The organism is Actinobacillus genomosp. 1, assembly GCF_029774175.1.
Lineage (GTDB): Bacteria > Pseudomonadota > Gammaproteobacteria > Enterobacterales > Pasteurellaceae > Actinobacillus.
Genome location: NZ_CP103834.1, coordinates 1,915,001 through 1,972,671, shown reverse-complemented (window position 1 = coordinate 1,972,671; position 57,671 = coordinate 1,915,001). Strand labels below are relative to the sequence as shown.

Sequence of the window (57,671 nt, the reverse complement as noted above, 5' to 3'; positions counted from 1 at the left end):
AAGCGTAGTAGAAATTATTGAGTGCGGTACGATTCTTGCTTGTGCGGAAGGGATGAAAGCGGTTTCCACCTTACGTGCGCTACATCCGAATCATATTATCGTATGTGATTTAAAAACTACTGACGGCGGTGCGATTTTAGCGAAAATGGCATTCGAAGCGGGCGCAGACTGGCTGACCGTTTCAGCAGCGGCACATCCGGCAACCAAAGCGGCGTGTAAGAAAGTAGCGGACGACTTCAATGCGGCACATCCGGAATTAAAAGTGAAGAAAGAAATCCAAATTGAAATCTACGGTAACTGGACGGTAGAAAAAGATGCGAAAGAATGGGTTGAATTAGGCGTAAAACAAGCGATTTACCACCGTTCTCGCGATGCGGAATTGGCAGGTAAAGGTTGGACGGCGGAAGATGTCGAATTAATGAAACAACTTTCAGCACTTGGTTTAGAACTATCGATTACCGGTGGTATCGTACCGGAAGAAATTCATTTATTTAAAGAAATTAAAAACGCCAAAGCATTTATTGCCGGTCGTGCTTTAGTCGGTGAAAAGGGTAAACAAACCGCCGAAGCGATTCGTGCTGAAATTGATAAATATTGGGCGTAATATTTAGTGTTACGTTAAAGCATACAAGCGGTCGATTTGTGGAAATTTTTTGCTATGAATAACGCTTGTTCAAAGATTAAAATCCTCGTGAATATATCCAAGCACGAGGATTTTTATTTATGCCTTATTTTGTAGCCGGAATTTCTTGACGAACAATCTCAGCCCCCGCGCTTAAGGCTTGCAATTTGCCACGAGCAACTTGGCGAGATAACGGTGTCATACCGCAGTTTGTGCTAGGGTAAAGTTTATCTGCATCAACGAACTGTAAAGCTTTTCTTAAAGTATCCGCCACTTGTTCCGGCGTTTCAATCTCGTTAGTAGCGACATCAATTGCGCCTACCATCACTTTTTTACCACGTACCAACTCGATTAAATCCATCGGTACACGAGAGTTTTGGCACTCTAAAGAAATAATATCGATGTTTGATTTTTGTAGTTTAGGGAAGCTTTCTTCATATTGACGCCATTCCGAACCTAATGTTTTTTTCCAATCGGTATTGGCTTTAATACCGTAACCATAGCAAATATGTACCGCTGTTTCGCATTTTAAGCCTTCGATGGCACGCTCTAACGCTGCAACGCCCCAATCGTTTACTTCATCAAAAAATACATTAAATGCCGGTTCATCAAACTGAATAATATCTACACCGGCTGCTTCTAATTCTTTTGCTTCTTGATTAAGAATAGTGGCAAATTCCCATGCTAATTTCTCACGGCTCTTGTAATGTCCGTCATATAGCGTATCAATCATCGTCATTGGACCCGGTAATGCCCATTTAATAGGGCGATCGGTATGAGCGCGTAAAAATTTAGCATCTTCAACAAAAACCGGTTTGGGGCGGTGTACGGCTCCGACTACGCTTGGCACACTGGCATCATAGCGGTTACGGATTCGCACAATTTCACGTTTGGTAAAATCCACACCCTCTAAATGTTCAATAAAGGTCGTCACAAAATGTTGGCGAGTTTGCTCACCGTCACTCACAATATCAATGCCCGCTTGAATTTGTTCCTGTAATGAGACAAGTAACGCATCACGTTTTGCTTGCAGTAAATCATCACCGGTTAATTTCCATTCCGACCATAATTTTTCCGGTTCGGCGATCCAAGATGGCTTCGGTAAACTGCCGGCGGTTGAGGTTGGTAATAATGTTTTCATAAAATTCTCTTTAACTTATTAAATTACTTCTGTTTTTGCCCAATTAGCCAGTAATTCACGATACGGTTTGATAAAGTATTCATTGGTAAATTCGCCTTGTTTAATCGCTAATTGCGTACGTTCTTCACGGTCATATTCAATGGTGGTCAATGAATAATCTTGGTAAGTTAAACTTGGTTGATATACTTGTCCTGCAACCGAGTTAGCGTTGTAAATTTCCGGACGATAGATTTTTTGGAAGGTTTCCATTGTGCTGATTAAGCCGATTAACTCTAAATTAGAGTAATCGTTCAACAAATCGCTGGTAAAATAAAATGCATACGGGGCAACCGATTTAGGCGGCATAAAGTAGCGAACTTTCATTCCCATTTTCGCAAAGTAATCATCTGTTAATGAATAAGCGTTTTGAGTATATTCCGTACCTAAAATAGGATGGTGGTTAGTGGTTTGCGTATAAGTACGGGTACTCGCTACGCTTAAGCAGAATACAGGTGCTTTAGCCGAAATTTGTTGATAAGCTTCTGAATCGGCTAATAATTTGAACAATTTACCGTGCAACTCACCATAATTAGCGGGCGCACTAAATTTTTCTTGGTTTTTATTATGGTTGATCAGCCAGACACTAAAATCATAATCGCGTACATAAGATGAGAAACTATTGCCAACAATGCCATCAATACGTTGATTTGTGTGCTTATCCACAATGTAGGTTTTTAGCATTTCAATCGCAGGGAAATGCTCTTCTTGGCCTTCAATCACAATATCCGCAGACACAATTTCAACCTCAACCGCATAACGATCATTTTTCGGGTTATCCCAATGGGCGAGATCATTAAAACGGTTGTTAATCATACGCAAAGTGTTATGTAAATTTTTCTGACGATGTTCACCTCGAGCCAAGTTAGCAAAATTGGTTGTTAAACGTGTGCTTCGACTAGGTTCATATTCCTCATCAAACCTCAGTGTTTTAATGTTGTAGTGGAATGGAATATTCATAATTATTACCTCCGTATTAAATTTCATTACGAATCCTCAATAGAGATAATCTAGCGCAAATCAATTATGAATAAAAATGAAACATTTTATTAAAAATTATGAAATAAATTCATAAATTATGCATTTAATGAGCTAATCAAATAATCGGCTGTAATTAGCCAAAATAAAATGTATTTTTTGAATCACCGACGAATTTGGATTATGATAACCTCAAATTTCCGAATGAAGATCACGCATATGAAACATTTCAAACTTACATGCATCGCATTATTTACCACTCTTTCAATTCCCGCTCTTGCGAATGAAACCGATCAAACCGAAAATACTTGGGCGGATCAGCAACGTAATTCGGTTCGTACTAAATTACACGACTGGTCAAACGGTATCAACGACTGGCTGGGAGAAACCGATCCGAATAAACCGGCATCGGCAAGTTTACGGGTGATGTTAGACAACCAATGGAATAAACACGACCGTTTTTCCTATAAACCGCGTGTGCGAGGTAAAATCAGATTACCGGTACTGAAAAAACACGTGAGTGTGGTATTCGGTGATGAAGATTTGGAAAACCAAGCGCGCGATAAAAACCATGTAGGGCAAAATTACCGTAATTTACCGCGTGATCGTAATTATGACAGCCGCCAAGCACGTAATGATAACGCCTCTATCGGTTTACGTTGGTCAAATGAGATTAAGCGTTTAGGCATTGAAAGCGATTTGGACGGCGGTTTACGTTCGGGCGGTGATATTTTCGGACGTTTGCGTTTAAGTAAAACTTGGGATATTACCGATAATTTCGGTACTCGTTTAGAACAAATTTATCGTTACGGCACCAATAGTAAACATTACCTGCGTACCAATTTAGAAAATCGTTATATTGATAGCGAAAACACCTTCATTATGAACCACACATTCCTACAATATACACATGATGTGGATGAAGAAACCGGCTGGGGAAACAGCTTTTATCGTCAGCATAACTTTACCCCGCTTAAACGTTTAAGCTACGGTATCTTTATGGGCGGACGTTTTGATAAAGGTTACTCAAAATTTAACACTTACGGACCATTTATCAGCTATCGCCAACCGATTTTCCGTAATTGGGTGTTTATTCAACCGGAAATCAGCTTCTATAACGATAAAGACAAAGACCGTAATCATTTCATCAATACCTTTATGCGTTTAGAAGTGATTTTTTAACTTTTCATATAACAAAAAAGACTGCGTAAAATCCATTACGCAGTCTTTTTTATTATAATTGCAGAAAATAGCGAAAAAATAACCGCTTACCATTTAACTTTGATTATATGGATAACGCAAAATCACCTTGTTATAGAAGCTACCGTTAATATGCGTTTTATGTAAATGAAATTTTCGGTAAGCATTAAATAATCCGTCATCCGGTTTTTCCGGATTTGCCCAAAAGTCATCTAAACTGCCTTGATAGGTCAGCCCGGCAAAGTCATAATTAGCTCGTCCTAATATTTTTACCGGCATATTGTGCAATAACGCAGATATACCGCTGGTACTATTCAGCGTCACCATTCCCTTACCGTAACGTAAGAAAACCGGCATCGGCACATCGTGAATATAATAAATTCGTTTTTTCAGCGCAGGATATTGCGCAATATATTCATCAATCACTGTACCGTAATCAATAAAACCGCGATCCATCGGGTGATGCTTTATAATCAAGCGTAAATGTTCGGGAGCGCTCGTTGCAAATGATGACAATACTTCTCGTAACACTGCCTCTACACTCGGATAATCGCTATGGACTAAAATTTGGCTATCGTCGTAAACTTGGAGCGGTAAAATAAAAAAATCGCCGAACTCGCCTTTTGCCACCCGTTTAGCGAAATTCCAATCATACAAATAGTAATATAAACGCTTCACGCCGGATATCGACCATAGTTTCACATAATACATCACATTTAGGAGGCGATGATGGCGATATTTCGGATAATAACGGCGGCGATAATAGGCCGACACATAATATTTGATTGCCAGTTTTGCCATCGGACAAAATCCTTTTGCAACATGTTGCGGTTTTTCCGGCTCCGGCAATTCCTCAAATTGTCTGAAATACTGTGCCTCACATGGAATCGGAGAATAAGCATTCACTCCCGTTTTTTCAAAGGTAACGTAATTAGGGCGAAAATATCCTTCTTCAAACGCCCAAAAACTTACCGTTAAATGTTGGCAAACTTCTTTTGCTATTTTGTGATACTTACGGTTATCGCCGAAACAAACAATACTATCAATATGATACGTTTGGCAAAAATTAACTAAATAATGACGAAAATTTTCTAAACTGTCACGATAAGCGAACGTATTTAAAATCGTATTCGGATAAAAATATTCATCTCCGGCATTTAAATTAATTTTAAAGACCGTTTTATTTTGAGTTCTCAGCCATTCCGATAGCTCGGTAAAAAAAGAACCTATCGGACCTTGTAATAATAATATTCGCTCCGAACTTTCAATCAAATCATCTAAATAATGACTAATCATAAGTAATACTCTTCAAAAATTCTTATCTTAATGCTCGATAAAGCTGTTTTAGTTTACCAAACTGTTTCGCTATCCACGGACGTTTAATACCGCTATGTGATAGTTGCTGTTTTTGTTGTTGTAAAATTTCAATTGCTTGTTCCGCATTAATAATCGTAGCATCGTTCGGATTCACATATTGGGGATAATATACCAGCACCGCAGAAATAAGCTCTTCCAAACACAGTTTTCTGCTGCGACGCTCCAGTAAGAGATAATCTTCGGTTAGTCCCCAATTCGAATAAAAAGGTAATCCGTAGCAATGTACGATTTTCCCACGTAATAATGCTTCAAAACCAGCCAATGATGTCATCGTATGCACTTCATCAACTTGATTGATACAGTCTAAAATATTTGCACTTTCGACAATATCATCGGCAAATTTGACCGCTTGTTCTGTAGGTATATGACCTTGTCGATTTCCACTCACAACATCCGGATGCGGTTTATAAATGATATATGCATCGGGATTCAACTCTCGAACTTTACGGAGCAAATCCAGATTTTTATTAATTTCCGGAGAACCGAAACGAATGGAGGCATCATCTTCAACCTGACCGGGTACTAAAATAGTACGTTTATCCGTAATATTCAGCTGAAAACCGGCATTTCCCACATTATATTTGCCGATATTCGCCTCAATTAAACGCGCTTTTAGCTTTCCGGCTAACGCCAAATCCTGTTCACTAAATTCTTGATGCAATAAAATCTCTTCTAAACGAGAAGATGTTTGCGCATTAAAATAAATGCCTAAATCATCAATCACCAATGATAACGGTGCAACTAAATTAGATCCCAGACCGACAGATCGAATAAAGCCGTCTTCCATACGTAAAAGCGGAATATGATGCTTTTCAGAATAAGCTAACACTTCCGGTTTTCCTTGGCTCCAAATTAATAATTTAGCATCTTTTTCAAGCGTTCTTTTTTCTAACGTTTTTAATGAGCCGACAAAATGTAACCGGCATAAAGGCAAATTGAAAAACGGCTTAATCACAGCTCGTTTCCATAATGACATTCCAATACAATAGAGATGCCCGCCTAAACGTTGATTCAATATTTTCGCCTTACTCAGATAATCAATAACATCAAAAATTGTACCGACTTTACCGGTATAAGGATTAGTATAACGGCTATATTGCAGATAGGCTGCCGCAAATAATTGAATAAAAGAACGGTTTTTACGACGCTGCTCAAGTTTTAAAATATCTATATCCGGATGTCTATCGTCCGTAATCCCCCAACCGGCAAACCAAGGAATACCAAACGTAACGACTTTTTTTCCTAATAACAGTGCCTCAAACCCCATCTGTGAAGTGACACAATACACTTTATCAACCTGACTCAACAGAGAGATAGGATTAACGTCTTCCGCAAATAAACGTATTTGACTACCGTAGCTATGCAAATCGGTTAAATAGCCTTTTTTCTTACCGCTAATTACATCAGGATGGGTTTTAACCCAAATTTCGGCGGAAGGATTTTCTCGAATTGCAGTATCCAGCATTTGTTTAAAATGAAGCTCGCTCGCCTGCCCATATTTTACCGCCATATCACCGAAAGTTTGATCAACAATCAATACTCTCTCGGTCGTTTTAGGTTCATATGCAACATAATCAAGATTATGGTTATATTTTGATAACTGATGGCGAACTATCAACCGCACGGCTTGTTCCGCTTGTTGGAGCTCGGTTGCACTAAAATTTGCGCTAAGGATCAGCAGCTCTAAACGAGAGCGACGGGTCGTATCGTAATAAATACCAATATCGTCATATACGATAGAAAAAGGCGGATAACCCATAACGCCAAGTCCAAGCGAACGTAAAAAACCGTCCTCTAATGCAATATAAGGAAGATGATATTGTTCGGCATAAGCACGAGCTTTATCGGCTGAAGGACGAAGCCCCCAACCGATGACGTTATCCACTCTCACCATTTTCATCAAAGGAGAATAAGAGATTAACTCACTATCATGTAAGAAAGCATTTAAATGAGGAATCTTTAAAATCCCACGTGAGAAAATTAACGATTTAGTGATAGCACCTTGTGTCACTCAAAATCACCTTATTGATTTCTATATATAAATTCCAGTTTACCTTTTAGTGAACGCAAAGTAAATTTGAAGCAAAAGAAAAGCCCAAAGAAACCATGATTTCTTTGAGCTTTTAGACATAATAAAAAGTTATTGTGCAAGCAACTCCGGTTTATCACCGTAAATAGGAACTAAAGTTTTCTCATAAGCCGCTTTTAATTTACCGTTCGTTTTAAATTCGGCAATTTCTTTATTAATGAAGTCTAATAAGACTTTATCGCCTTTTTGTACTGCCGGCGCAATTTGTTCCGCAGGACCTACGCTACCGATTGCTACGTCAAAGGTCGGATTTTCTTTCGCCCACGCCCAAACTAATGCGTTATCGTGGGCTAACGCTACGCCGCGACCATCTTTCAGTGCATCAAAGGTTTCCGTGTTTTGGTCGAACTTTAACAGATTGATTTCAGGGTGATTTTTAGTGAAATAGGCATCGGCGGTCGTGCCTTTATTGACTAATAAGGTTTTGCCTCCTAACTGTTTGAGGTCGGTAATTAACGCCCCTTTCGGCGATACGACACCCAACGCCACATTCATATAAGGCGCGGCGAAATCCACCACTTCAGCACGTTCCGGCGTTTTGGTAAAGTTAGCTAAAATCAGATCAACTTTATTAGATTTTAAATATTCGACACGGTTTGCCGCTTCGGTCAAAACAAATTCCACTTTATCCGGACTACCGAGTAAGTCGTTGGCGATCTCTTTCGCAATTTCTACGTCGAATCCTTGGCTTTTACCGTTGGCATCGACATAGCCGAACGGAGGTTTATCGCCGAATACGCCAATACGAATCACGCCGTTTGCTTTAATTTGTGCAACGCTATCTTGAGCGGATGATTGCGCATTATTCCCATTGTCACATGCCGTTAAGGCAAAAGCGGCAATTGCGGTTGCCAGTAATGTTTTTAATGTTGTGTTCAGTTTCATAAAATGCTCCTGTTTAAAATCGTTGCTCGGCTAGAAGCCGTATTTTGTAAAATTTTAGCGAAATTTGACCGCTTGTATATCGCAAATTAATAGTGCATACCGGTTAAGAACTGTTTAGCTCGCTCGGTTTGCGGCTGACTAAAGAATTGATGCGGCGGCGCTTGTTCGATAATCACTCCTTTATCCATAAAGACAATCCGATCCGCGACTTTTTCGGCAAAGTTCATTTCGTGAGTGACGATTAACATCGACATACCTTCTTCTGCCAGTTCCAGTACTACATCCAACACTTCTCGTACCATTTCCGGGTCGAGTGCCGCCGTAATTTCATCGAGTAAAATCACTTCCGGATTCATACATAAAGCACGCACAATCGCAATACGTTGCTTTTGCCCACCGGATAATTCTCGAGGAAAAGCGTTTTTGCGATCTAACAAACCGACACGAGCAAGTAATTTATCCGCTTGGGCTTCAACTTCCTGACGTGAACGTCGTTGCGCTTTGATCGGGCCTAATAAAATGTTCTCGATCACATTTAAATGAGCGAATAATTCATAGCTTTGGAACACCATACCGACTTTTTGACGAGAGGCTTCCCAGCTTAAATCTTTGCCGAATTCGCCGACATCTTGCATCACAATGCTACCGCCTTGTTTTTCCTCCAAACCGTTTATGCAGCGTAATAACGTGCTTTTACCACAGCCGGACGGGCCTAAAATCACTACTACTTCGCCTTTGGCTAAATCCAAATCCAAATTGGGAATGGCGACCGTTTCGCCATATTTTTTATGTAAATTACGGATAGAAAGTAACGCCATTTAGCTCTCCCATTTGTGTTCTAAGCGTGTTGCGAATAAAGATAACGGATAGCAAATCAGAAAATACAGAATAAAAATTAAGCCATAGACAACAAAGGAAGCACTCGGATTCGTTAATAAGGCGTTCTCAATAATTTGCTGTCCGACTTTAACCATTTCGATTACCCCAATTAATGCAGCGAGCGAACTGGTTTTTACCATGCGGGTAAACAGATTAATCGCTCCCGGTAATACTCGGCGTGTACCTTGCGGTAATTCAATATATTGAAAAACTTGCCAACGATTTAAACCTAACGCACGAGCAGATTCAATTTGGTGTTTTTCGATCGAAGCTAACGCACCTCGTACTAAATCCCCCATTTCAGCGATGCCCCATAAGGTAAATACCCAAATACATACCCAAAAACCGCTGATATGCAGATTAAACCAAGTAGATAGCCCAAAGTAGAGTGCAAATAACCAAACCAAAATCGGCACAATCCGAATGGTTTCTAAATAAAAACGACAAACGGCACGTACAAAAACATTATTCGCTCGCATTAATAAGCCGAATAGTGTGCCGAATACCAAGGATAAACCAACCGAAATAAATGAAATTTGGGCAGTTAGCCATAAGCCTTGTGCGAGTCTAGTCGCATTTTGCCCTTCAAATAACCAATCAAACCCCATATTTTGCACTCCGTACTTTATTTTCAAAGTGGCGAGCTAACAATGAAATCGGCAACAAGATTACTAAATAGCTGGCGAATAATAAGAACAAGGCTTCATTGGTTTTGTAATCCATACCGATAATATCTTTAGTGACAAACATTAATTCCGCTACAGCAACTGCACTGATGACCGATGTTTCTTTAATTAAAAACAGCACATTTGCACCGATAGCCGGAATGGATACCGCCCATGCTTGCGGAAAAATGACATAGCGAAATACTTGAAAACGGTTTAACCCAATCGCTTTTGCCGCTTCGGTTTGCCCTTTCGGCACGGCAAGCAAGCCGGCACGTAACGCTTCCGCCATATAGCTTGCACCAAGAAAAACTAAAGCAATAATCCCGCAGGTAAAACCGTCCCATTTAATGCCTATTTTCGGCAAGCCGTAATAAAGAAAGAACAGTTGAATGAGCAGAGGAGTATTACGGGATAATTCAATATAACCGCGAGCTAGCCGGTTAAACGGTTTAACTTGATAAGCGGTAATAACGGCAATCAATAAGCCGAAGATCAACGACAGCAAAATTCCCCAAAACGAAAGTTGGAGGGTAATGATTGCCGCATCAATAAAGCGTGGGATCGCATTAATAACATAAGACCAATTCATAGCAAGTAGTAGGTGCAGTTAAGACAAAACGCTTAAAAAAACTAGGAAGGATTGTTGATCTAATTAATCGGAAAAGGAAAGTATAAGAAGCTATTTTTTATAATTTTTAGTTATGAATAAACAGAGGTAAAAAATACGAAAAATTCGACCGCTTGTTACGATCAAAAAAGCCACCTAACAAGGTGACTCTTTTAAAGGTAATTTATCTAGATTAACGATGCGGTTGATTTAACGGTACTTCCGCATCAGGTTCTTGGGTAATACGGTTACGTAAATCACGACGGATTACCTCAATCGTCCAGAACCAGAAGATATGACCGACTAATTCGGAAATGTGTTCGTATAAAGGCCATTCCGCAACCGGTGGAGTTAAACCTAATGCAGGGAATGTGATGTAGTGTACACAGATGTTTGCGATGATACCTGCACCGATACCTTGCCAGAATTTGATTTTCGGGAACACTTCCGCAACTAAGCAGTAACCGATAGCGAACACTAATGAGAAAATCATATGTGTTACACCGATTGAGTTAAACGTATGATCCGCAAAAGTGAATGCTACAGTGTTATAAGGGTCGATACCGATGTAATCACGTAAGAAAACCGCCGGAGGGTTTAATACCGCACGAGAACATTGTTCTAACGCACCAGCCATCGCTAATGAACCGGAATTTACCGCATCTAAGACTGGTTGCGGACATGCTGCGGTAAATAAATCAACCGGACTACGCGGTGGGAACGGATGTTCCGCACCCCATTTTACGAAGGCTGAAATAATCCCTGCAATGATACCGACGAATACCGCTAAACCGTAACGACGGCGACTAGGATTTGTTTGTTCGAAGAGACCCATAATAAGTTCCTATAAATAAAAAAGAAAATAAAAAATTTATGGTTTTTTGAAATAACATTCCAAAAACACACGGTTATTCTCTACTCAATTAACATAAATTTCAATCTATTAATTTTAAACAGGACAATTTTTTTATTTAATAAATAAAAAAACCGGTCAAGTAATTAACCTGACCGGCTGACTTTTTAGAGAGTATTAGTAAGCTAATTTATATACTTCCAGAATTTCTTCCGCAGTACAATCTCTCGGGTTACCCGGGGTACATACGTCGTTAAACGCATCAATAGAAAGCGCAACCAAATCTTCTTGTTTTACTCCGATTTGCGACAGTTTTTCCGGAATACCGACATCTATCGCAAGTTGTTTTACCGCTGCTACCGCCGCATCACGATATTCCGCCTGACTCATTTCATCAACGCCTTTTACCCCCATTGCACGTGCGATTTCTCGGTATTTTTCACCGGTGTAATTTTTATTAAATTCCATTACATAAGGCAATAATACCGCATTTGCGATGCCGTGAGGCGTGTCGTAATAAGCGGAAAGCGGATGCGCCATACCGTGTACCACACCTAAACCGACATTCGAGAAGCCCATACCGGCAACATATTGACCGAGAGCCATTCCCTCACGCCCTTGCGGATCATTTTCCACCGCACCGCGTAAGCTACGGGAAATAATTTCAATCGCTTTTAAATGTAACGCATCGGTTAGTTCCCACGCCGCTTTAGTAATATAACCTTCAATCGCATGGGTTAAAGCATCCATACCGGTTGCTGCGGTTAAACCTTTCGGCATAGAGGACATCATATCCGGATCAACCACCGCCACCGCAGGTACATCATGTACGTCCACACAAACAAACTTACGTTTTTTCTCTTCATCGGTAATGACGTAATTAATCGTAACCTCTGCCGCCGTACCTGCCGTGGTCGGCACGGCAATAATCGGAATACATTGTTGATGTGTCGGTGCCACACCCTCTAACGATAATACATCGCTAAATTCAGGGTTATTGATGATAATACCGATTGCTTTTGCACTATCAATCGGAGAACCGCCACCGATGGCTATCAGATAATCCGCACCGGATGCTTTAAATTTTTCCACACCCGCTTTAATCACATCGACCGACGGATTGGCTTTTACTTCATCAAAAATTTCATACTGTAATCCCGCCGCATCCAATAAATCAGTGACTTTAGAAGCGACGTTATATTTAATTAAATCTTTATCGGTAACCACTAACGCTTTTTTAAAACTGCGACTTTTGACTTCATACACAATGTGTTGAATCGCACCTTTACCGTGGTAACTGGTTTCATTCAGAATCAAACGATTTGACATATAATATTCCTTCTTAAAGTTAAAAATTCATTTTCCGATAAGCAAGGTAAGCGGTCTTATTTTCTGATTTTTTTGCAAATTTTATGGAAAACTCGACCGCTTGATAGCTCCTTTTATAATTATTTGACTAACACTTTCCAGCAACGGAAACCGTAGATAGCGATAGCAACGAAGCAAATTAACGGTAGGATAAATGAGAAGTTTACCGCCGGCATACCTGCAACCGTACCCATATCGATAATCGCACCTTGAAGCGGCGGCATTAACGCACCACCTACGATAGCCATAACTAAACCTGCCGCACCGAGTGCCGATTCTTCACGTTGTCCGTCAAGTGCAATACCGTAAATGGTCGGGAACATTAGTGACATAAAACCGGAAGTTAATACTAGGCAATATAAGCCGCCCATACCGTCAATAAACATTACTCCTAAGATACTGAAGAAACCGCCGACTGCGAAGAGGAATAACATTAATTCCGCTTTAAGATATTTCATCATTGCGGTACTGATAAAGCGACTACTGATAAAGAGAGCCATTGCCACGATATTCCAGTTTTGCGCTTCCGCTTTAGTTAAACCGAGACGTTCCGCATATTGGATAATGAATGTCCAGCACATGATTTGCACACCGACATAGAATACTTGTGCAATCACACCTTCACGGTAACGTTCATTTTTAATTAAACGGCCGAATGATTCTTTAACAGAAATTTTGCCGTGTTCATCCATTTTAGTCGCCGGCATTTTGTAGAGTGCGATAATGATAAACACCACCAATACCACAATACCAATCGCCACATACGGGTTACGAATCATTGCTAAGTCGTTAGTTCTTACTACCGCTTTTTCCGCTGCCGATAAGCTATTGAACAGTAAGTTACCCGCCGCATCGCGTTTTTCCGATTCAAGGTTGGTTAAAACGATTTGTGAAGCGACAAACATACCGGTAATCGAACCGAGCGGGTTAAAAGATTGCGCTAAATTTAAACGACGGGTTGCGGTTGCCGGATCACCCATGGAAAGAATGAACGGGTTCGCCGTAGTTTCCAAGAACGCTAAACCGAACGTAAGAATATAAAGCGACCAGAGGAAGAACGAGAACTGTTCATATTTTGCCGCCGGGATAAATAGGAACGCCCCAATGGCATATAATGCTAAACCTAATAATACACCCGCTTTATAGCTATAACGGCTGGCAAACAATGCGGCGGGAATCGCCATCGTACCGTAACCGCCGTAGAAAGCGAACTGCACCAGAGCGGCTTCGGAAGCCGGAATTTCCATTACGGTTTGGAACACCGCCACCATCGGGTTGGTAATATCATTTGCAAACCCCCAAAGGGCGAATAAGGTGGTGATCAGGATAAATGGCACCACAAATTTTTTCTCAAGAACTTTAGCTGTCATAGGACGTTCCTTTTTAGTTGTTTATGAAGATGTCATTACATTTCTCGATTAAATTTATTTTTCTTCAACCCAAGAACCGTAAGATTTGAATTTCTCCAATACGGTTTGCATTTCTTGTTTGGATAAAGTCGGAAGCGGTCTGCCTGTTGCAAGTAGTTTTAAATACCACTCTGCAATTACTTCAACTTCGTGAGCGATACCTAACGCTTTATCCAAGGTTTTATCTGCGGTAATTAAGCCGTGATGTGCCAGTAAAATCGCTTTACTTTGCTTAATCCCTTCACGCACATAATCCGCTAATTTATGCGTACCAAAAGTCGCATAAGGCACACAAGGAATATGATCGGTACCGGTACAGGCAATCATATAGTGGATAGCCGGAATATCTTCGCCGAGGATAGAAGCGGCGGCACAATTCAATGCGTGGTTATGCACCACCGCATTTAATTCCGGACGCGCTTCATATACTGCTAAATGGAATTGCCATTCGCTTGACGGGAGCTTTCCTTCTTCGTGTTTACCGTCTTTATCTACATAAACAATGCTGTCTTCCGTCATTTGTTCGTACGGCGTACCGGTCGGGGTAATTAGCATACCGTCTTGATAGCGTACGCTGACATTGCCTGCCGTCCCTTGGTTTAAACCGAGACGTGTCATTTCAAGGCAAGTATCGATGATTTGTCGAGCTAGTTCTCTGCGATTCATAGTGAACTCCTTTAATTTTTTTATGATGTATTCTATTGATTGTTTAAAATCTTTATTTAACGGGTGTAACCCCTTTTTTGATGATGATGTTGCCGTATTTCGCCAATTCGCCGGTAATCACGACCGCATAAGCGGTTTTCGCACGGTCATAAAAGGCAAAACGCTCTACTCGTTCTACTTTCGGTGCTACACCGTTTACTTTCTTGATCGCACCTAAATAGCGTTCTTCGACACTTGGATCCAACGTATCGCCCGGAACGGCTTGCATCATCGCTAACGGTGCTTCAACATATTGGTCAAATTCAAACAGTGCCGAAATACCTTCTAATAAGGTGGCAACACCGATACCGTCCGCACGGATTACTTTCGAATGAATCGAATGAGCAGGGAAATGCGCATCGGAAAGGACTAACTCATCACCGTGTCCCATTTCCGCCAACACTTTGAGTAACTCGGGCGAAATCGCCGGATGAATACCTTTTAACATCTTGAACTCCTGTTTTTTGCTAGAACGGAAGCCTAAAATTTCATCAAGCGGTCGTTTTTGGGCAAAACTTTGCAAAGCCGGCAAGAATTTCAACCGCTTGCAGCTAAATAAATAGGGATCCGTAATTTAATGATGATTAATAAAACTGACTGTTATTTGATGGCTCGACTCGTTGTACATTCGGCTTCATCGCCTGTTGCGCTTGTTCCGGCGAGGAGAAGACCCCCGCACCGGCAAAAGTAAACATTGCCGCACCCAACACGGTACTTTCAGGAAAATCCACCACATCAAGCGGTCGATTTAATACATCGGCACGAATTTGATTCCAAAGGGCGTTTTTCGAGCCGCCGCCGACACAAATTAAACTTTCCGCATTAAATTGACCGACTTGTTCTAGAACGGCTAAGCCTGCTTTTAAGCGATACGCCATATATTCCAATCCGGCACGGTAAATTTCGCCGCGGCTGGTATGCATGGACAAACCGGTTATCGATCCGCTTTCCGTCGTCGTACCGTCAAAGTTACCAACTAATTTCACACCGTTTGCACCAGCCGGCACCGATTGAGCTTCGGAGATCATTGTGCCGTAATAATTATCTTGGCCGGCTACATCGGCAAAGAAACGTTTGCCCAACCATTCCATCACACCGGATGCAACCCATTGCACGCCGGGGTTGAAACCGCCGGATTGACTGTCAAATTCAATCGTCAAACCTTGCTCAACAAATTTCCATTCAGGTTTAGCTTGTTGGCAACGCGACATTAAAATTTCCCATGTTCCCGAACTTAATACCGGTTGGTTATAACCTGCACCGGAGCCGAAAATGGCGAATTGCGTATCATGACCGCAAGAAATTACCGGAATTTGATCGCTTAAACCTAACTCATCGGCTAATGTTGTTTTTAAAGTACCGATAACTTCGCCGGCACTTTTCATTGGTGGGAAATGCGCTTCGGTTAAGCCTAATAATGAGAGAACCTCTTTATCCCAATCATCGTTTTCAATATTGGTCATCATAGAAGTCCCCGCCATAGTGCGGTCGGTACTTTGTACTCCGGTTAGGCGATAAGTCAAAATAGAAGAGATAAATAAGAAACTGTCCGCCTGCGCGTAAAGCTCAGGTTTATGTTGTTTCAACCATAATAATTTGAATAAAGTGTTAAAACTGTAATGCCCTACCCCATTACGCTGATAAAGTGCTTCTACATCAATTTTATCGGCAAGTTCTGCCATAATCGGTAACGTACGCGGGCATTTCCAAGAAATAATCGGATAAAGCTGATTGCCGGCTTTATCAAAAATCGTGCCGTCCACGCCAAAGGTCGTCACGGAAATCCCTACGATAGATTGGCGTTGTTGCGCTGAAAGTTGTGAAAGGGTGCTTTTTGCACAAGTCATCAATTTTTGCCAAATTTCTTCAATATCCCAAATATGATAATCAGGGCTTTCCTCCCCGGCTTGGGTATTATTGGCAAGATGGTGCATGGCAAGAATTTTGCCGTGTTGATCAATGGCGATCGTACGCAAATTAGTTGCACCGCAGTCAAAAATAAGGGCAATAGACATAAATATTATTCTCCCTTTACTTCCGTTCTAAAGTGGGTAATACCCCTCTCCCATAAAGGGAGAGGGAAGATATGTTTTATTTATATAATGGACCGAAGTTTGCACATGCACGGTAATCTTGGCCTTCTTTATCTTGACCGAAACCGTTCCATGCACTTGGACGGAACACATCTTTATCTTCGACGTTATGCATACATACCGGAATACGTAACATTGAAGCTAACGTAATTAAGTCCGCACCAACGTGACCGTAAGTCGCTACACAGTGGTTTGCCCCCCAGTTCGCCATCACGCTATATACATCGGTAAACGCACCTTTACCGGTTAAACGAGGAACGAACCAAGTACAAGGCCATGTTTGGTCGGTGCGTTTGCTTAAGGTTTCATGTACGTGTTGAGGTAATTCAACCGACCAACCTTCTGCGATTTGTAGTACCGGACCAAGGCCTTTAATAATATTGATACGGTGCATAGTGAACGGCATACCGCCTTTGGTTAAGAATTGAGAAGATAAACCGCCGCCACGGAAGTATTCGTGTACAGCCGGACACCAACGTGTATTTTCTAAGCAACGTTTACCGTCTTCTTCGGTCACTTCCCAAGCCGGTTTAATGACCGGATTACCGTCTTTATCCGTATGCTGACCGGTACCGTCTAATGCAGCCGAACCGGAATTCAATAGGTGTAAGAAACCGCTTTCCGGACGCCAACCTGTTACACGTTCAACCGAATCTTCACTCCAATAAGTACGAACGTCTGCGAAAATTTGCGCTTGACCGGTTAATTGATTTGCCAGCAACATACCGACACCGTTTAACGAGTCGTTTTCAGTAGCTAAAATGTGCGGCGCACGTACACCGTTCCAGTCATAAGTCGAATTTAGAATCGCTTCCATAAAGTCGCCGTTCGGTAAATGGTCGGTCCATTGACGTTGTCCTTGGAAACCTGCTGCTACCGCGTTATGACCCATTGATTCTTCTACATAACCGAGTTCGGCTAAACGTGGATTGCCCACCATTAAGTCACGTCCGATAATGGTCATTTTCACCACATCTTCCCAAAGTTTGGCTCGTTCTTCCGGACTACGTTGGTTTTGCGGAGCATTTACATCAATACCGTCTTTGCAATATTGTTCTACCCAGCTCATCGCAAGTTTAAATTCTTCTTCATCATAAATTTTGCGATCTAAACGGCGTTTAATTTCGGTCATATCAACGTATTCGTTACGCATACCGAGGTATTCTTGGAAGAACGGTTGATTTACGATAGAACCGGCAATCCCCATTGAAACGGAACCGATAGATAAATAAGATTTACCGCGGATATTCGCAACCGCTAAACCGGCACGTGCGAAACGTAATAATTTCTCACGAACGTCGGCAGGAATAGATTGATCATTCGCTTCTTGCACTTCCGTACCGTAGATTGAGAAAGCCGGTAAACCTAATTGGCTATGTCCTGCTAACGCTGCGGCTAAATAGACCGCTCCCGGACGTTCGGTACCGTTAAAGCCCCAAATCGCTTTCGGCATATGCGGATCCATATCGATGGTTTCCGAACCGTAACACCAACAAGGGGTAACGGTAATCACCGCACCGACATTTTCAAGTTTAAATTTTTCGGCACACGCCGCTGCTTCCGCTACGCCACCGATAGTGGTGTCGGCAATCACGCATTCGACAAAATCACCGTTCGGATGGCGAATTTCCGATTGCAATAATTCGGCAACAGCTTTTGCCATATTCATTGTTTGTTCTTCTAAAGACTCACGAACCCCCATACGGCGACCGTCAATTGTAGGGCGGATACCAATTTTTACTGGAGTTGATTTGAGAGTTGTCATAATAAAATCTCCTGATTGGTTAAAAGAAAAGAGAAATGAGTGTTTCGACAAGGGCTATTATGCACAAGCAAGATTTTTAACGAAGGAAAACTCCAAACTCGTTAAAGTTTTGTGAGTACGATCACAGAAAAAAGCCGTTTTTTCTAAAAAAAGCCAAAAAACAAATGCCCGATTTTGCAAAAACAGGCAAAAAATCGGGCATTTATTCGCAAAAAGACCAATTAGAGAACAATTTCTATACTATTTTGTGCGCAATAATTTTGGAGTGTTTGAGGGGGAAGTTGATTGACAAATAACTTATCCACTTCGGATAAGTCCGCCATTTTGAACCGATCTTTACGTTCAAGTTTACTGTGATCGACTAATAAAAAGACTTGTTTGCTATTCGCTAATAATTTTCGCTTAAAGGCGATATTCACCTCATTGGATTCCCAAATCGCACCGTCCGCAACACCGGTACAGGAAATAATCGCAATATCAATTTTCAAGCGAGATAACAATTGTTCGGACAACGGACCGTAAAACGCATTATATTTTTCGACATAAACGCCGCCTGTCGCAATTGTCTCGATGTGCGGTTTATGCGATAAGCTATAAATAATCCGCATTGAACTGCTGACCACTTTACACGGAATATTCGGGATACGCTGTGCGACATTCCAAGCGGTCGAACTGGCGTCTAACGCAATCGTCGCTTCCGGAAATAAATGATGAATCACATTGTCGGCAATCATTTTTTTCGCATTACTGTTCATACGCTGACGCACATGAAACGAGCGACCGACATCCCGTTGTTTATTGCTTACCGCTCCGCCGTGAGTACGATGTAGCAGCCCTTCCGCCGCCAATTTATTTAAATCTCGACGCACCGTTTCGACCGAAACATTAAACTGTTCGGCAAGTTCTAAAACGCTTGCCTGATGAAATTCTTCCAAATAGCGAATAATTAACGAATGACGACTTTCCATAATTTTTTAACTAACAGTTTACAAAAATGCGACTAAATCTAACCGCTTGCCGACTGGCTGTCGAGCGACGAAATCCAAATATTAGAGTCCGATCACATTATTTTTAAATCCCTGAGAAAAAGTCGGAACAAGCGGTCGAATTTCCCTAAAATTTTGCAATGCAAACGTTTGCGTTATCCGCTATAATGGCAGAGAATTTTTTTATTTCTCAAATACGGAATCAACAATGACTGTACAAACCTTTCGCGGCTCTCCAGCCCTCTCTGAATTTCGTCTTAACCAATTCCAAACCAAATTCCAACAAAATGCGTTACCGGTAAAATCGGTCTATGCGGAATATGTGCATTTTGTCGATTTAAATGCCGAACTGAGCGCAGCACAAACCGCTGAAATTAAAGAACTTTTACATTACGGTCCGACCCTTGCCGAACACGAGCCGGTCGGCTTTTGTTTAATTGTGACTCCTCGTATCGGTACCATCTCTTCATGGTCTTCAAAAGCGACCGATATTGCGCACAACTGCGGCTTACAAGCGGTAAATCGTATCGAACGTGGTTTAGCTTACTATTTTGAATTCAGCGCAGAGCCGACAGCAGCGCAAATTGAAACCTTAAAAGGTTTATTACACGACCGTATGTTAGAAACGGTGTTAGATAACGAAGCGCAAGCGGCAAATTTATTTGCTCAACAAGAGCCTAAACCGTTTACCACCGTAGATATTTTAAACGGCGGTCGTAAAGCGTTAGAAGAAGCGAATGTGAACTTAGGTTTAGCGTTAGCGGATGATGAAATTGATTATTTAGTCGAAAATTTCACCGCTTTAAAGCGTAACCCGAACGACATCGAACTTTATATGTTTGCACAAGCGAACTCAGAACACTGCCGTCACAAAATCTTTAATGCGGATTGGACGATTGACGGTCAAAAACAAGAAAAATCATTATTCAAAATGATTAAAAACACCTTCGAGAAAACGCCTGATTACGTGCTTTCAGCTTATAAAGATAATGCGGCGGTAATGGAAGGTTCGAAAGTCGGTCGTTGGTTCCCGGATCAAGACGGTCAATACCGTGCGCATCAAGAAGATGCACATATCTTAATGAAAGTGGAAACCCATAACCACCCGACAGCTATTTCGCCGTTCCCAGGCGCAGCAACCGGTTCAGGCGGTGAAATTCGTGACGAAGGTGCAACCGGTCGCGGTGCAAAACCAAAAGCAGGTTTAACCGGTTTCTCGGTATCTAACCTTGTGATTCCAAACTTTGAACAACCGTGGGAAAACCCGCTTTCAAAACCGAATCGTATCGCTTCAGCACTCGATATTATGATCGAAGGTCCGTTAGGCGGTGCGGCATTTAACAACGAATTCGGTCGTCCGGCGTTATTAGGCTATTTCCGTACTTATGAAGAAAAAGTAAACAGCTTTGCCGGCGAAGAAGTACGTGGTTACCACAAACCGATTATGCTCGCAGGCGGTATCGGTAATATCCGTGCTGAACACGTACAAAAAGGTGAAATTCCGGTCGGTGCGAAATTAATCGTACTTGGCGGTCCGGCAATGAACATCGGCTTAGGTGGTGGTGCGGCTTCGTCTATGGCTTCCGGTAAATCAAAAGAAGATTTGGACTTTGCTTCGGTACAACGTGAAAACCCGGAAATGGAACGCCGTTGCCAAGAAGTGATCGACCGTTGTTGGCAATTAGGTGAAGATAACCCGATTTTATTTATCCACGACGTGGGTGCGGGCGGTTTATCTAACGCAATGCCGGAATTAGTTCACGACGGCGATCGTGGCGGTAAATTCGATTTACGTAAAATTTTATGTGACGAAAAAGGTATGTCACCGCTTGAGATCTGGTGTAACGAATCGCAAGAACGTTATGTATTAGCGGTTGCGCCGGAAAAATTAGCGTTATTTACCGAATTATGTGAGCGTGAACGTGCGCCGTTTGCGGTGATCGGTGAAGCGACTGAAGAGAAACATTTAACCCTTAAAGACGATCATTTCGGCAATAACCCGATTGATTTACCGATGAACGTGTTACTCGGTAAAACCCCGAAAATGCACCGTGAGGCTTCGTCAAAAACTGTTGAAAATCAACCGCTTGATAGCCAACAAATTCAATTAAAAGAGGCGTTACATCGTGTGTTACGTTTACCGGTTGTCGCAGAAAAAACCTTCTTAATCACCATTGGTGACCGTTCGGTAACCGGTATGGTGGCACGAGATCAGATGGTCGGCCCGTGGCAAATTCCGGTGGCAGACTGTGCGGTAACCACGGCAAGTTTAGACAGCTACCACGGCGAAGCAATGTCGATGGGCGAACGTGCGCCGGTTGCTTTATTAGATTTCGGTGCGTCTGCACGCCTTGCGGTGGCAGAATCGATCACCAATATCGCAGCGACTAATATCGGTGAATTAAAACGCATTAAACTTTCGGCAAACTGGATGTCGGCGGCAGGTCACGAAGGTGAAGATGCCGGTCTTTATGAAGCGGTAAAAGCAGTCGGTGAAGAGCTTTGCCCGGCGTTAGGCATTACGATTCCGGTGGGGAAAGACTCAATGTCAATGCGCACTACATGGGAAGAAAATGGTGAGCAAAAATCGGTAACTGCACCGCTTTCATTAGTGATTTCGGCATTCGCTCGTGTGGAAGACGTACGTAAAACCGTTACACCACAGCTACGTACCGATAAAGGCCTATCAAGCCTATTATTAATTGACTTAGGTGAAGGCAAAAACCGTTTAGGCGCAACCGCGTTAGCGCAAGTTTACAAACAACTCGGCGACAAACCGGCGGATGTAGTCAATGTAGAAAGCCTCAAAAACTTCTTTAATGCAATGCAAACTTTAGTGGCGGAAGACAAATTACTTGCTTACCACGACCGTTCGGACGGTGGTTTAATTACTACCCTTGCGGAAATGGCGTTTGCCGGCAACTGCGGCGTAGAAATTGATATTTCAGCGTTAGGCGATGACGATTTAGCGGTATTGTTCAATGAAGAACTTGGTGCGGTTATTCAAGTAAAAGATGCGGATTTAGCGCGTGTACGTGAAGTGTTAAATGCACATAATTTACTGGGCTTAACCAAAGATTTAGGTACGGTACACGAAGACGATCGTTTCGTGATTAGCCGTGGCAGCCTCAAACTTCTTAACGAAAAACGTTCGGAATTACGTGGAATTTGGGCGGAATTGACCCATCAAATGCAACGTTTACGTGATAATCCGGAATGTGCCGACCAAGAATTTGAAACCAAAAAAGACCCGAGCAACAAAGGTTTATCAACCTTCTTAACCTATGATGTAAACGAAGATATTACCGCGCCGTTTATCAATAAAGGCGTGAAACCGACTATTGCTATCTTGCGTGAACAGGGCGTAAACAGCCATTACGAAATGGCAGCGGCATTCGACCGTGCCGGCTTTAATGCGATTGACGTTCATATGTCGGACTTAATGGCGGGCAGAAGAAATCTTAAAGATTTCAATGCGCTAGTGGCGTGTGGCGGTTTCTCTTACGGTGACGTACTTGGTGCCGGCGGCGGTTGGGCGAAATCGATTTTATTCAACCCAATGTTGCGTGAACAGTTCAGTCAATTCTTTGCGAATCCGAACACGCTTGCATTAGGTGTATGTAACGGTTGTCAAATGGTTTCAAACCTAGCGGAAATTATCCCGGGTACAGAAAACTGGCCTCGTTTCGTGCGCAACAAATCGGAACGCTTTGAAGCTCGTGTCGGTTTAGTAAAAATCAACGAAACCAACAGCCACTGGTTCCAAGGTATGGCGGGTTCACATATGCCGATTGCCGTTTCACACGGTGAAGGTCAAGTGGAATTTAAATCAGCCGAACAACTGGCTGGATTAAAAGCCCAAAATCTTGTTGTTGCACAATACATTGACAACAACTTGCAGCCAACTGAAGTTTACCCAGCTAACCCAAACGGCTCGGTAAACGGCATCACCGCAATTTCAAACACAGATGGACGTGTCGCAATTATGATGCCACACCCTGAACGTGTTTACCGCGCAGTATCTAACTCTTGGTGTCCTGATGATTGGACAGAAGATGGGGCGTGGATGAGATTGTTTAGGAATGCACGTGTTGCGTTGAAGTAGTTTAATATTAACTATATTTTTGACCACAACAGTTCGAAGCATATAACTTATTAATATTTAAAAGAAAACACCTACAATTGATCATTTACAAACTAATGAGTTATATGTTTCGAAAGGTTGTAGCCTTTGATGAGTGTTATTAGAAAATAGAAGTACTTTTGATAATGAGAAATTAGAATGAGTAAAAATAAAGTTTTTTATGGGGAATATTCCTTAAAACATTGGATAAATTTAATCTTGCAGAAAGATATTGTTGTTCCAGAATATCAAAGATATTTTGTATGGTCAGAACAGCAAGTAAAACAATTTTTAAATGCAATACAGGAAGAACAATTTATTCCCCCTATTACTATAGGTTTTCATAATGGAAAGAATCTAATTATTGATGGGCAACAAAGGCTTACAAGTTTATTTTTATCTTATTTAGATATTTTTCCAGATAGAGATAAATTTAAGAAAGATACTGAAAAATTTTACTCCCAATCAGAAGATGATCAGGAACAGGGAGATATAGAAAATGTTATTGAATGGAAATTGGAATCGTTGACAAAGCTAGGACAAACTAAAGAGCATATTAAGGATAAGATAGGTCATTATTATAAGTCATTAGAATTACCTCTAGAATTATCGGATGAGTTTCTAAATAATCATTTTTTAGGGTTTTCATATATTGTTCCTAATACATCAGATGAGAAATATATCAATAAGTATTTCTCTTCTCTTTTTAAGAACATAAATACCCAAGGTAGCCGGTTATCTATATTAGAAAGTAGACAGTCACTATATTATATAAAGTCTGACTTACAGAATTTGTTTAAACCTGATTTTATTAATGAGTTTAGAGTTAATGGAGATGTTATAGATTTTGTTAGAGTTTTATCCTTTTTATTTCAGTATAAAAAGGATGGTGATGAAAGTAATTTGGCTAAAGGATATATAAAAGGAAAGAAAAGATTGGAGAATTATTATGAGGAGTATATTTTCGATGTAATTAATGATAATGATGCAATGTTTGGTAAGTTTTCTAACTTTTTTCAGAATGAAATATATATACATGACTTAAATAATGTACGCGATGCTTTAGATAGATTAAATATCCCAAATAAACTTCCGTCTATTGTTGATGCGGATATTTATTTGTTTGGGTTGGTTTATTTTATTTTTATCGAGAAGAAAGAGCTGGATGATAGTAAATTTAATAATTTACTCAATGATCTTAATAACAGAATAAGTAGTATAAAATTGGATGAGAATAAGAAAAAAGCTAAAAATCCTAATCAACTTAGTAATATTAAAGAAAGGATAAAAGATTCTATAGAAGTATATAGAAAGGGATTGAAAAATGAATAAGCATAAGGATTTTATATTAACTCCAATAATAAGTGTATTAGAGGACTCTATATCTTCATCTAGAGGCCTAAATATTGGCATTGCAACTTATCCTATATGGGATTATATATTACAATCTACTTTCTTGAAAATGACTGGATTTCAAGAGCAAAAAATGAAGTGTATAGTATGGGAATTAGCCACCCATGATTATGAATATAGGTATAAAAAATTTAGAAATGGGTTAGGAGAATGTTCTACATATGAGGATAAAGAAAATATATTTAAAGAGTTTATTGATATAATCAAGAAAGGATCAGAAGATAAATTTCTTAGTCCTATAGAGAGAAAAAGACTAATGATTTCATCATATAGGGAATTAAATAGCATTATATTGGATTCTCAATTATACGTATATAGCAAAAGAAAATATGATGAATTTGTTAATATTTGTAAAAGTATTAAACGCTATGAGTTTATTTTTAATAATAATAAGCTTTCTCAATTTTGTGAAGTTGATATAACAACTAAAAAACGCAAGACTAGAGGAGGTGATTATATTTATATTAACCCTAGTAAGGCCAATGAAAATTTTAAAATCATTTATAAAGAACATCTTTATAAAAATAGAAATAGAATTGCCCATAACCTCTTATCATATCAAAAAAACTTACCTGACTTTAAAAAATTAAGAAGTAATGATTATAAATATGAAAATTACTTTTTATGGTTTGCTATTTTGATCTTGATAGATAAAGTTTTTATAGAATTATATAAAAAGTATTTAAATATGCCTAAATAGACTCTCGATAGCGCCCGTCTCCCGACGGGTGCTTTTTCTTTTCTATCCTAGCCAATTATCAGTACTCGTCAGGAGACGAGTGCTATCATTTATATTATTTTTGTTGTTTTTACTCCAGCACCAGCGGAGCATATAACCACGCACGAGCTGTACGTGGTTAGGAGGCTCTTCGAGCCTGTTGAGCCACGCTGTGGCTCATTTTTTATCTCAAAGCCTTATCCCAAAAACTATCTAATTCCCAATTTTTTGGAATACCCATATATTCTTTCTGAATGTCAGGATAACTATCTAACAATGCCTTCAAGCGTTTTGCCCATGTTGAATTTGGGCTTATAGTGTAAAGCAAAACTTGGATTGCGACTAAAATTGGGTAAAGGCGTTTTTCTACATTGATATGTTGGTTATTCAACTTGATTTCCGATGAAAGCCATAGTCTATTTTGGCTGATCGGGGTTTTAATTACTCGCCCAAATTCTCTATTCCATAATCGGTTATGATGAGTGCAGATATTGCGAACGTCATTTAAAACTTTTAACCAAGATTCTAAAATAGGTGCTTGTACGCCTAAATTTTTGGCAATCGGTTTTTGATGTTTTTCTGATAGCCCTGCATATAAATGACTAAGTTCGCCCCAAGTCAGCATTTCAATCATCATCCACGAGGGTAATAATTTCGGAGTGCTGTACTGAGTGAGATAGTGGCGTAAGAAATTTTCTTTACGAACATTATTTAACAGATGATCTCGTTCTTGTTCATCGATATTATTATTTTTGTAACGTTTCTGAATATGTTTTTAATCACGTTCTAAGCGTTGCTGTTCTTCAGCCAGTTGTTTTTCAATCTGAGCGAGTAAGCGATAAATATTGAAATCCTTTTTGAAATAGCTTTCTTGCATATACCAAAAAGGATTTTGAGCTTGTGTTCCCATTACATTGCTAATTTGTGTACGGACAGAGACTTCAATACGTTCAATCGCATCTAATACAAGCAAACGTAATTCACGGTCGAAGATGTATAAATTAAGAATATCGTCAAATGTTGTATTGGGTTTGAAGTGATGATTCGGATTGTTGAGTTGTTGAAAAGGAATGGTATAAGCGGAAAAACGATAATAGCTAATATGTTCCAAATAACGTTCCGCGCGAGCCTCATCGGATATAACTAAGCCTCTTGCTTTCCATTGTTGTACAAGCTCTTGATTGGATTTTGCAGGTTTATTAAATTGCCCCATTTTCTATCTTCCGTGTAAAAAAAACCTGCAAATTTGTGCGTAACTAAGAAAACTTAGTCATAGGCATAGCAGGTATGTTATGAAACATTATAGCCTAAAATTAGAGTTTTACAACTTTGGTTTTAAACTGCTTATTTACAAAATATCAAGGGAAATTTAACTATCAAGCCTCTAACTACTTCAAACTCACTGCGTCCATAAAACAGGCTTGTTTACATTCGCCACAACCATTGCAGAGATCGTTATTAATGGTGAGTTGAGATGAAATCGCTTGTTGAGGACAACTTTGGATACAACTATCGCAAGGTTGTCCTTTTGTTTGTAAACAAGCGAATGAGAATTGAGGGCGGAGTTCAGTATCTTTTTTAAAAGAGAGATGTAGGGCTTGAGTCGGGCAGCTTTCGGCACATTTGCCACAAAGCGTGCAAGCAGAAAAAGTTAAATCTAATATCGCTTGTTGTCGGCGAATATCAATAACCCCTACAGGGCAAGCCGTGGCACATTTGCCGCAGCCGTCACAAGCAGCTTGGAATAAGTGTTCCGGTGCGGCAAAAGGCGGTCGATTTTCAGTTCGTAGTTGGTTCCGATTAGGTTGAGTATGACGAAAAAAACCAGTAAATAACTCCCGACGAGAAAAAACTCTCGGTGTAAATTCAAGCGGTGGTAATTTGTTTTTTCCTAACATAGCTTAACGATAAAAAGAAACTTGGGGGACAATAATTGCCAACTGTTGTTGCCAATCTTTTAAAGTGTGTTGAGCAAGTAACGCTAAACCTTGATAGAACGGAAAATCCGTTTGTTGAGCGACTAAATCGAAATAATGTTCCGCCCAAATAAGCAGATGTTTACTCAAATATTCCGGCAGTAATTCAGGCTTACTTTCCGCAAGATAAGCGGCAAGTAATAACATTAAGCCGATATGATCTTCCGGTTCGGTTTCATTCTGTGTTAATGCAATTTGGTGTTTGCGTAAAAAAGCGCGTAAATCCAATAACGAATTACCAAAAATAACTGATTCAGGATCAAGATAAACCGAACTCCACGGCGGTGCGATAAGTTGTTCCGGTCCAATAAAAAGACGTTGATATTGTTCGGATAAATCTTGAGTGAAACCTTGGGTAATTAAATGCTTAATTTGAGCTTCATTAGTTAGCTCCCCCCATTCGTTTTCCCAATTTTCTTGTTGGAAAAAATGCAAAGCCGACTGTACATTTTCATCATTAGGTTCGTAATAGAATAACGAACCTAATAATCTTCCGCTGATAGAAATCCATTGTTGTAATTCGTTTTGCATTTTATTTTCCTTATTTATCTCATAACGGTGGGTTTCCCCACAATTATCTTTTAGTTTATACCGCCATTCATGAGGTCATATGTAAACCGTAGAATAATACTCGACCAATCATTTCAGCCGCTAATGTAATAAGCACGGCGAGAGAAAGTAACGGTAATGTTCTACCTTTTACAATCAATGCCGCTGCCACCGCTAACAAGCAGAGGCGTAATACCTGCATAATGGCAAAATCAGGCACTAAATTAACCGCTTGTTGCACTGAGCTATGAATGTGAGCCAAGCCGAACGCTTGGTAAATAACCACTACAGCTACACAGAATACCGCCAGTACGTATAACCAAGGGCTACATTTCACTTGATAATCCTGATGCGGATTTGTTTTTAATACTGCCACCGCTAACGCACAGCCTCCAAGCACAACTGTTAAATAGAATTGCCAAGACGTAATAGCATTATTCCAAGTCGGTACGGTAGGTAAATGATAAAGGTTATTCATCATATACATAAATACAACGCCTACTAATGCTGTCACTACTAACCACACTTTGCTTAACCCTTGCGGCATTTTACCTAATACGGCTAATAACCAATAAATACCGGCTAAAGCGAAAAATGCTGCACCGCTGGCAATTTCATTACTCATCATAGAGCTACCGACGCGATTTAATGAGTTAAACGCTCTTAACGGTGAGCCTAAGTGCATAACAGAAGCGATAAAACCACATGCTAACAATAGTAATGCAACAAACAGTCCTTTGTGCAAATAATTTTGGCTTTTTTGGCTGGTACCTCTGCACATCACAAAGGTAAAAATCAGCCAAAATCCGACCGCTGTTTGGGCTAGAACCGTAAAGAAAACAAGCGGTAATTCATGTAATCCTGCATTCATGTTACACCTCTCTTGGGTTGGCTAAAAAACCTGTTGTATCGCCGCTTGGACGTGCGTGTTTATTGGCTTTTACCACTAAATTCGGTTTGGTTAAATCCGCTGACGGTAACGGTGCAATCGATGCTTGTTCACCGTATTTCGCACGTAACTCTTTAATCGGTGCAAAATCTAACGCACGTAACGGGCAAGATTCGACACAAATCGGTTTTTGTCCGTCTTTCACACGAGAATAACAACCGTCACATTTGGTCATATGTCCTTTAGTTGCACTGTATTGCGGTGCATCGTAAGGACAAGCCATACTACAATAGCGACAGCCGATACAAGTTTCTTCATTCACCATCACAAAACCGTCCGCATTTTTATGCATTGCACCGGTCGGACACACTTTCACACAAGCAGGATCATCACAATGGTTACATGAAATCGACATATAGTAAGCAAAGACATCTTGATTCCAACAACCATCATTACCTTGCACCCAATTACCACCGGCATATTCATAAATACGGCGGAAATTCACATCGGTACCTAAATCTTTATAATCCTTGCACGCTAATTCGCAAGTTTTACAACCTGTGCAACGTTCAGAATCGAAATAAAAACCATATTGTTCCATAGTTCACCTCTATAATTTCTCAATTTGCACTAAGTTGGAATGTTGCGGATTACCTTTTGCCAGTGGAGATGGGCGTTGGGTCGTAAGGACATTAATACAGCCTGAATAATCCACACCATTTTTATCCGGTGCATACCAAGCACCTTCACTTAATGCCACGACTCCCGGAATAATACGAGGGGTGACTTTAGCATTAATACGCACTTCGCCACGATCATTAAAGATACGAACTAATTCCCCGTTTTGAATTCCTCTCGCTTGTGCATCAATCGGATTAATCCAAATCTCTTGCGGATTTGCTTCTTTGAGAACATCAACATTACCGTAAGTCGAATGAGTACGAGCTTTATAATGGAAGCCTGAAAGTTGTAACGGATATTTTTGCATTAACGGATCACCGTAATGCTCAAAGCTATCGGTATGAATTGGTAACGGATGAATCACTTCATCTTTTTCTAATTTCCAAGTACGAGCAATTTCTGCTAAACGAGACGAATAGATTTCAATTTTACCTGATGATGTTTTTAATGGGTTGGCTTCAGGGTTATCTCTGAAATCTTTATAAGCTATGAAGAAGCCTTTTGGATCCACTTTTTTGAAGATTCCTTGTTGTCTAAATTCTTCAAAGGTTGGAAGCTCAGGTAATTTTTGGCGAGATTGCTCATAAATATGGCGTAACCATTGTTCTTGAGTTCTGCCTTCCGTAAATTGTTCTTTTACACCCAGTTTTTCAGCTAAATCACTCAACATATCGTAGATATTACGACATTCAAATGAAGGCTTAACCACTTGATCGGCAAAAATCACATAGTTCATATTGGCGACGTAAGCATCTAAACAGAAATCCATCTGTTCTGAAGTCATGCAATCCGGTAACAAAATATCACTATATTTCGCAGTTGAAGTCATATGGTTATCAATCGTAATGATCAATTCACATTTAGACTCATCTTGTAGAATTTCATGAGTGCGGTTAATTTCTGCATGTTGGTTAATCAAACAGTTACTTGCATAATTCCAAATTACTTTAATTGGTGCGGATAATTTTTCAACACCTTGAATACCGTCTGTTGTGGCAGTCATCTCTGGACCACGAACAATCGCATCCGTCCATAAGAACATTGGGATACTTGCTTGCACCGGGTTGGTTAAAGTTGGCATTCTTACAAACGGTATTCCATAAGCACTTTCTCTTGCACCGGTATTACCACCGCTAATTCCTACATTGCCGGTCAAAATAGGTAACATTGCAATAGCACGAGAAATAAGTTCGCCGTTACTACGGCGTTGAGGTCCCCAACCTTGAGAAATATAAGCAGGTTTGGTTTGACCAATTTCACGAGCTAATTTGATGATCCGATCAACAGGAATGCCGGTAATTTTAGAAGCCCATTCAGGTGTTTTGGCAATACCGTCATCACCTTGACCTAAGATATAGGCTTTATAATGACCATTTTTAGGTGCGTCAGCAGGTAAAGTTTTTTCATCATAGCCAACGCAATACTTGTCTAAAAATGCCTGATCAACCATATTTTCAGTGATTAATACATAAGCAAGTGCAGATACTAAAGCTGCATCAGTTCCTGGGCGAATAGGAATCCATTCATCCTCTTTACCCACTCCTGTATCCGTATAACGAGGGTCAATAATAATCACTTTCGCATTTGATTTGGCTTTGGCTTGTTCAAAGCAATAAGTTAAACCACCGCCACTCATACGAGTTTCTGCAGGGTTATTACCGAAAAGAACGATGAGTTTTGTGTTTTCAATATCAGCTAAGCCGTTACCTAATGCCCAACCACCGCCATAGGTGTAATCTAAACCTACCGCAATTTGTGCGGTACTATAGTCGCCATAATGATTTAAATAACCACCGATACAATTCATCAAACGAGCAATTAAAGTTGAACCCGGCGGCCAAGATTTTGTTACTGTTCCGCCTAAGGTACCGGTACCATAGTTTAAATAAATACTTTCATTACCGTATTTCTCAATATTTTTACGTAATGATTGTGCGATTTCCGTTAATGCTTCATCCCAAGAAATACGTTTAAATTTACCCTCGCCACGCTTACCTACACGTTTCATCGGATATTTCAAACGATCGGGGTTATAAACACGACGGCGCATTGAACGACCACGTAAACAAGCACGAACTTGATGATCAAGATTATAGGTTTCCGTACCGGTATTATCTGTTTCTACATATAAAATTTGATTATCTTTTACATGCATTCTTAACGGGCAACGGCTACCACAGTTTACTGTACAGGCACTCCAAACCACTTTTTCATCTTGTGCTTGCTCGGCAACATTATCTTTTGTTTCAGCTTTAGCAACAAAAGGGAGAGCGATACCGCCGGATGCCGCTAATGCGGTCATACTTGCTGATGTTCCTTTTAGGAATCCACGTCTTGTAATTGACATATTCACTCCAAACAAAATTAAAAATAACTAAATAAGGGTATAGTTTGATTCTATATTTACTTTGTAAATGAGATAAGAAAACTTGTGCAGAAATTGAATAAAAGCTGATAAGGATCAATAACTTATGTTAATGATAATGATTTTTTATAGCGAGAAAACAAGAAGAAAAGATCGGCTCAAAAGGATATTCGGTAGGAGAAAATAATGGGGCTTACATATAAAAAAACAAGCGGTCAAATTTTTGCAAATTTCTACAAAAATCTAACCGCTTGTTAATGAAGTTAAACGATCAAACTAACTCTGCCCGAGTTGGAATCGAACTTTGTGCGCCCATACGGGTGACTGAAATAGAGGAGGCTTTGTGGGCGAACATTACCGCATCTCGCATAGACTTGCCTTCTAATAAAGCTACCGCCAATGCGCCGTTAAAGGTATCGCCGGCGGCGGTGGTGTCCACCGGTGTGACTTTAAAGCCGGCAATAATTTCGCCGTTGCCGTTTTCACTTAAAAACGCCCCTTTCGCCCCCAAAGTAATTAACACGGTTTGAATACCTTTTTGATGGAACACATCCGCCGCTTGTTGGGCGGTTTGTTCATCGACCACTTGAACACCTGTCAGTAAGGCGGTTTCGGTTTCATTTGGGGTAATCATATCGATATTCGCTAAAATTTCGTCCGAGAGCGGCTGTGCCGGTGCCGGATTTAAAATCACTTGGGTGTGATGAGCTTTCGCAATTTTTACCGCTTTTTCGACCGCTTGTAACGGCGTTTCAAGCTGAACTAGTAAGCAATCCGCACTTTCAATCGTAGCTTGATGTTGTGCCACCACGCTTTCATCTAGCTTTGCATTCGCACCGGCGGAAATCACAATGCTGTTTTCGCCTGAATCCGCCACTTGAATCATCGCAATGCCGGTCATTTGATCAGCCACTTCAACAATGTGTTCGGGATTAATGCCGTCTTGCATAAACGCTTGTTTCATCGTTCGCCCAATATCATCAGCGCCGATACAAGCGATAAAATCCACATCAACTAATGATGTATCACGCACACGAGCCGCAGCTACTGCTTGGTTCGCACCTTTGCCACCATAAGCAATGTGATAATTGCCGCCTTTCAGCGTTTCGCCCGCTTTCGGGAAATAAGGGACTCGAATAACATGATCCGCATTTACGCTGCCTAACACACAAAGTTTTTTCATAACTACCTCAAACCGACCTTAAACAAACCTAGCGATGCCGGAACCGTCAAAATAACGGCTCCGGAGCCAAAATTACTGACTAATTACTTTTAACGGTACAGGGATTTTCGCTTCGACTTTTTCGCCTTTCAGCAATTTATCTGCAGTTTCCACACCTAACTCACCGATTTTATCCGGTTGTTGTGCGATAGTTGCCGCCAGTTTTCCGCCTTTTACCGCTTTTACCGCATCGTCCGTACCGTCAAAGCCGACGACGATAATATCTTTACCTGCCGCTTTAATCGCACGTAACGCACCTAACGCCATTTCATCATTTTGTGCGAATACCGCTTTTGCCGCACCGTGACTTGCTAATAAGTTTTCGGTTACGTTTAAGCCTTTAGTACGGTCAAAATCCGCCGGTTGGCTAGCTAATACTTCAAATTGGTTTGCCGCTACCGCTTGTTTAAAGCCTTCGCCACGCTCACGTGCCGCTGATGTGCCGGCAATGCCTTCTAATTGAATAACTTTGGCATTTTTACCGACTTTCTCCGCGATAAAATCGCCCGCCATTTTACCGCCGGCAACGTTATCCGAAGCGATGTGGCTCACCACTTCACCTTTATTCGCACCACGGTCTAAAGTGATTACCGGAATATTTTTCTTATTCGCAATCGCCACAGCATTACCAACCGCTTCCGAATCTGTCGGGTTAATCAGTAATACTTTCGCACCACGCACTGTGAGATCTTCCACGTTCGCTAATTCTTTTGCCGGGTCATTTTGGGAATCTAACACCACTAATTTGTAACCGAGGTCTTTGGCTTTTTTCTCCGCACCTTCTTTTAAGGTAACGAAGAACGGGTTATCCAGCGTAGATACCGCTAACGCCAATGTGTCTTGCGCCATTGCTTTTGCACCGAATGCCAAACCTAGAGCAAGTGCTAAAGAAGTTAATTTTTTCATAGGAATCTCCTTTTGAGAGTAGGTTACGCTTTTTTACGGCCAAGGAAGTTATCCAAAATAACCGCTGCTAAAATTACTAACGCTTTTGCGACAAGCTGATAGTAAGAGTCAATATCTAATAAATTTAAGGCATTACTGAGGAAGCCGATAATTAACGCACCGATTAATGTGCCGATAATACGACCTTTACCGCCCATTAAACTGGTTCCGCCAACTACAACTGCAGCAATCGCATCAAGTTCATAACCGGTACCGGCGGTCGGTTGTGCCGAACCTAAACGAGAGGTGACAATTAAACCTGCTAGTGCCGCTAACACGCCACTGACCGCAAACACAAACAGTTTGATTTTATTCACGTTGATACCGGAAAGTGCGGTTGCCGATTCATTACCGCCAAGCGCATAAATATAGCGCCCGATACGAGTTTGAGTCAGAATAAACCAACCGATAGCAAATAAGATAAACATTAACCAAACCGGCACCGGCACACCGAATAATTCGCCGGTACCAATCTCAGCAAAGTAATCGGCATTGTCGGAAAAACCGGTAGAAATTGGGCGACCCTCCATATAAATCATGGTGACACCTCGCAATAACAACATAGTGATTAACGTTGCCATAAAGGCTTGTACTTTACCGAAGGCGACTAATGCACCGTTTAACAAGCCGATTGCCGCACCGAATAACAATACCGCCGGCACCACTAAATAAATCGAGAGATCTAAACCGATTAAAGTTGCCGCTACCGCACCGGTTAGAGCTAAGACCGAACCAACCGAAAGGTCGATGCCGGCAATTAAAATCACAAACGTCATACCGATCGCAATAATCGCATTTACTGACGTTTGGCGGAGGATATTCAGTAAGTTATCGACACTAAAAAAATTCGGATTTAAAAATGACACCACCACAATTAATGCGAGTAACGCAATGATAGAACGTTGTTCTATCAGGAATTTTTTTAGATTAAATGCTTTGTTCATATAGATTCCTTTTGCAAAATTATTGCTAAATTTGACCGCTTGAAAATCTCAACTATTTACCGATTGCCGCCGCTAATAATTTTTCTTGAGTAGCTTCCGTGCGAGAAAACTCGCCGCGAATAGCACCTTCTCGCATTACAATAATGCGATCGGACATCCCTAATACTTCCGGCATATCACTTGAAACTAAAATAATGCTCAAACCTTCGGCTTTGAATTTATTAATCAGTTGATAAATTTCTTTTTTCGCCCCAACATCCACACCACGGGTCGGTTCATCTAAAATCAACACGTTCGGGCGAGTCATTAAGCCTTTGGCAATCGCCACTTTTTGCTGATTACCGCCGGATAATTCACCGATAATCTTATCCGGACTCGGGGTTTTAATATTAAATAAATCGATAAAATCCACCACGGTCATTTTTTCTTTTTCGTGGTTAATACGTCCCCAATGCGATAAATATTCCAAAGCGGTCAGCGACATATTTTCTTTGACCGACATACCTAAAATTAAGCCGTCACCTTTACGGTCTTCCGAAATATAGACAATACCGTTATTTAAGCCGTCTTGGCTGGAGCGATTATTAATCGTTTTGCCGTCTAATAGCACTTCGCCGGCGGTTTTCGGTAATGCGCCGTACAATACTTTCATTAATTCAGTACGTCCCGCGCCCATCAAACCGGAAACACCTAAAATTTCGCCTTTATGTAATTCAAACGAAACGTTATTCACACCGCTACCCGATAAATTTCTAACCGATAAACAAACCTCGCCAATCGGGTTATCGATATGCGGATATTGATCTTCTAACTTACGTCCAACCATCATCTCAATTAAACGATCTTCAGTTAAATCCGCCACCGTACTTTCACCGATAAATTGACCGTCACGCAATACGGTTACATCATCACAAATTTGGAAGATCTCTTTTAAACGGTGAGAAATATAAACAATGCCTCGTCCTTCCGCTTTCAGTTCTCGAATCACGCTGAATAACGCTTCGGTTTCGGTATCGGTCAGCGCATCAGTCGGCTCGTCCATCACAATCACCTGTGATTCAAAACTCAAGGCCTTGGCGATTTCCACCATTTGTAATTCGCCGATCGATAATTCGTTTGCCGCTTGGCGACTGGAATGTTTTACCCCAAGACGCGCCAACAAGCGGTCGGATTCTTCATACATTTTGCGCCAATCAATACCGCCCCAAGCGTTGGTAAATTCACGCCCGAGAAAGATATTTTCCGCAATCGACAAGTTACCCAAAATATTGAGTTCTTGATGAATAATGCTTAAACCGGCTTCTTGCGAGGCTTTCGGATTGGCAAAGCTGACCGCTTTACCAAGGTATTCAATCGTACCGGCGTCACGTTGATAAATACCGGTCAGAATTTTCATCAGGGTAGATTTGCCTGCACCGTTCTCGCCCATTAATGCCATCGCTCTACCCGCATACACGTTCAGGCAGGCATTTTTTAACGCTTGCACGCCCGGAAAGGCTTTATCAATTCCACTGATTTTCAACAAGGTTTTCATATTTTCCTCGCTCTAGAACGGTACGCCTGAGTAAAGAATCACATTCGCATACGGCGAACATTCACCGGTACGCACCACCGCTTTCGCTTGATTACTGCGTTGCTTAAATTCACTATGTACCACATATTCAATTTCAATTTGGCGACCTTGCGTTTGAGCAAGTTTATTGATCATTTCAAGCAACTGTTGTTCGATAGTCGGATTAGCTTGTTTAATTTCTTCCGCCAATAAAATACGTTCGACAAAGAGTTCAGTTAGCACCACTTCCAAGGTAGATAAAAAACTTGGTACGCCTTTAGTCAGGGCTAAATCAACACATTGTTGTTCAGAAGGAATCGGTAAGCCGGCGTCACAAATGGTTAAGCCGTCCGTATGCCCTAGGCTGGCAATTACACCAGAAAGTTGTGCATTTAATACCGCTGTTTTTTTCATATCTCCCCCTTTTAGGTAACTTTATTCTTTATCGAAACGTTTCGATGAGTAAAAAAATAAAAAAAATCATCTAAAAAAGCAAACGCTTCTTGTCGGATTTGAGAGGTCTATCACAAATTTTTCAAAAGGAACGGCGAACAACTAATTCTGGGGTAAGTTCGATTTCTTGATAAGCTTTATCCGGCTGATGAATACGGGCGATCAACTGCTCCACCGCATTTTTCGCCAAACGGGCTTTTGGTTGATGTATGGTGGAAAGCGGCGGTGCAAGATATTGTGCTAATTCGATATTATCGTAACCGATCACCGCAATATCTTGCGGAATACGTAAACCGGCTTGCCAAGCGGCTTGATATACGCCGATTGCAATACTATCGCTCATCGCAAAAATCGCTTGAGGGCGAGAATTCAGCGCCAATAATCGGCTTGCACATTCCAAACCGGCTTGATAATCAAAATGACCTTCCACAATCCATTCGGGACGAATTGGCAAATTTGCCTCTAAAATCGCCCGCTTGTAACCTTGTAAACGGTTTAATGTATGGGATTTCGATTGTTCGCCGGTAATCACAGCAATCTCGGTATAGCCGGCATCAATTAACGCTTTTGTCGCAAGATAACCGCCTAATTCCGAATTTTCGCGTACGTTATCCGCTTTCAATGCCTGTTGCCACCAGTCAATCACCACCATTGGCAAGTGAATATTCGCCATCACACTTTCGTCCAAATCTTGCGGCTCGGAACACATCAATAATAAACCGTCCACTTGTTTACGTAACAAGCGGGCTAAATGTTGTTCTAAATTGGTACTGTTACCGTCAGTATTGACCAAAATTAAATGATAGTTATGTTGCTCACAATAACGTTCAACATGACGCACCACTTCCGCAAAAAATGGGTTGCTGCTGGTGGTGACTAACATGCCGATTGTGTTGGTTTCTTTTACTTTTAGGCTACGAGCCACCAATGAAGGCATGTAATTAAGTTCCACCACCACTTTTTCGATACGCTGACGAATTTCGTCACTCACAAAACGCGAGTTATTGATCACATGGGAGACGGTGGAAGTGGAAACGCCCGCAATCCGAGCTATATCTTTCATTGTTGCCATAAAATTGCCTTCATAGGTGTTTACAAAATAGGTTTTAGCAAAATTTTGCTAAAATCTTACCGCTTGTTATTTTGCAAATAAAACATAAAATCATATTTTCCGTTAAAATAGCGACATACTTCACAAAATTTAACCCTATGAGCAAACATAAACGCCCAACTTTACAAGATATTGCCGAACATTTAGGTATTACCAAAATGACGATCAGTCGCTATTTACGTAATCCCTCCTCGGTTGCCGAAGATACCGGTAAACGGATCGCTGTAGCGATTGAACAATTCGGTTATATTCCGAATCGTGCGCCGGATATTCTGTCCAATGCCAAAAGTAAAGCGATTGGCGTATTGTTACCGTCTTTAACCAACCAAGTTTTTGCCGATGTGTTAAAAGGAATTGAAAGTGTAACCGATGCTGCCGGTTATCAAACCATGCTCGCTCACTCCGGTTATAGCGAACAAAAAGAAGAACAGCGTATTGAATCGCTCCTTTCTTATCACGTGGACGGTTTGATTTTGTCGGAAAACCACCACAGTGAGCGCACGCTCAAAATGTTAAGTGTTGCGAAAATTCCGGTAATTGAAATTATGGATACCAGTGAAAAAGGACTGCAACAATCAGTCGGTTTTGACAATATTTTTGCCGCGCAAGCCATGGTTGAAACCATGATCAAACGCGGTTGCCGTCAAGTGGTTTATTTTTCGGCAAGAATGGATAAACGAACCCGTTTAAAGATGCAAGGCTACGAACTTGCTATGCAAAAGCATAAACTAACGCCTTACACTATTGCTACGGAAGAATCATCTTCTTTTACCTTGGGGGCAAGACAACTACATATTGCGCTGGAAAAATATCCGAATATCGACGGCATTTTTTGTACCAATGACGATTTGGCAATCGGCGCATTATTTGAATGCCAACGGTTAGGCATCAAAGTGCCGCAACAAATTGCAATTGCCGGTTTTCACGGACACGATGTCGGTCAATCCGTAACACCTCAATTGGCGAGTGTGATTACTCCTCGGTTTGAAATCGGCAAAGTGGCCGCTCAACAATTATTAAGCCATCTAAATGGTGATAATATTCAAGATGAAGTCATTAATCTCGGTTATAAAATTCATATCGGCGAAACGATTTAAACATAAAAAAAGCGGTTAAATTTTGCAAAAAATTTGCAGAAAATAACCGCTTGTTCTACTCAACATTCTTTTTATAGATAGGCTTTAATCGCCTGTACGCATAATTGCACCACGTCTTCAAAGCTGCCGCTAATATCAATCGAAATCACATCGGGTTCATCCGCTTGCGGAATTTCTAACGTATCAAACTGGCTTTTCAACATTTCGGTTTTCATAAAATGGCCTTTACGCTTTTTCATTCGTTCTAAAATCAGCTCAAATGAACCGTGTAAATGAATAAATTTAACCTTTTGATTACCTTGGCGGATTTGATCACGATATTTCTTTTTTAATGCCGAGCAAACAATAATTCCGATTTCATTTTTTTGTTCTAAGCTAAAGGCGGCATCATTAATTCGTTCCAGCCACGGAAAACGGTCTTGATCATTTAGCGGTTGTCCTTGACTCATTTTGAGGATATTCGCTCTCGGGTGCAGATCATCGCCATCAATCAATTTAATGCCTAAACGACGAGCCACTTCACTGCCTATTGTGGTTTTACCGGTGCTTGATACACCCATTAAAATAAAACTTTGACCAGATTTCATTTGAGCTTCCTCCTATTTATTCGGCAACATAGCAGATTTTTCACTTAAATGTTACAGGTAACATTTAATTTTGTGATAAAGATCTCATTTTTAAAATTAATTCTAACAATCTATTTACATCGCAAACGTTTAAATTTATGTTACCAGTAACAATTTATACTTCTTATCGAGGTTTCTATGTTAATTTTCATTATGGTAGTGGCGATCATCGCGCTATTAGTGTTGATTATAAAATTCAAAGTACATGCATTTGTCGCATTATTAATCGTTAGTTTATTAACCGCACTGGCTGCCGGTATTCCGGTGGATAAAATTCTGCCGACTTTACTTACCGGCTTCGGTAATACGCTTGCATCGGTCGCTTTATTGGTCGGTTTAGGTGCAATGATTGGGCGTTTATTAGAAATTACCGGCGGGGCAAAAGTGTTAGCCGATACGCTGATTAATAAATTCGGCGAACAAAAAGCCCCCTTTGCCTTAGGTGTGGCGGCATTACTCTTCGGTTTTCCGATTTTCTTCGATGCCGGTCTGGTGGTGATGTTACCGATTGTCTTTAGCGTAGCAAAACAATTCGGTGGTTCGGTACTACGTTATGCCTTTCCGGTTGCCGGTGCGTTTGCAGTAATGCACGCATTTCTACCGCCACATCCGGGTCCGGTCGCTTCCGGCGATTTACTGGGTGTGAATATGGGCTTACTGGTACTAGTCGGTTTAATTTGTGCGATTCCGACTTGGTATATCGGTACTTACCTTTTCAGTATGTTTATCAGTAAACGGGTCTATGTCGAATTACCAAAAGCCTTTTTGAATACGGCGGCAATCAGCGAAACATCGGTACAAGCACCACCTTCATTTGGACGCGTATTATTTATTTTAGTGTTACCGATCTTCTTAATTTTATTTGATACCGGTTTAAATACGTTAAGTGTTGCGAAAGTGATTGACGGCTCCGAACTTTGGGTGCAAAGCCTACGTTTAATCGGCAAAACGCCGGTGGCGTTATTAATCACGTTATTACTGGCGATTATGTTATTACGCGGTGAGCGTAGTTACGAACAAATCGAAAGTTTATGTAACAATGCGTTAGGCCCGATTTGCTCGATTATTTTGGTAACCGGTGCGGGCGGTATGTTCGGCGGCGTATTACGTGCCAGCGGTATCGGCGATGTGTTATCTTCTATGCTTTCGGATACCGGTATGCCGATTATCGTGGCGGCATTTATTATTGCGGTGGCGATGCGTGTCGCACAAGGTTCGGCAACCGTTGCATTAACTACCGCAGCGGCATTAATTGCGCCGAGTGTGGCGGCTTCAACCGATTTAAGCCAGTTTGACCTTTGCTTTATCGTGATTTCGATAGCTTCCGGTGCGACGGTACTTTCTCACGTTAATGACTCCGGTTTCTGGTTAATGAGCCGTTTTTTAGAAATGGATACCAAAACCACTTTAAAAACGTGGACGGCATTAGAAACTTCAATCGGTGTGGTCGGTTTTATCATTGCCTTAATCGGTAGCATTTTATTGTAAATCGCCTTTCAAGTTTTCTATCAAGCCCGAGAGTAAAATTTACCCTCGGGCTTTTTTTATGATCTAGATCTATTAATAATGACATTACTTTATAAAGCATTTGCAAAAAAGCAATCGTTTACATTATGCTCCATTTGAAAGCTAAAGCGATTTAGCAAAAACTTGGATATAGAAATCACAGAGGTGAAAAATGGTGCATTTGATCATCGCCGCTCATGGCAAATTAGCCCTAGAGTTGGTCAATTCCGCACAAATGGTATATGGAGAAACAGATAATGTTCATCCGGTTATCTTTGTGCCAGGGGAAGGTCAAGATACGTTAGTCGAAAAATATGAAGCGATTATCGCAACGCTTCAACCTACCGATAGCGTGCTATTCTTGGTCGATTTATTTGGCGGTAGTCCGTACAATGCGGCGGCCCGAATTTTAGCAAAACGTCCGCAGGACGATATTGTTACCGGGACGAATTTGCCGATGTTGCTTGAAGTTATGGATGCTTCTGCAGACGCTAAAACGGCAACGGAATTGGCTGCAACCGCAAAAGAAGTCGGTCATTTAAGTGTAAAAACTTACCACAATCCAGAACCTAGCGTTTCAGCTCCGCAACCTAAAGCAGAAGCTGAAGAAACAGCTCCTCTACCGACCAACATTGACCCGAACGGGCGTATGAATATTTCATTGATGCGTATCGACAGCCGTTTAATTCACGGTCAAGTAATGACATCTTGGGCGAAAACGGTGAAATGCGAAGCGATTTTTGCGATTAGTGATGAAGTGGCAACCGATGATATTCGCCGTGAATTATTACTACAAATCGTGCCGGAACACTTAAAAGGCTATGTGATTACGGTCGATAAAGCGATCAAAGTTTGGCACAACCCGAAATACGCCGGTAAAAACATTATTTGGTTGGTCACCAACCCATCGGATATCGTTCGCTTAATTGAAGGCGGCGTAAACATTAAAAATGTCAATGTCGGCGGTATGACTTTCCGTGAAGGCGACAAACTTATCTCTCAAGCGGTGGCGATCAATCAAACCGATTTAGCCGCATTCTACAAACTCCTTGAGTTAGGCGTAGATATGTCGTTACAACAAGTGGCGTCAAACAAAAAAGAACCGCTTGATAAAAACCGTCTTGATGCAATTAAATTCTAATTAAGGATTCAACTATGACTAGTATTGAAATTATTTTAGTAACCCTGGTTGCTGCAATTTGCGGTATGGGTTCCGTACTTGATGAACGCCAAACTCACCGTCCGCTTGTAGCTTGTACCTTAATAGGCTGGGTGTTAGGCGACTTACAAACCGGTATTATCGTTGGCGGTACGCTTGAAATGTTGGCGTTAGGCTGGATGAACGTCGGTGCGGCAATGGCACCGGATGCGGCATTAGCATCGGTAATTGCGGCAATCTTAGTAATCAAAGGCGGACAAGATAAAGGGACGGCAATTGCGATCGCTATTCCGGTAGCGGCAGCAGGTCAGGTATTAACCATTTTCGTGCGTACTTTAACCATCTTCTTACAACATAAAGCGGATAAATTTGCCGAGCAAGCTAACTTCCGAGGGATTGAGTTCTGCCACTTTGCCGGTCTTTCTTTACAAGCATTACGTGTGGCGATTCCAACGTTCTTCGTTGCACTTGTAGCAGGTACTGATACAGTAACCGAAGCATTAAATGCGATTCCTGAAGTGGTAACTCGCGGCTTACAAATCGCTGGTGGCTTTATCGTGGTGGTAGGTTATGCGATGGTTATTAATATGATGCGTGCCGGTGCGTTAATGCCGTTCTTCTTTATGGGCTTTGTAATTGCATCATTCTCAAACTACAACTTAGTCGGTCTCGGTTTCTTAGGTGCGTGTTTAGCAATGCTTTACATCCAATTAAACCCACAATTCAACCAATCGGTAAATGCACCTCGCACCACTAAAAAATTAGCGGATAACGAGTTAGAAGGTCTATAAGGAGCAAATTATGTCAGAGAAAAAACAACTTACCAGTGCGGATATTCGTGCGACTTATTGGCGTTCAACTTTCCTATTAGGTTCATTTAACTTTGAACGTATGCAATCAATGGGCTTCTGCGTATCTATGATCCCAACGATTAAACGTCTTTACAGCCGTAAAGAAGACCAGGCGGCGGCATTAAAACGCCATTTAGAGTTCTTCAATACGCAACCGTGGGTCGGTTCGGCAATTATGGGCGTAACCGCTGCGATGGAACAAGAACGTGCGAACGGCGCAGACATTGACGATGCGGCGATTAGCGGGGTTAAAGTCGGTTTAATGGGGCCGCTTGCCGGTGTCGGCGACCCGATTTTCTGGGGGACATTACGTCCGGTATTAGCCGCTCTAGGTGCCGGTTTAGCGATTAGCGGCAGCATTCTCGGCCCATTATTATTCTTTATCGGTATTAACCTTTGCCGTGCGCTTACCCGTTGGTACGGCTTTAAATACGGCTATCAAAAAGGGACGGAAATCGTTTCGGATATGGGCGGCGGTCGTCTACAAAAAGTCACGCAAGGGGCATCGATTCTCGGCTTATTTGTGATGGGTTCCTTGGTGTCGAAGTGGACTAGTATCAACATACCGTTTGAACTTTCGCGCTATAAAAACGCAATGGGCGAAGAAGTGGTTACCACCGTGCAAAGCGTGCTTAACGACTTATTACCGGGCTTAGCAGCATTATTGCTAACCTTCTTATGTATGTGGTTATTACGTAAGAAAGTAAATGCGATGTACATTATCTTCGCACTATTCGGCGTTGGTATTTTAGGTTATTGGTTAGGCATTTTAGCTTAATTGATTCTATAAAGCGTTTACCCCCTCTTTATCTAAGAGGGGGTATTTTTTATAATACAAGCGGTCAAATTTACAGGAAATTTTGCTATGGATTTAAAAAAAGCCCTCAAAGCCCCCGAACAGCAGTACATTAAAAACAGCTCAATGCTAGTTACTGCATTGTTTATTATCGCCGGCGTTTTATATTACCCGACTGACGGTTACGGCTCGGTGATTGCACTTGCGTTGGCGATTATCGCAATGTTCGGACAAAAAATGCTGATTAGCCAAACCCGTAAATATTTCGCCGAAATGTACGCGGCAAAACAGCAATATGAACAAACCCAAAATAAAGATTATTTAGAATTTATCCGCTTACGCGGCACTCAAATGCTAAATGATAACAAAGTGCTGTCGGAACAAGCTAAAAATGAAATTAACGCCTTACTTAAATTTGTAAGCGATTCAACTAAATCAGAGTAGTAAAGATGTCAGAAAATTTAACCGCTTGTCCGTGCCAATCCGGTAAGCCTTATACGGAATGTTGTCAGCCGTTTCATCTTAAGCAAGCTTATCCGGCAACCGCAGAACAACTGATGCGTTCTCGTTATGCGGCATATACTTTGGTAAATATCGACTATATTGTCGCTACCACCGTTCCTAGCCAGCAGAAATTTTTAGATCAAGCGGCTATGAAAGCATGGGGAGAAACTACTCAATGGGCGGGCTTAGAAATCATTGCACATAAACCGAATATCAGTAAATTGCATAGCTTAGTCGAATTTAAAGCCCTCTTTAAGACGGAAAACGGCATTGAAGCGCATCACGAACTATCGTTGTTTGTACAAGTGAATAATCGCTGGTATTTTGTTGATCCGACCGTACCACTCCCTTCGCAAAAACAAAATTGCGTATGCGGTTCCGGTAAAAAATTCAAACACTGCTGCGGCACATATTTAGTCTAAACCTCAAATACAATCGGTTAATTTTACAAAAGATTGTGAAAAAATAGCCGCTTATCCTATTCTCATAAAAAAACTCCCATTTTTTACAATATTTCGCTAAATATTATTCCATTTAGTTATTTGAAGCGATCCTGAATTTCTCTAATAATTCGCAAAAACACAACTTCATATATTTTATCTATTAATTTTCTCCAATTAAGAGGACTCCTACTATGTTAAAAAAATTATCTGTAATTGCAGTTTCAGCGATTGCATTAGCGACTTCAGCAACTTCATTGGCTAAAGAAACGTTACTTGAAAGAATCAATGCGAAAGGCACTATTACCGTTGGAACCGAAGGTACTTATGCACCTTTTACTTACCATGATGCGAGCGGTAAATTAACCGGTTATGATGTAGAAGTGACGCGTGCTGTGGCGGAAAAACTCGGCGTTAAAGTGGATTTTAAAGAAACTCAATGGGACGCAATGTTAGCCGGTTTAAAAGCGGATCGTTTCGATTTAGTTGCAAACCAAGTCGGTTTAACCACACCGGAACGCCAAGCGACTTTTGATAAATCAGCAGCCTATAGCTGGTCAGGTGCGGCGTTAGTGGTACGAAATGACGAGCAAAAAATCAAACAAGCTTCGGATGTTAAAGGCGTGAAAACCGCACAGACATTAAGCTCAAACTACGGTGAATTAGCGCGTGCAAACGGTGCGGATATTGTACCGATTGACGGTATGGCGCAAGGTTTATTATTAATTCAACAAAAACGTGCAGATGCTACTTTCAACGATAACTTAGCGTTATTGGATTACCTCAAGAAAAATCCGAAATCAGGTCTTAAAATTGTTTGGGAATCCCCTGAAAAAGTGGATGCCGGTTTTATTGCCAATAAAGGCAACCAAGAAGCATTAAACAAAATTAGTGCGGCAATTGGCGAATTACATACAGACGGCACTCTAAAAAAATTAGGCGAACAATTCTTCGGTCGTGATATTAGCGTAAAATAATCAAGAAAATGCCTCGTTATCAAACGAGGCATTATTTTTCCATTTAATTAAATATTTCATTTAAGACTAATGCTATTCCGTCATCATTATTAGATGCGGTAACCCGTTTTGCCACCGCTTTAATCTCCTCCGGCGCATTCCCCATAGCGACACTAAGCCCCGCATATTGCAACATATCCAAATCGTTAAAATTATCGCCGAAAGCAATTACTTGTTCTTGAGTCACATTCAATACTTTTTCCATAAATCGAATCGCGTTCGACTTGGTCGCCTGCTTATTCATGATTTCCAAATATTCGTTTTTAGAACGATGAATGGAAAGGTGCGGTAACTGCCGTTTCAATAATTTCTCTAACGCTTGAATTTGCTCAGCTTCTCCCATCACAAGAATTTTATGTACATCGGTTAAGTTTTGTGTTTTTTTGACCGCTTGTAAACCGGTTATGTTGCCTTCTTGGATAGTCCATTCATTTGCTAAATCATTACTAAACCAGTTGATACCCGCATAATGATTAATAGAGAGGTGCGGATATGCTTCGAGTAATAGATCTAGTTGATAAAGATCATCTTGCTCGATAACAACACTATATAGCTTATTCAGATCCCGATCTAAAATAAGCGCGCCGCTATAACAAATGATCGGAAAATCACTTTGTAGCTGCTTGGTATAAGGTGTGATCGCTAAAGGCGGACGGGCGGAAACAGGTATAAAAGGAACGCCTTGTTGCATAATGTGCTTAATCGCTTGTTCCGTTTGAGAGGTTATTTGATGTTCGCTATTTAATAACGTCCCATCAATATCACTAAAAACAGCTAAATAATGTTGTTGTGTCATAATCATCTCCGCTTTTTTATACTTAAATACGCTTTATATTACGTTATTTTGTTTATTAAATCAGCATAAAATCAATAATTTGATCTGTGGATAACTTGCTAAGTAATCATCTTATAACTTGAGATCTATTCATGAATAACTTTATAAAATACTTTCCCTGTGGATAACTATATCTTTTATCCACAACATAGATCTAGTAAGAATACAAGATCCTTATCTACTTTAAATTATTATAACCTTTTGATTTTACTTGATAATATTGAGTTATCCTCATAAAAGGATCTTACTAATAATAACAATAATAAAGATCTCTATATAAAGATCTATATTATTACTAGCGATCTAAAGATCCTAAGAAAGATCACAAAAATGATCTTAAAATTGCATTTTCATGATCCTATTGTTTTAAGGTAGAATAACACTCTTTTGTTTTGAGTTCTTAGATATAAAAAATTATAAAGGCAGATATATGATTTACCATGAAATTTATGACGTGATTGTCGTTGGCGGCGGTCATGCTGGGACAGAAGCTGCGTTGGCTCCTGCCCGTATGGGGTTAAAAACCTTACTCTTAACACATAATGTAGATACGTTAGGGCAAATGTCTTGCAATCCGGCAATCGGTGGCATCGGTAAAGGACATTTGGTAAAAGAGATCGATGCGATGGGCGGTTTAATGGCTATTGCGATTGACCAAGCGGGGATCCAATTTCGTACCTTAAACAGTTCGAAAGGGCCTGCCGTACGTGCAACTCGTGCGCAAGCAGACCGTGTGCTTTACCGCCAAGCGGTGCGTACCGCACTAGAAAATCAACCGAATTTAGATATTTTCCAACAAGAAGTCGTGGATATTTTAGTAGAAAATAATCGTGCGGTGGGTGCGGTAACTAAAATGGGACTGACTTTTAAAGCGCGTTCGGTCGTTTTAACCGCCGGAACTTTCCTTGCCGGTAAAATTCATATCGGTTTAGATAACTATGCAGGTGGTCGAGCGGGTGATCCGGCGGCTACCATGCTTGCAGATCGTTTACGTGATCTGAACTTACGTGTTGATCGTCTTAAAACCGGTACGCCGCCGCGTTTAGACGCTCGTACGATCAATTTTGACGTGTTGGCTAAACAACACGGTGATGCGGAATTACCGGTTATGTCGTTTATGGGCTCAGTTGATCTGCATCCGCGTCAAATTCCTTGCTATATCACGCATACCAATGAGCAAACGCACGATTTGATCCGCAATAGTTTAGATCGTAGCCCAATGTACACCGGTGTGATTGAAGGGATCGGCCCTCGTTACTGCCCGTCAATCGAAGATAAAGTGATGCGTTTCAGTGATCGTAACAGTCACCAAATTTATCTTGAGCCTGAAGGTTTAAGTACCATCGAAGTTTATCCGAACGGAATTTCAACCAGTTTACCGTTTGATGTACAAATGGGTATCGTAAATTCGATGAAGGGTTTAGAGAACACGCGTATTATCAAACCGGGTTATGCGATTGAATACGATTATTTCGACCCACGTGATCTAAAACCGACTTTAGAAACCAAAGCGATTGAAGGTTTATTCTTCGCCGGTCAGATTAACGGTACGACCGGTTATGAGGAAGCAGCGGCTCAAGGTTTGTTAGCGGGTATTAATGCAGCATTACAGGTTCAAGGCAAAGAGGCGTGGTTCCCTACACGTGATCTTGCTTATACCGGTGTATTGGTTGATGACCTTTGTACACTTGGCACAAAAGAACCGTATCGTGTATTTACCTCACGTGCGGAATATCGTTTATTGCTACGTGAAGATAACGCTGATATTCGTTTAACACCTATTGCTCACGAATTAGGCTTGATTGATGACGCTCGTTGGGCGAGATTTAATCAAAAAATGGAAAATATCGAGCGTGAGCGTGAACGTCTAAAACAAATTTGGATTCACCCGCAATCGGAACATTTAGCGGCAGTCAATGAATTGGTAAGTAGTCCGCTTACCCGTGAAGCGAGCGGTGAAGACTTATTACGTCGTCCAGAAGTGACTTATGACAAACTCACGCAAGTCGCAGCATTTGCACCAGCATTGGAAGATAAACAGGCTGCGGAGCAAGTTGAAATTTCGATTAAATACCAAGGTTATATCGAACATCAGCAAAATGAGATTGAACGTCATAAACGTCATGAAAATACCTTAATTCCTGCTGAATTTGATTATGACAAGGTTGAGAGCCTTTCAAACGAAGTACGTGCGAAGCTGATGCAACATCGTCCAGTTTCGATTGGGCAGGCAAGCCGTATTTCAGGTATTACACCGGCTGCGATTTCAATTCTTCTCGTGAATTTGAAAAAGCAAGGTATGCTGAAACGAGGCGAATTATAATTTAGCTGAGGAAGCACGGAATATACGGAAATTAAAACAATGATTACTTTCGGTTTATTCCGTGTTTTATTGTGTAAGCCATAAGGATTTTACAAAATGAGACAGAAATTAGACCGCTTGTTGGAACAGGCGCAAATTAATTTGACCGATCAGCAGAAAGAGCAGTTGGTTGGTTTCGTACGTTTATTAGACAAATGGAATAAAGCTTATAACCTTACTTCTGTGCGTAATCCAGATGAAATGCTGGTGAAGCATATTTTAGACAGTTTAGTGGTAAGCGAACATTTACAGGGCGAAAAGTTTATTGATGTCGGCACCGGACCAGGATTACCAGGTATTCCACTTGCGATTGCAAATCCGGATAAACAATTTGTATTGCTGGATAGCCTTGGTAAGCGTATTACCTTTATCAAAAATGCGTTACGTGAGTTAGGTATCACTAATGTAACTCCTGTGCTTTCTCGTGTGGAAGAGTATACGGAACAAACCTTTGATGGGGTATTAAGCCGAGCTTTTGCCAGCTTAAATGATATGGTGGATTGGTGTTACCATTTGCCAAATCCGCAAGGTAAATTTTACGCGCTTAAAGGCATTTATGCTGAAAGTGAAGTACAAGAGATTAAAAAGCCGATTCAGCTAGAACATGTGATTACATTATCCGTGCCGGAATTAATCGGAGAACGTCACTTAGTCTTGCTAAACAAACCTTATGCATCAGTTTAATTGGATTATCTTCATTTATTAATAATAGTAGAAAGCATTACTTTTCACTTTTTATCTTTAAATGATTAATTTTATTTAATTTTAGATGTTATCTTCAATAAAGATAACTCTATATTTTTTATGTGATTTGTAAGAAAAATGTGAATAAGATCACATTGTGATAACTGAAATATCCTTATGTTTTGCGATAAAAAAGTCTGAAATTAACCTTTTTGTAACAAAATTTGCATAAATCGGTTTTTTATGGCTTTTTCATATTTTAATCTGTTGTTTTGTATCGTATAATCTGAAGAAATATTTCATTTTTTACAGAGGGCATTTGCCTGTCGGATAGGAAGTAATATGTCTGCTGTAATAAATAAAGCGAAATTACACTATATAAGTGCGTTAAAAACCGAATTTTTGCTGTTGATATGTATATTCGGTTTATTGATGATTTGGAAAGGTGAAATCAGCATTTCCTTTTTAGGGGGCTTTTTATCAAGCTTTCTACCGCATTGTGTTTTTGTTTATTGGATTTTTTTAAAAAAACTACAAAAAACCAGTCAAAAATGGGCGATTTTTATCGAGGCGAAGGCTTAAAATGGATAATCACTATTTTATTAGTGGTTATGTGTTTTAAGTTATTGCCTTATCTTCATCTTGTACTGTTTTTTGTGGGATATTTAATGGCATTATTTTTAAATAATGTCATTCCGTTTATTTTAAGTAAACGAACTCATTAATTTCTTATTCTAAAAGGATTCATTATGGCTGGAACTACCGCAGAATATATTAGCCATCACTTGAGTTTTTTAGCTTCAGGTGACGGTTTTTGGGCTGTTCATTTAGATACGCTCTTTTTCTCTCTGCTTGCTGGTGTTATTTTCCTTTTCGTATTTTCTCGAGTTGCGAAAAATGCGACGTCGGGAGTACCGGGAAAATTGCAATGCTTCGTGGAAATTGTCATTGGTTGGGTGGACGGTTTAGTTAAAGATAACTTCCACGGACCGCGTAATGTGATTGCTCCGCTTGCACTTACTATTTTCTGCTGGGTATTCATTATGAATGCTATTGACTTAGTTCCGGTGGATTTCTTACCTCAATTGGCAAATATGTTCGGTATCCATTACCTTCGTGCCGTTCCTACTGCGGATATTAGTGCAACCTTAGGTATGTCTATCTGCGTATTCTTCTTAATTTTATTCTATACCGTAAAATCGAAAGGTTTCGGCGGCTTAGTAAAAGAATATACGTTGCATCCGTTCAATCACTGGGCATTTATTCCGGTAAACTTTATTCTTGAAACGGTTACTCTACTTGCAAAACCTATTTCTTTGGCATTCCGTTTATTCGGTAATATGTATGCGGGTGAGTTAATCTTTATCCTTATCGCAGTAATGTATATGGCAGATAACTTTGCATTACAAGCGTTAGGTATTCCATTGCATTTGGTTTGGGCTATTTTCCATATCTTAGTTATTACGCTTCAAGCCTTTATTTTTATGATGCTAACGATTGTTTATTTGAGTATCGCTTATAATAAAGCGGATCATTAAACGAACCTAACGAGCGGTCAAATTTTCTCAATCTTTTGTAAAAATTTGATTGCTTGAATGATTTTATTAACAACAACCCTGCCTTCTGGCGAATTCCTCAATCTTAATGGAGAACATTATGGAATCAGTAATCACAGCAACAATTATTGGTGCGTCAATTTTATTAGCTTTCGCTGCACTTGGTACAGCTATCGGCTTTGCTATCTTAGGTGGTAAATTCTTAGAATCATCTGCTCGTCAGCCTGAATTAGCAAGCAGCTTACAAACAAAAATGTTTATCGTTGCAGGTCTTTTAGATGCTATCGCAATGATTGCTGTAGGTATTTCTTTACTTTTCATCTTCGCGAACCCGTTCATTGATTTATTGAAATAAGTCGGGTCTCTCTTTTCCGTTATTCATTGAATAACTTAACCGACTTTTAGGAGGGCGTTGTGAATTTAAATGCAACACTAATCGGTCAGCTTATTGCATTCGCACTTTTCGTTGCGTTTTGTATGAAATTTGTATGGCCACCGCTTATTAAAGCGATCGAAGAGCGTCAAGCGAATATCGCTAACGCTTTGGCATCGGCTGAAAAAGCGAAACAAGAACAAGCGGATTCTAAAGCTGCAGCGGATCAAGAAATCCTTAAAGCGAAAGAAGAAGCACAAAAAATTATTGATTTAGCAACGAAACGTCGTAATGAAATTTTAGAGTCCGTACAAGCGGAAGCTGAAATCGAACGCCTACGTATTATTGAACAAGGTCATGCGGAAGTGGAAAGCGAACGCAAACGAGTTCAAGAAGAACTTCGCCAAAAAGTGGCTGCGTTGGCGGTTGCCGGTGCGGAGAAAATTGTTGGTCGTTCTGTTGATCAAGCAGCGAACAATGACATTATTGATAAGCTAGTTGCAGAACTATAACAAGGTGGGGCAGATGTCAGAATTAAGTACAGTAGCTCGCCCCTACGCTAAAGCAGCTTTTGATTTTGCTTTAGAACAAGGTCAGTTGGATAAATGGCAAGAAATGTTACGGTTTTCGGCGTTAGTGACCGAAAACGAACAAGTGGCGGAATATATTAATTCTTCCCTTGCAAGCGGTCAGATTTCAGAAACATTTCTCAAAATCTGCGGCGACCAACTTGATCAATATGGGCAAAATTTTATTCGTGTAATGGCTGAAAATAAACGTCTGGCAGTGTTACCGGCAGTATTTGATAATTTTGTATCATTACGAGCGGAACATGAAGCGGTAAAAGATGTAACAGTAGTTTCGGCGAACGAATTAAGTCAAGCACAAGAAGATAAAATCGCAAAAGCGATGGAAAAACGCTTAGGTCAAAAAGTTCGTTTAACCAACCAAATCGATAACAGCCTGATTGCAGGCGTAATTATTAAATATGATGACGTTGTTATTGATGGTAGTAGCCGTGGTCAGTTAAATCGCTTAGCGTCAGCGTTGAGCTTGTAAGAGGAATAAAAAATGCAACTAAATTCAACTGAAATTAGTGAATTGATTAAAAAACGTATTGCCCAGTTTGATGTGGTGAGCGAAGCTCAAAGCACAGGGACAATCGTTTCAGTAAGTGACGGTATCATTCGTATCCACGGTCTTGCCGATGTAATGCAAGGTGAGATGATCGAATTACCGGGTAATCGCTATGCGATTGCACTTAACTTAGAACGTGATTCTGTAGGTGCGGTAGTAATGGGACCTTATGCGGATTTAGCTGAAGGTATGTCGGTAAAATGTACCGGTCGTATCTTAGAAGTTCCGGTAGGTCGCGGTTTATTAGGTCGTGTGGTAAATACATTAGGTCAGCCGATTGACGGTAAAGGCGAAATCGACAATGACGGTTTCTCTCCGGTTGAAGTTATCGCACCGGGCGTTATCGATCGCCAATCGGTAGATCAACCGGTACAAACCGGTTATAAAGCGGTCGATTCAATGGTTCCAATCGGTCGTGGTCAGCGTGAGTTAATTATCGGTGACCGTCAAACAGGTAAAACGGCATTAGCAATCGATGCAATTATTGCTCAGAAAGATTCAGGTATTAAATGTATCTATGTGGCAATCGGTCAAAAAGCATCTACCATTGCTAACGTAGTGCGTAAATTAGAAGAGCACGGCGCATTAGCAAATACCATCGTTGTTGTTGCTTCGGCTTCTGAATCTGCGGCACTACAATATCTTGCTCCATATTCCGGTTGTGCTATGGGTGAATATTTCCGTGACCGTGGTGAAGATGCATTGATCGTTTATGATGATTTATCTAAACAAGCGGTTGCTTATCGTCAAATTTCATTATTATTACGTCGTCCACCGGGTCGTGAAGCATTCCCTGGTGACGTATTCTATTTACACTCTCGTTTATTAGAGCGTGCGGCACGTGTAAGTGCGGATTATGTGGAACGTTTTACTAATGGAGCGGTAAAAGGTCAAACAGGTTCATTAACGGCATTACCTATTATCGAAACTCAAGCGGGTGACGTATCTGCTTTCGTTCCGACAAACGTAATTTCTATTACTGACGGTCAGATCTTCTTAGAGTCAAGTTTATTTAACTCAGGTATTCGTCCTGCGGTAAACCCGGGTATTTCGGTATCTCGTGTAGGTTCTGCGGCGCAAACTAAGGCGATTAAGAAATTATCGGGCGGTATTCGTACGGCATTGGCTCAATATCGTGAATTGGCTGCGTTTGCTCAGTTTGCTTCGGATTTAGATGATGCAACACGTAAACAGCTTTCTCACGGTCAAAAAGTGACTGAATTGCTTAAACAAAAACAATTTGCACCAATGCCGGTAAGTGAACAAGCGTTAGTGCTTTTTGCGGCTGAATTCGGTTATTTAGACGATGTAGAACTTGATCGTATCGGTTCATTTGAATCCGCTTTACTTGCTTATGCAAATAGTAATCACACCGACTTTATGAAAGATTTAGCAAAATCTGGCGATTATAGCGATTCAATTAAGGATCAACTAAAAGCAATCGTAGAAGAGTTCAAAAAGAATGGTGCGTGGTAGTCACGACTAGCGGAGAAAAATTATGGCAGGTGCGAAAGAGATAAGAACCAAAATTGCGAGTGTGAAAAATACCCAAAAAATCACCAAAGCAATGGAAATGGTTGCTACCTCTAAAATGCGTAAAACGCAAGAGCGTATGGCTGCCAGTCGCCCTTATTCGGAAATGATCCGTAAGGTGATTAGCCATATTGCGAAAGGAAGCATTGGTTATAAGCACCCGTTTTTAACTGAACGTGATATTAAAAAAGTAGGCTATCTTGTAGTTTCAACCGACCGCGGTTTATGTGGTGGTCTTAATATCAATTTATTCAAAGCGACTTTGAATGAATTTAAAACGTGGAAAGATAAAGACGTTAGTGTTGAGCTGGGTTTAGTTGGTTCAAAAGGTGTGAGCTTTTACCAAAACTTAGGCTTAAATGTGAGATCTCAAGTAACGGGGTTAGGTGATAATCCGGAAATGGAACGTATTGTGGGCGCAGTTAATGAAATGATTAATGCTTTCCGCGATGGTGAAGTTGATGCGGTTTATGTCGCTTATAACCGTTTTGAAAATACGATGTCACAAAAACCTGTTATCGCACAGTTACTTCCGTTACCTAAGCTAGATGACGATGAATTAGATACGAAAGGTTCGTGGGATTATATCTATGAACCGAATCCTCAAGTTTTATTGGATAGTTTACTTGTTCGTTATTTAGAAACTCAGGTATACCAAGCAGTTGTAGATAATCTAGCTTCTGAACAAGCCGCTCGAATGGTAGCAATGAAAGCCGCAACAGATAATGCGGGTACGTTAATTGATGAATTACAATTAGTGTATAACAAAGCTCGCCAAGCAAGCATTACAAATGAATTAAACGAAATTGTTGCGGGTGCCGCAGCAATTTAATGGAGAATAGGTAATGGCAACAGGAAAAATTGTACAGATTATCGGTGCGGTAATCGACGTTGAATTCCCGCAAGATGCAGTACCAAAAGTATATGATGCCTTAAAAGTTGAATCAGGTTTAACCCTTGAGGTTCAACAACAATTAGGTGGTGGACTTGTGCGTTGTATCGCATTAGGTACATCAGACGGTTTAAAACGTGGCTTAAAAGTTGAAAATACGGGTAACCCGATTCAAGTACCGGTTGGTACGAAGACTCTAGGTCGTATTATGAACGTATTAGGTGAACCGATCGATGAAAAAGGTCCTATCGGCGAAGAAGCTCGTTGGGATATTCACCGTGCGGCACCAAGCTACGAAGAACAATCAAACAGTACGGAATTACTTGAAACCGGTATCAAAGTTATCGACTTGATTTGTCCGTTCGCAAAAGGTGGTAAAGTTGGTTTATTCGGTGGTGCAGGTGTAGGTAAAACCGTTAACATGATGGAGTTAATCCGTAATATCGCGATCGAACACTCCGGTTACTCAGTATTCGCCGGTGTTGGTGAGCGCACTCGTGAAGGTAATGACTTCTATCACGAAATGACGGATTCTAACGTATTAGACAAAGTATCACTTGTTTACGGTCAGATGAATGAGCCACCAGGTAACCGTCTTCGTGTTGCTTTAACCGGCTTAACTATGGCAGAAAAATTCCGTGATGAAGGTCGTGACGTATTATTCTTCGTAGATAATATTTACCGTTATACCTTAGCTGGTACAGAAGTATCTGCATTATTAGGTCGTATGCCGTCAGCGGTAGGTTATCAGCCGACACTTGCAGAAGAAATGGGTGTATTACAAGAACGTATTACTTCGACTAAAACAGGTTCTATTACCTCCGTTCAAGCGGTTTACGTTCCTGCGGATGACTTAACTGACCCATCTCCGGCAACAACTTTCGCACACTTAGACTCAACAGTGGTATTAAGTCGTAACATCGCTTCTCTTGGTATTTACCCAGCGGTTGACCCATTAGATTCAACTTCTCGTCAATTAGATCCATTAGTTGTTGGTGAAGAACACTATAATGTAGCACGTGGCGTACAAGGTACATTACAACGCTATAAAGAGTTAAAAGATATCATCGCTATTTTAGGTATGGATGAATTATCTGAAGACGATAAATTAGTGGTTGCTCGTGCACGTAAGATCGAACGTTTCTTATCACAACCATTCTTCGTTGCGGAAGTATTTACCGGTTCTCCGGGTAAATATGTATCATTAAAAGATACAATTCGTGGCTTCAAAGGTATCTTAGAAGGTGAATTCGACCATATTCCGGAACAAGCGTTCTATATGGCGGGTTCAATTGACGAAGTAGTGGAAAGAGCGAGCAAGATGTAATTGTTCCCTGACCTCAATTAGGAACTAAAGGAGAACAATATGGCATCTCAATTTGAGCTTAGCGTTGTAAGTGCTGAAAAAGAAATCTTCAATGGTAATGTAGTTAGTGTCCGTGTTACGGGGATTGATGGTGAATTAGGTGTGTATGCAGGACATACTCCTTTATTAACCTCAATTAAACCGGGTATGGTTAAGTACACACTTGAAGACGGTAAGGAAGAGTTTATCTATGTATCAGGCGGCTTCTTAGAAGTTCAGCCTACTATTGTAACTGTTCTTGCGGATGTAGCAATTCGAGGTGAAGAGTTAGATCAACAACGAATTCTTGCTGCAAAACGTAAAGCGGAAGATACGTTAAGCAAATCAAATAATGCG

At 40.8% G+C, this 57,671-nt stretch carries 52 protein-coding genes and 2 pseudogenes (2 of these 54 running past the window's edge); 24 read left to right on the top strand and 30 right to left on the bottom strand.

Features of this window, described 5'->3' with window-relative positions:
• A protein-coding gene (locus NYR63_RS09180; RefSeq protein ID WP_018651504.1) for a 3-keto-L-gulonate-6-phosphate decarboxylase UlaD crosses the window boundary here: on the top strand, positions 1–604 show its 3' portion. The gene continues 77 nt to the left of window position 1, outside the view; the window shows 604 of its 681 coding nt (coding positions 78–681); its start codon lies beyond the left edge, outside the window; its stop codon occupies positions 602–604.
• Between the two features lie 124 nt (positions 605–728).
• Here NYR63_RS09180 and NYR63_RS09175 read toward each other — a convergent pair whose 3' ends face one another.
• Positions 729–1,763: a methionine synthase gene (locus tag NYR63_RS09175; RefSeq protein WP_279457242.1), complete on the bottom strand. Its 1,035-nt coding sequence runs from the start codon at positions 1,761–1,763 to the stop codon at positions 729–731.
• 18 nt (positions 1,764–1,781) lie between these two features.
• Positions 1,782–2,759, bottom strand: a complete 978-nt coding sequence (locus NYR63_RS09170; RefSeq protein WP_279457241.1) for a putative oxygenase MesX — start codon at positions 2,757–2,759, stop codon at positions 1,782–1,784.
• 237 nt (positions 2,760–2,996) lie between these two features.
• On the opposite strand from NYR63_RS09170, the gene NYR63_RS09165 reads away from it, so the two are divergent.
• Positions 2,997–3,959 (top strand): hypothetical protein, encoded by a 963-nt coding sequence (locus NYR63_RS09165; RefSeq protein ID WP_279457240.1) that lies wholly within the window; start codon positions 2,997–2,999, stop codon positions 3,957–3,959.
• 93 nt (positions 3,960–4,052) lie between these two features.
• Here NYR63_RS09165 and NYR63_RS09160 read toward each other — a convergent pair whose 3' ends face one another.
• From NYR63_RS09160 to NYR63_RS09095, 14 genes are all read right to left on the bottom strand, one after another.
• Complete coding sequence (locus tag NYR63_RS09160; protein WP_279457239.1) at positions 4,053–5,273, bottom strand: capsule biosynthesis protein; 1,221 nt, start codon at positions 5,271–5,273, stop codon at positions 4,053–4,055.
• Between the two features lie 22 nt (positions 5,274–5,295).
• Complete coding sequence (locus tag NYR63_RS09155) at positions 5,296–7,365, bottom strand: capsular polysaccharide biosynthesis protein (protein WP_279457238.1); 2,070 nt, start codon at positions 7,363–7,365, stop codon at positions 5,296–5,298.
• A gap of 129 nt (positions 7,366–7,494) precedes the next feature.
• Complete coding sequence (locus NYR63_RS09150) at positions 7,495–8,328, bottom strand: cysteine ABC transporter substrate-binding protein (protein ID WP_279457236.1); 834 nt, start codon at positions 8,326–8,328, stop codon at positions 7,495–7,497.
• 86 nt (positions 8,329–8,414) lie between these two features.
• On the bottom strand, positions 8,415–9,146 hold the full coding sequence (locus NYR63_RS09145; RefSeq protein ID WP_279457235.1) for an amino acid ABC transporter ATP-binding protein: 732 nt from the start codon (positions 9,144–9,146) through the stop codon (positions 8,415–8,417).
• The gene (locus tag NYR63_RS09140) at positions 9,147–9,815 is read right to left on the bottom strand and encodes an amino acid ABC transporter permease (RefSeq protein ID WP_279457234.1); all 669 of its coding nucleotides are present in this window, start codon (positions 9,813–9,815) and stop codon (positions 9,147–9,149) included.
• On the bottom strand, positions 9,805–10,464 hold the full coding sequence (locus tag NYR63_RS09135) for an amino acid ABC transporter permease (RefSeq protein ID WP_279457233.1): 660 nt from the start codon (positions 10,462–10,464) through the stop codon (positions 9,805–9,807). Before NYR63_RS09135 ends, NYR63_RS09140 begins: the two co-directional genes overlap by 11 nt.
• Positions 10,465–10,675: 211 nt before the next feature.
• Positions 10,676–11,317: a YagU family protein gene (locus NYR63_RS09130; protein WP_005599154.1), complete on the bottom strand. Its 642-nt coding sequence runs from the start codon at positions 11,315–11,317 to the stop codon at positions 10,676–10,678.
• Between the two features lie 195 nt (positions 11,318–11,512).
• A complete protein-coding gene (gene fucO, locus NYR63_RS09125; protein WP_279457232.1) occupies positions 11,513–12,664 on the bottom strand; it encodes a lactaldehyde reductase in 1,152 nt (383 codons plus the stop codon).
• Between the two features lie 119 nt (positions 12,665–12,783).
• Positions 12,784–14,073: an L-fucose:H+ symporter permease gene (fucP, locus tag NYR63_RS09120; protein ID WP_279457231.1), complete on the bottom strand. Its 1,290-nt coding sequence runs from the start codon at positions 14,071–14,073 to the stop codon at positions 12,784–12,786.
• A 54-nt stretch (positions 14,074–14,127) separates the two neighbouring features.
• Positions 14,128–14,778: an L-fuculose-phosphate aldolase gene (locus tag NYR63_RS09115; protein WP_043991912.1), complete on the bottom strand. Its 651-nt coding sequence runs from the start codon at positions 14,776–14,778 to the stop codon at positions 14,128–14,130.
• A 52-nt stretch (positions 14,779–14,830) separates the two neighbouring features.
• Complete coding sequence (gene fucU, locus NYR63_RS09110; RefSeq protein ID WP_279457230.1) at positions 14,831–15,265, bottom strand: L-fucose mutarotase; 435 nt, start codon at positions 15,263–15,265, stop codon at positions 14,831–14,833.
• A gap of 136 nt (positions 15,266–15,401) precedes the next feature.
• Entirely contained in the window at positions 15,402–16,832 is a 1,431-nt protein-coding gene (fucK, locus tag NYR63_RS09105; RefSeq protein ID WP_279457229.1) for an L-fuculokinase, read from the bottom strand.
• A gap of 76 nt (positions 16,833–16,908) precedes the next feature.
• Positions 16,909–18,675 (bottom strand): L-fucose isomerase, encoded by a 1,767-nt coding sequence (fucI, locus tag NYR63_RS09100; RefSeq protein ID WP_005599141.1) that lies wholly within the window; start codon positions 18,673–18,675, stop codon positions 16,909–16,911.
• Positions 18,676–18,896: 221 nt separating this feature from the next.
• Entirely contained in the window at positions 18,897–19,643 is a 747-nt protein-coding gene (locus NYR63_RS09095; RefSeq protein ID WP_009874967.1) for a DeoR/GlpR family DNA-binding transcription regulator, read from the bottom strand.
• Positions 19,644–19,869: 226 nt separating this feature from the next.
• Between NYR63_RS09095 and purL the strand changes: the two genes are divergently transcribed.
• The 3 genes from purL (at position 19,870) to NYR63_RS09080 (ending at position 25,897) form a co-directional block, all read left to right on the top strand.
• A complete protein-coding gene (gene purL, locus NYR63_RS09090; protein WP_279457228.1) occupies positions 19,870–23,766 on the top strand; it encodes a phosphoribosylformylglycinamidine synthase in 3,897 nt (1,298 codons plus the stop codon).
• A gap of 177 nt (positions 23,767–23,943) precedes the next feature.
• Positions 23,944–25,116 (top strand): DUF262 domain-containing protein, encoded by a 1,173-nt coding sequence (locus tag NYR63_RS09085; RefSeq protein WP_279457227.1) that lies wholly within the window; start codon positions 23,944–23,946, stop codon positions 25,114–25,116.
• A complete protein-coding gene (locus NYR63_RS09080) occupies positions 25,109–25,897 on the top strand; it encodes a hypothetical protein (protein WP_279457226.1) in 789 nt (262 codons plus the stop codon). The genes NYR63_RS09085 and NYR63_RS09080 overlap by 8 nt, the downstream gene beginning before the upstream one ends.
• 202 nt (positions 25,898–26,099) lie before the next feature.
• Here the strand turns inward: NYR63_RS09080 and NYR63_RS09075 are convergent.
• The 12 genes and pseudogenes from NYR63_RS09075 to NYR63_RS09020 form a co-directional block, all read right to left on the bottom strand.
• Positions 26,100–27,128: pseudogene (locus tag NYR63_RS09075) on the bottom strand (Abi family protein).
• 175 nt (positions 27,129–27,303) lie between these two features.
• Complete coding sequence (gene napF / locus NYR63_RS09070; RefSeq protein ID WP_279457225.1) at positions 27,304–27,813, bottom strand: ferredoxin-type protein NapF; 510 nt, start codon at positions 27,811–27,813, stop codon at positions 27,304–27,306.
• A gap of 3 nt (positions 27,814–27,816) precedes the next feature.
• Positions 27,817–28,422 (bottom strand): Tat proofreading chaperone DmsD, encoded by a 606-nt coding sequence (gene dmsD, locus NYR63_RS09065; RefSeq protein ID WP_279457224.1) that lies wholly within the window; start codon positions 28,420–28,422, stop codon positions 27,817–27,819.
• 67 nt (positions 28,423–28,489) lie between these two features.
• A complete protein-coding gene (locus NYR63_RS09060) occupies positions 28,490–29,311 on the bottom strand; it encodes a DmsC/YnfH family molybdoenzyme membrane anchor subunit (protein WP_279457223.1) in 822 nt (273 codons plus the stop codon).
• A gap of 1 nt (position 29,312) precedes the next feature.
• Positions 29,313–29,930, bottom strand: a complete 618-nt coding sequence (locus tag NYR63_RS09055) for a DMSO/selenate family reductase complex B subunit (protein WP_279457222.1) — start codon at positions 29,928–29,930, stop codon at positions 29,313–29,315.
• A 9-nt stretch (positions 29,931–29,939) separates the two neighbouring features.
• A complete protein-coding gene (locus tag NYR63_RS09050) occupies positions 29,940–32,357 on the bottom strand; it encodes a DMSO/selenate family reductase complex A subunit (RefSeq protein WP_279457221.1) in 2,418 nt (805 codons plus the stop codon).
• A gap of 289 nt (positions 32,358–32,646) precedes the next feature.
• The gene (gene rbsK / locus NYR63_RS09045) at positions 32,647–33,558 is read right to left on the bottom strand and encodes a ribokinase (RefSeq protein ID WP_279457220.1); all 912 of its coding nucleotides are present in this window, start codon (positions 33,556–33,558) and stop codon (positions 32,647–32,649) included.
• 72 nt (positions 33,559–33,630) lie between these two features.
• Complete coding sequence (gene rbsB, locus NYR63_RS09040) at positions 33,631–34,503, bottom strand: ribose ABC transporter substrate-binding protein RbsB (RefSeq protein ID WP_039198367.1); 873 nt, start codon at positions 34,501–34,503, stop codon at positions 33,631–33,633.
• Between the two features lie 23 nt (positions 34,504–34,526).
• The gene (gene rbsC / locus NYR63_RS09035) at positions 34,527–35,486 is read right to left on the bottom strand and encodes a ribose ABC transporter permease (RefSeq protein WP_279457216.1); all 960 of its coding nucleotides are present in this window, start codon (positions 35,484–35,486) and stop codon (positions 34,527–34,529) included.
• 52 nt (positions 35,487–35,538) lie between these two features.
• Complete coding sequence (rbsA, locus tag NYR63_RS09030) at positions 35,539–37,020, bottom strand: ribose ABC transporter ATP-binding protein RbsA (protein ID WP_279457215.1); 1,482 nt, start codon at positions 37,018–37,020, stop codon at positions 35,539–35,541.
• Between the two features lie 12 nt (positions 37,021–37,032).
• Positions 37,033–37,452, bottom strand: coding sequence for a D-ribose pyranase (gene rbsD, locus NYR63_RS09025; RefSeq protein ID WP_005602428.1), 420 nt, complete (start codon positions 37,450–37,452; stop codon positions 37,033–37,035).
• A 121-nt stretch (positions 37,453–37,573) separates the two neighbouring features.
• Complete coding sequence (locus NYR63_RS09020) at positions 37,574–38,563, bottom strand: substrate-binding domain-containing protein (RefSeq protein ID WP_279457214.1); 990 nt, start codon at positions 38,561–38,563, stop codon at positions 37,574–37,576.
• Positions 38,564–38,700: 137 nt separating this feature from the next.
• Between NYR63_RS09020 and gntR the strand changes: the two genes are divergently transcribed.
• Positions 38,701–39,699 carry a gluconate operon transcriptional repressor GntR gene (gene gntR, locus NYR63_RS09015; RefSeq protein ID WP_279457213.1) on the top strand — a complete coding sequence of 333 codons (999 nt, stop codon included), beginning with the start codon at positions 38,701–38,703 and terminating at the stop codon, positions 39,697–39,699.
• A gap of 71 nt (positions 39,700–39,770) precedes the next feature.
• Here gntR and NYR63_RS09010 read toward each other — a convergent pair whose 3' ends face one another.
• Positions 39,771–40,286 (bottom strand): gluconokinase, encoded by a 516-nt coding sequence (locus NYR63_RS09010; RefSeq protein WP_237592718.1) that lies wholly within the window; start codon positions 40,284–40,286, stop codon positions 39,771–39,773.
• A gap of 177 nt (positions 40,287–40,463) precedes the next feature.
• Here NYR63_RS09010 and NYR63_RS09005 point away from each other — a divergent pair, with 177 nt between their 5' ends.
• The 7 genes from NYR63_RS09005 (at position 40,464) to NYR63_RS08975 (ending at position 46,558) form a co-directional block, all read left to right on the top strand.
• Positions 40,464–41,813, top strand: coding sequence for a GntP family permease (locus tag NYR63_RS09005; protein WP_279457212.1), 1,350 nt, complete (start codon positions 40,464–40,466; stop codon positions 41,811–41,813).
• Between the two features lie 190 nt (positions 41,814–42,003).
• A complete protein-coding gene (locus tag NYR63_RS09000; RefSeq protein ID WP_279457211.1) occupies positions 42,004–42,972 on the top strand; it encodes a mannose/fructose/sorbose PTS transporter subunit IIA in 969 nt (322 codons plus the stop codon).
• A gap of 14 nt (positions 42,973–42,986) precedes the next feature.
• Positions 42,987–43,781, top strand: a complete 795-nt coding sequence (locus NYR63_RS08995; RefSeq protein ID WP_005610731.1) for a PTS mannose/fructose/sorbose transporter subunit IIC — start codon at positions 42,987–42,989, stop codon at positions 43,779–43,781.
• A 10-nt stretch (positions 43,782–43,791) separates the two neighbouring features.
• Positions 43,792–44,619, top strand: a complete 828-nt coding sequence (gene manZ, locus NYR63_RS08990) for a PTS mannose transporter subunit IID (protein ID WP_005599091.1) — start codon at positions 43,792–43,794, stop codon at positions 44,617–44,619.
• Between the two features lie 87 nt (positions 44,620–44,706).
• Entirely contained in the window at positions 44,707–45,081 is a 375-nt protein-coding gene (locus NYR63_RS08985) for a hypothetical protein (RefSeq protein WP_279457209.1), read from the top strand.
• Positions 45,082–45,086: 5 nt separating this feature from the next.
• Positions 45,087–45,563: a YchJ family protein gene (locus NYR63_RS08980; protein WP_279457208.1), complete on the top strand. Its 477-nt coding sequence runs from the start codon at positions 45,087–45,089 to the stop codon at positions 45,561–45,563.
• Between the two features lie 212 nt (positions 45,564–45,775).
• Positions 45,776–46,558 (top strand): amino acid ABC transporter substrate-binding protein, encoded by a 783-nt coding sequence (locus NYR63_RS08975; RefSeq protein WP_279457207.1) that lies wholly within the window; start codon positions 45,776–45,778, stop codon positions 46,556–46,558.
• A gap of 43 nt (positions 46,559–46,601) precedes the next feature.
• On the opposite strand, the gene NYR63_RS08970 is transcribed toward NYR63_RS08975, so the two are convergent.
• Positions 46,602–47,393, bottom strand: a complete 792-nt coding sequence (locus tag NYR63_RS08970; protein ID WP_279457206.1) for a Cof-type HAD-IIB family hydrolase — start codon at positions 47,391–47,393, stop codon at positions 46,602–46,604.
• A 469-nt stretch (positions 47,394–47,862) separates the two neighbouring features.
• Between NYR63_RS08970 and mnmG the strand changes: the two genes are divergently transcribed.
• The 11 genes and pseudogenes from mnmG to NYR63_RS08915 form a co-directional block, all read left to right on the top strand.
• On the top strand, positions 47,863–49,755 hold the full coding sequence (mnmG, locus tag NYR63_RS08965) for a tRNA uridine-5-carboxymethylaminomethyl(34) synthesis enzyme MnmG (RefSeq protein WP_279457205.1): 1,893 nt from the start codon (positions 47,863–47,865) through the stop codon (positions 49,753–49,755).
• 96 nt (positions 49,756–49,851) lie between these two features.
• Positions 49,852–50,478 carry a 16S rRNA (guanine(527)-N(7))-methyltransferase RsmG gene (gene rsmG / locus NYR63_RS08960; protein WP_279457204.1) on the top strand — a complete coding sequence of 209 codons (627 nt, stop codon included), beginning with the start codon at positions 49,852–49,854 and terminating at the stop codon, positions 50,476–50,478.
• Between the two features lie 342 nt (positions 50,479–50,820).
• A pseudogene (locus tag NYR63_RS08955) lies at positions 50,821–51,203 on the top strand (ATP synthase subunit I).
• A gap of 24 nt (positions 51,204–51,227) precedes the next feature.
• Complete coding sequence (gene atpB, locus NYR63_RS08950) at positions 51,228–52,016, top strand: F0F1 ATP synthase subunit A (RefSeq protein ID WP_005599075.1); 789 nt, start codon at positions 51,228–51,230, stop codon at positions 52,014–52,016.
• Between the two features lie 118 nt (positions 52,017–52,134).
• Positions 52,135–52,389, top strand: a complete 255-nt coding sequence (gene atpE, locus NYR63_RS08945; protein WP_005599073.1) for a F0F1 ATP synthase subunit C — start codon at positions 52,135–52,137, stop codon at positions 52,387–52,389.
• Between the two features lie 59 nt (positions 52,390–52,448).
• Entirely contained in the window at positions 52,449–52,919 is a 471-nt protein-coding gene (atpF, locus tag NYR63_RS08940; protein ID WP_279457203.1) for a F0F1 ATP synthase subunit B, read from the top strand.
• 13 nt (positions 52,920–52,932) lie between these two features.
• Positions 52,933–53,466 (top strand): F0F1 ATP synthase subunit delta, encoded by a 534-nt coding sequence (gene atpH / locus NYR63_RS08935; protein ID WP_279457202.1) that lies wholly within the window; start codon positions 52,933–52,935, stop codon positions 53,464–53,466.
• Positions 53,467–53,478: 12 nt separating this feature from the next.
• Entirely contained in the window at positions 53,479–55,020 is a 1,542-nt protein-coding gene (gene atpA, locus NYR63_RS08930) for a F0F1 ATP synthase subunit alpha (protein ID WP_279457201.1), read from the top strand.
• 22 nt (positions 55,021–55,042) lie between these two features.
• The gene (gene atpG, locus NYR63_RS08925; protein WP_279457200.1) at positions 55,043–55,909 is read left to right on the top strand and encodes a F0F1 ATP synthase subunit gamma; all 867 of its coding nucleotides are present in this window, start codon (positions 55,043–55,045) and stop codon (positions 55,907–55,909) included.
• Positions 55,910–55,922: 13 nt separating this feature from the next.
• Positions 55,923–57,296, top strand: a complete 1,374-nt coding sequence (gene atpD / locus NYR63_RS08920; RefSeq protein ID WP_005599061.1) for a F0F1 ATP synthase subunit beta — start codon at positions 55,923–55,925, stop codon at positions 57,294–57,296.
• Positions 57,297–57,335: 39 nt separating this feature from the next.
• Positions 57,336–57,671, top strand: the 5' portion of a protein-coding gene (locus tag NYR63_RS08915) for a F0F1 ATP synthase subunit epsilon (protein ID WP_005602397.1). The gene runs 84 nt beyond the window's last position; the window shows 336 of its 420 coding nt (coding positions 1–336); it begins with the start codon at positions 57,336–57,338; its stop codon lies beyond the right edge, outside the window.

Excerpts from the sequence above, each read along its gene's own strand:
- NYR63_RS09175 (WP_279457242.1), bottom strand. The coding sequence starts at position 1,763 with ATGAAAACATTATTACCAACCTCAACCGCCGGCAGTTTACCGAAGCCA.
- NYR63_RS09170 (WP_279457241.1), bottom strand. The coding sequence starts at position 2,759 with ATGAATATTCCATTCCACTACAACATTAAAACACTGAGGTTTGATGAG.
- NYR63_RS09165 (WP_279457240.1), top strand. The coding sequence starts at position 2,997 with ATGAAACATTTCAAACTTACATGCATCGCATTATTTACCACTCTTTCA.
- NYR63_RS09160 (WP_279457239.1), bottom strand. The coding sequence starts at position 5,273 with ATGATTAGTCATTATTTAGATGATTTGATTGAAAGTTCGGAGCGAATA.
- NYR63_RS09150 (WP_279457236.1), bottom strand. The coding sequence starts at position 8,328 with ATGAAACTGAACACAACATTAAAAACATTACTGGCAACCGCAATTGCC.
- NYR63_RS09145 (WP_279457235.1), bottom strand. The coding sequence starts at position 9,146 with ATGGCGTTACTTTCTATCCGTAATTTACATAAAAAATATGGCGAAACG.
- NYR63_RS09140 (WP_279457234.1), bottom strand. The coding sequence starts at position 9,815 with ATGGGGTTTGATTGGTTATTTGAAGGGCAAAATGCGACTAGACTCGCA.
- NYR63_RS09135 (WP_279457233.1), bottom strand. The coding sequence starts at position 10,464 with ATGAATTGGTCTTATGTTATTAATGCGATCCCACGCTTTATTGATGCG.
- NYR63_RS09130 (WP_005599154.1), bottom strand. The coding sequence starts at position 11,317 with ATGGGTCTCTTCGAACAAACAAATCCTAGTCGCCGTCGTTACGGTTTA.
- fucO (WP_279457232.1), bottom strand. The coding sequence starts at position 12,664 with ATGTCAAATCGTTTGATTCTGAATGAAACCAGTTACCACGGTAAAGGT.
- fucP (WP_279457231.1), bottom strand. The coding sequence starts at position 14,073 with ATGACAGCTAAAGTTCTTGAGAAAAAATTTGTGGTGCCATTTATCCTG.
- NYR63_RS09115 (WP_043991912.1), bottom strand. The coding sequence starts at position 14,778 with ATGAATCGCAGAGAACTAGCTCGACAAATCATCGATACTTGCCTTGAA.
- fucU (WP_279457230.1), bottom strand. The coding sequence starts at position 15,265 with ATGTTAAAAGGTATTCATCCGGCGATTTCGCCCGAGTTACTCAAAGTG.
- fucK (WP_279457229.1), bottom strand. The coding sequence starts at position 16,832 with ATGTCTATTGCCCTTATTTTTGACTGCGGTGCAACTAATTTGCGTACG.
- fucI (WP_005599141.1), bottom strand. The coding sequence starts at position 18,675 with ATGACAACTCTCAAATCAACTCCAGTAAAAATTGGTATCCGCCCTACA.
- NYR63_RS09095 (WP_009874967.1), bottom strand. The coding sequence starts at position 19,643 with ATGGAAAGTCGTCATTCGTTAATTATTCGCTATTTGGAAGAATTTCAT.
- purL (WP_279457228.1), top strand. The coding sequence starts at position 19,870 with ATGACTGTACAAACCTTTCGCGGCTCTCCAGCCCTCTCTGAATTTCGT.
- NYR63_RS09085 (WP_279457227.1), top strand. The coding sequence starts at position 23,944 with ATGAGTAAAAATAAAGTTTTTTATGGGGAATATTCCTTAAAACATTGG.
- NYR63_RS09080 (WP_279457226.1), top strand. The coding sequence starts at position 25,109 with ATGAATAAGCATAAGGATTTTATATTAACTCCAATAATAAGTGTATTA.
- napF (WP_279457225.1), bottom strand. The coding sequence starts at position 27,813 with ATGTTAGGAAAAAACAAATTACCACCGCTTGAATTTACACCGAGAGTT.
- dmsD (WP_279457224.1), bottom strand. The coding sequence starts at position 28,422 with ATGCAAAACGAATTACAACAATGGATTTCTATCAGCGGAAGATTATTA.
- NYR63_RS09060 (WP_279457223.1), bottom strand. The coding sequence starts at position 29,311 with ATGAATGCAGGATTACATGAATTACCGCTTGTTTTCTTTACGGTTCTA.
- NYR63_RS09055 (WP_279457222.1), bottom strand. The coding sequence starts at position 29,930 with ATGGAACAATATGGTTTTTATTTCGATTCTGAACGTTGCACAGGTTGT.
- NYR63_RS09050 (WP_279457221.1), bottom strand. The coding sequence starts at position 32,357 with ATGTCAATTACAAGACGTGGATTCCTAAAAGGAACATCAGCAAGTATG.
- rbsK (WP_279457220.1), bottom strand. The coding sequence starts at position 33,558 with ATGAAAAAACTTTGTGTGTTAGGCAGCGTAAATGCGGATCATGTTATT.
- rbsB (WP_039198367.1), bottom strand. The coding sequence starts at position 34,503 with ATGAAAAAATTAACTTCTTTAGCACTTGCTCTAGGTTTGGCATTCGGT.
- rbsC (WP_279457216.1), bottom strand. The coding sequence starts at position 35,486 with ATGAACAAAGCATTTAATCTAAAAAAATTCCTGATAGAACAACGTTCT.
- rbsA (WP_279457215.1), bottom strand. The coding sequence starts at position 37,020 with ATGAAAACCTTGTTGAAAATCAGTGGAATTGATAAAGCCTTTCCGGGC.
- rbsD (WP_005602428.1), bottom strand. The coding sequence starts at position 37,452 with ATGAAAAAAACAGCGGTATTAAATGCACAACTTTCTGGTGTAATTGCC.
- NYR63_RS09020 (WP_279457214.1), bottom strand. The coding sequence starts at position 38,563 with ATGGCAACAATGAAAGATATAGCTCGGATTGCGGGCGTTTCCACTTCC.
- gntR (WP_279457213.1), top strand. The coding sequence starts at position 38,701 with ATGAGCAAACATAAACGCCCAACTTTACAAGATATTGCCGAACATTTA.
- NYR63_RS09010 (WP_237592718.1), bottom strand. The coding sequence starts at position 40,286 with ATGAAATCTGGTCAAAGTTTTATTTTAATGGGTGTATCAAGCACCGGT.
- NYR63_RS09005 (WP_279457212.1), top strand. The coding sequence starts at position 40,464 with ATGTTAATTTTCATTATGGTAGTGGCGATCATCGCGCTATTAGTGTTG.
- NYR63_RS09000 (WP_279457211.1), top strand. The coding sequence starts at position 42,004 with ATGGTGCATTTGATCATCGCCGCTCATGGCAAATTAGCCCTAGAGTTG.
- NYR63_RS08995 (WP_005610731.1), top strand. The coding sequence starts at position 42,987 with ATGACTAGTATTGAAATTATTTTAGTAACCCTGGTTGCTGCAATTTGC.
- manZ (WP_005599091.1), top strand. The coding sequence starts at position 43,792 with ATGTCAGAGAAAAAACAACTTACCAGTGCGGATATTCGTGCGACTTAT.
- NYR63_RS08985 (WP_279457209.1), top strand. The coding sequence starts at position 44,707 with ATGGATTTAAAAAAAGCCCTCAAAGCCCCCGAACAGCAGTACATTAAA.
- NYR63_RS08980 (WP_279457208.1), top strand. The coding sequence starts at position 45,087 with ATGTCAGAAAATTTAACCGCTTGTCCGTGCCAATCCGGTAAGCCTTAT.
- NYR63_RS08975 (WP_279457207.1), top strand. The coding sequence starts at position 45,776 with ATGTTAAAAAAATTATCTGTAATTGCAGTTTCAGCGATTGCATTAGCG.
- NYR63_RS08970 (WP_279457206.1), bottom strand. The coding sequence starts at position 47,393 with ATGACACAACAACATTATTTAGCTGTTTTTAGTGATATTGATGGGACG.
- mnmG (WP_279457205.1), top strand. The coding sequence starts at position 47,863 with ATGATTTACCATGAAATTTATGACGTGATTGTCGTTGGCGGCGGTCAT.
- rsmG (WP_279457204.1), top strand. The coding sequence starts at position 49,852 with ATGAGACAGAAATTAGACCGCTTGTTGGAACAGGCGCAAATTAATTTG.
- atpB (WP_005599075.1), top strand. The coding sequence starts at position 51,228 with ATGGCTGGAACTACCGCAGAATATATTAGCCATCACTTGAGTTTTTTA.
- atpE (WP_005599073.1), top strand. The coding sequence starts at position 52,135 with ATGGAATCAGTAATCACAGCAACAATTATTGGTGCGTCAATTTTATTA.
- atpH (WP_279457202.1), top strand. The coding sequence starts at position 52,933 with ATGTCAGAATTAAGTACAGTAGCTCGCCCCTACGCTAAAGCAGCTTTT.
- atpA (WP_279457201.1), top strand. The coding sequence starts at position 53,479 with ATGCAACTAAATTCAACTGAAATTAGTGAATTGATTAAAAAACGTATT.
- atpG (WP_279457200.1), top strand. The coding sequence starts at position 55,043 with ATGGCAGGTGCGAAAGAGATAAGAACCAAAATTGCGAGTGTGAAAAAT.
- atpD (WP_005599061.1), top strand. The coding sequence starts at position 55,923 with ATGGCAACAGGAAAAATTGTACAGATTATCGGTGCGGTAATCGACGTT.